We start from the raw sequence: 40,631 nt of genomic DNA, 5'->3' as shown, positions 1-40,631 counted from the left end.
AAAAAACCCCGTCAACATAAGTCAACGGGGGCGTAGGCCGGGTCCAAACGGAAAGTAGACCGGATGCGTAGCAAATGGATGCTAAACGGTTTCCGTAATTTTGCTGAGGTTCAGAGGTTTATCTGGATCAAGGCCACGTGCTAACGCAACACGTTCAATCAAACCGTAATAAGCACCGAGGCCAACAAGTGGATCAATCAAGCCATGCCCTGTTGATGTGATCCTCATAGCCTTGTGCTGTGTGCTTTCAGCGCCGATTATTATCACATCTGCGCCCAGACTGATCAAACGATCTACAGCCTGTTTGCCAGCATTGAATGCTTCGTCTTCGTTCAGAAAGGCTAGCACGGGAAAGCCGCTATGAACCAGACGTATAGGGCCGTGCATAACTTCTGCCAAAGAAAAAGCCTCGGCGTGGATGCCACAGGTTTCCTTGGCTTTAAGGGCTGCTTCCATTGCTACGGCAAAACCTGTGCCCCGGCCTACAACATACATTCCGTCAATTGAAGCCAGTCGCGATACCACGGAGTCATCAATTGGATCACTCGTTGTTGCATCCAACGCTTGCGGCAATTTTGTGAGCGCCATCTGGAGTGCGCTGTCGCCGCTGATTGCTGCGGTGATGGCGGTGAGTGCGGTAGCGCCTGCGATACAGGATTTGGTTGCGGCTACGCTCTGTTCTTTGCCCGCATGCAATCCCAGCACAATATCGGCCTGCTGTGCCAAAGGGCTGTCCGTCACATTGACAAGGGCTACAGTAATGGCTCCGCCTTCTTTGGCGGCCTTCTGCAACGCAACGATATCGGGACTTGCCCCGGACTGCGAAACCGTAAAGTGCAAACCGTCCTGCAATTGCAGGCGGCTGTTATAAACGGATGTCACCGAAGGGCCGATGGAAGCCACGGGCAAGCCAATACTGATCTCGAACAGATATTTGAAGAACGACGCTGCGTGGTCGGATGATCCGCGGGCAGCCGTTGTGATCACACGCGGTTTGCGCTCTTCATAGAGACGTTTAATTTCCGCGATCGTTGCGGCTTCTTCAGTCAACAAGCGCGAAACAACGGCAGAGGCCTCGATTGTCTCCTTGCACATAAATGATGTCGTGACCATGAAGTCCCCCTTGCTTGAATATTGGAGTGATTTGCTTTCAGGCTTGCAGGATTGATGCGCCGCCTGCGGCCTGTACCGCCAGACTGCCGCTCTTGACGCCTGCGGCGAGACAGTCCGCCGGGCACCGTCCATCAATCCATGAGTCGATGAAGCCTGCATTGAAAGCATCGCCTGCACCAGTCGTGTCGATAACATCCACTGTGTCAGCTGGCATATGCATCGCTGCAGAGCCGGCACTCAGCCATGCTCCTTCTTCGCCTGCTTTCAGAGCGACGACGGGGAAGTGCTTCGATAAAATATCGATAGCATTGCGGGAATCCTGATCGCCGGTAATAGCTTCCGCTTCTTCACTGTTTGGCAGGAAGATATCCACGCCTTCACACATTTTCAAAAAATCCTGGCTGTAGATGAGAGTTTCATCCCAACTTGGATCCAGCGAAATGGTCAGGCCGGCAGCTTTGGCTTTAGTGACCAAATCCGGTATTTCGTGCAATGTCGCATATTCTGCGATGTGGAGGTGCTTTGCATTGTCCCATGTCAAAGCGTCATCAAGGGTGGATGGCCGTGCAGAACCTGCACGACGCGAAAGAAACGCGCGGTCGTTGCCGATAACACTGGCTACAGTCACTTGCGGCCCGGCATCAGTTGAGGTTTCCAGAAACCGCAGATCAAGGCCGTCGATGGTCAGGTCCGTGGATATGCCCTTCGACAGACTATCGGTGCCAAGCCGCGCAACCAGCGCGACCGACCGGCCAACATGAGCAAAATGGGCGGCGGAAATAAAGGCACCACCACCAGCTACGATCTTCATGTCGCCCGCGAAAACCTCTCTGCCCGGTTGCGGTAACGCATCGAGGCCGGTGAAAATCAGGTCGCAATAAATCCGTCCTATACTTAGGACCGCAGGAGTTTTGAACTGTTTTGACATTATAGACGACCGAGGCTCTTTTCTGTCTTGGCATCAAACAGATACAGGCTGCCAGCAGGTGCAAAGACGCTCAGTGTAGTGCCAGACTTCGGAACGGTTTTGCCCGGTGCTGTCGCAATGACTGCAGCGCCGTCAACATCAAGATGAACCAGAGTTTCCGCGCCGAGAGGTTCGACAGCTGTCACAATGCCTCGCAACGATATCCCCCCTGGTGTGCCTGTTTCACCGACGGTCAATTCATGCGGGCGGATACCAATCAGCACATCGCCATCAGATATAAACTCGACCGTGTCACCTTGACGGCGCCCTTTGAGTAGATTCATCGACGGGCTGCCGATAAAGCGGGCAGTGAACACATCCACCGGATGTTCATACAGCTCGGTTGGTGTGCCGGTTTGCAGAATGCTGCCGTCACGCATCACCACAATACGGTCGGCCATGGTCATGGCTTCGACCTGATCATGCGTTACATAAACTGTGGTGGTCTTGAGGCTCTGGTGAAGGCGCTTAATTTCGATGCGCATCTGCGCACGCAATTGCGCATCGAGGTTTGACAACGGTTCATCGAATAAAAATGCCGAAGGATTGCGCACCATGGCACGCCCAATGGCAACACGCTGGCGCTGGCCGCCTGAAAGAGCTGCCGGACGGCGATCCAGATAAGGCGTCAGTCCCAAAGATGCACCAACATCTTCAATCCGCTTGGCTTTTTCAGCCTTGGAAAGCTTTGATGTGTAAAGGCCGAAACCAATATTCTGGCGCACGCTCATATGCGGATAAATCGCATAATTCTGGAACACCATCGCAATATTGCGCTGTTTCGGATCACGCTCATTGACGACTTCACCGCTAATTTTCAAGTTCCCGCCGGAAATATCTTCCAGACCCGCAATCATACGCAGGGTTGTCGACTTGCCGCAGCCGGAAGGGCCAACGAAAACAACAAATTCTCCGTCTTCGATCTGTAAATCGATTGCGCGAACTGCTTCGACCTTGCCGTAACGTTTGACAAGTTTTTCAAGTTCAATGGTTGCCATTAACGTGTCTCCGCAAGTGCGTTGAATTTTTCATTAAGTTCGTGATCGGCCTTAGCTTCATAGGCTGCGTACTCAGTGGCACGCGCATTGAACGCCTCAACCGCGTTTTGGTAACGCGTCAGAGCTTCGCCCATCGGCAGCGGTGCCGGACCGCCCAAACGGTCGCGCACAGCAACGAAATGCTGTGGCGAAACCAGCTCTTCAAATTTTGTCTGATCAAAAGACGGTTCGCGTCCGGTAGCCTCATGGAATGCTGCAAGAAAGGGGGCAAACCCGTCTTTCTCAAGCCCGCCACCCTGAGCCACTACGGAACGTGCCACGGTAGCTGCAATCTCATGCGCCTGACGGAAAGACAGGCCTTCAATACGCACCAGAGAATCCGCAAGTTCCGTGATCGTGATGCAGGAGCGGCGGATATTTTCCGCAACCCGTGCTGGATCAATCCGGATGGCTTCAATAAACGCTGCCAGCAGATCAAGCACACGTCCGGCAGAAGCAAATGCCTCATAGCCCATCTGTTGCGTTTCACCTTCACTGTCGTTCATGTCGGTGAAAGGCGTATTGTGCATTACGTCGAGCACTGTGCGGGCGCGCCCCATAGTCTGGCTCGACAGATGACGCATATGCTCAATCGGCACCGGATTGCGCTTTTGCGGCATGATCGACGAGATCTGTACGAAAGCATTCGGCACATAAATCTGGCCGACTTCAAAGCTCGTCCAGAACTGGAAATCCTGAATGAGCCGTCCCAGATGAATGAACATCAGTTCCAGCGCGGAATAGGTCGAGGTGACATAATCCACGGCTGCGATACAGCTGTAGGAATTGTTTAAGGGGGCAGCAAAGCCCAACAGCTCCGAGACGCGTTGGCGGTCGATCGGAAAGCCGGAGGTGGTGATGGCCGCTGCCCCCATCGGTGACTGGTTTACAATCGCGCGGGCTGCTTCAAGACGCTCAATATCCCGGATTAGCACTTCCGTAGCCGCAGCAAGATAATGTCCGAATGTCGTCGGCTGTGCTGGTTGGCCGTGAGTATAGGCAACGATCAACGTTGCCTGCTCGCGGTCCACTGCTGCAATCAGCACATCAAGCAAGTGCCGCGCTTTGGCCAGCAGCGTATCTATGTGCTTTTTCAAGCTGAGCTTGAACAGTGTATGGTCGATGTCATTGCGAGAACGCGCGGTATGCAGACGGCCTGCAACATCGGCTCCAATAAGGGCTTTCAGTTCCTTTTCAATGAGGAAGAAAAAGTCTTCAACCTCACCTGTATAGGTCAGCTCAGCCGGATTGATTTCTTTATCAATGGCTTCAAGAGCACCGGCAATCCGGGTAGCTTGCCCGCCATCAAGAATGCCGGTTTCAACCAGCATCACCAAATGGGCGCGGTCAATGCGCCGGAAACCGTCAACATGATGCGTCTTGGCACCGTCAAACAGTGGGCGCAGCACAGTTTCTTTATAAACCGGATTTGGGAAAACACTCTTGTCGGAAAGTTTAGGATCAAGTTCAGACATGGTTCAACCTTTCAGACCAGCAAGCATGACACCGCGCACGATGTAACGCTGAAGAAGCATGAAAACGATGAGCGTTGGCAGCGTGGCGATGGCCGCACCGGTCATGATCATTTCCCACTGGATAGACTGTTCAACCGCAAAGCTCGATAGTCCCACCGGCAGCGTATAAAGCTCAGGACTGGTTGAAACGATCAGCGGCCAGAAGAATGCAGTCCAGTTGCCAAGGAAGGTAAAGATAGCCAAAGCCGACAGAGCTGGTGTGACCAGTGGCATGGCAATTTTCCACCAGATCTCAAATTCGTTAAGCCCGTCTACACGTGCCGCTTCAAGAAAATCATTCGGCACACCTTCAAAGAACTGCTTCATCAGGAAGGTGCCGAAGGCAGTCATCATGCCTGGGAACATGATGCCCCAATAGCTATCCAGCCAGCCGAGTTTGCTCGACATCAGATACCACGGAATAACCAGCATCTCGGTCGGGATCATCAGGGTCGAAAGGATCGCAAGGAATATGAAGTAACGACCCCGGAACTGGAATTTCGCCAATGTGTAACCGACAAGGCTGTCGAAAAACACGTTGGACAAAGTCACAACCACAGCCACGATCATCGAGTTCATGAACCAGCGCAGAAAGCGCCCGTCAGCAAGAATGGTGGCATAGTTCTGAAACGTTGGCTCTGCAGGAATAAGCCTGAGATCATAGACCTGACTGGCAGTTTTCAACGAGGTTGAAAACATGAAAACAAGTGGCGTGACCATGATCAGGCCGCCGATGAACAGCAAGGTCCATGTGACGACGCGGCCGGGCTTCAGATTCTGGAAAGGGAGTGATTTGGTTTGTGCAGACGCGGTCATTTCTTTTCCCTCAGAATCCAGAGCTGTAACAGGGAGACGCAAAGCAGAATGATAAAGAGAATGATCGTTTGCGCAGCCGCATAGCCCATTGCATAGGACGAAAACGCCGTTTGATAGATCATAAGTACCAGTGGCTTAGTCGAACCCAGCGGGCCACCCGGATCATTCGTGGTCATGTTGTAGACCTGATCGAAGATGCGCAGGAAGCCGATTGAGGAGAATACCACCAGAAACACAGTTGTCGGCTTTAGCAGCGGGATGGTGATCTTGCGCAGGATTGCCCATTCGCCGAGGCCATCAATTCGCGCTGCTTCATAGAATGTACCGGGAACTGCGCGCAGCCCTGCCATAAAGATAATGATCTGAAAGCCAAGTCCTGCCCAGATGGAGGTTGCCATGATGGCATAAAGCCCCTGATCAACCGAGCGCAGAAAGCCTTGCTGCGGCAGCCCGACAGAGCTCAGAATATTGTTGATGAAGCCAATCGGAGCTGGCTGATAAAACCAGCGCCATACCCATGCCATTGCTGCTGCTGTGGTCAGATAAGGTAAGAAATACAGCGCGCGAATGAAGCCGTGCATGACTCTCACCCGGTCGAGATAGTAAGCGATGACAAAAGCCAGAACCAGGCTGATCGGGGTGCCTACCAATAGATAGATGAAAGTGTTTTTGAACACTTTCCAGAATTCCGGATCGGCAAAAAGCTTCTGATAATTGGCTATGCCGATAAATTCCGGCGGGCTCATCAGATCCCAGTTGGTGAAAGACAACCAGAATGCTTCAATCGTCGGATAAAAACGGATGACGCTATAGAAAAGGATCGGCAGGGCCAGAAAGCTCCACACCCAAATCAATCTTCTGGTTTTCATCGACAGGCGATCTGTCAGTCGCGAACCGAAAGGCCTGCGCGCTGTATGATCGGGTTCAGCCGTCATTGTCATAATAAAAATCCTTCGGCCAGCCATGCGTTGCAAGGCAGCCACGGTCGGAAGCGGCAGGCTTCAAAAATAGAGCCGTATGTTTAAGGCAGCAAGAGAGCTGCTGAAGATCGGAAGCGGGCAGCTCGTGAGAACCGCCCGACCGAGAGCGGCTTTACTTCGCAGTATCCAGAATGGCCTGTTCAGCCTTGGCAGCTTCATCAAGAGATTCTTTGACTGGCTGGTTCTGCAATATCACGCGATTAGACATGTCGACGACGATCTGGCGCTGTTTCAGCTCGTCGGTGAACATGGTTGTATGGGCGTATTCCAGACCTTTGAGGAAGGGTCCGTAAACCGGGTCAGCCAGATTGGTTTCTGTCAGAGCCGCAGAACGGCGCGCGGGCAGTTCGCCTACACCCTTCAGCCAGATTTCCATCGCTTCAGGCGAAGTAATGTAGTTGAGGAACTTTGAAGCTGCTTCCAGCTTTTCGCCCTTTGCCGATGCGCTGATGCCGTTGGCAAAATAGCTGGCATAGTTTGAACGCACACCTTCAGCATTGGCAGGCAGCTCGGTCACGCCCCATTCAAAGTCCTTGATGGTGTTGAAGGCCGCCAGACGGAAGGTGCCATCCACGGTCATCGCAGCTTTACCGGAGCGGAATGCTGCATGGCCTTCATCCATGAACTTCACTTCGCCGACCTTATATTTGGTCTGCAAGTCGGTGTAGAACTGCAATGCCTTTTCACCGGCAGCGTCGTCATAGGCGACCTTGCGGTAGTCATCGCTGTATGGCTTTCCGCCGAACTGGCGAACCAGCACTTCACGCCACCAATGCAGATCCTGACCCGGCATATCGAGCGTAATGCCTTCGCTCAACAGATTGCCGGAAGCGTCACGCTTGGTGGCTTTCTCGGCATAGGCCAGCAGCTCTTCAAGGTTTTTCGGCGGGTTTTTAGGATCAAGACCAGCTTCTTCGAAAAGCTTTTTGTTATAGAACAGTGCCAGCGAACGTACAGCGGTCGGCAAGCCGTAATATTCATCGCCGCGCTTCATTGCGCTGACGATTGGGAAGAATTCGCTTTCGATCTTGTCGTGCGGAAATGCTTCCTGCGGCAGTGGCTGCAAAATGCCACCAGCAGCAAATTTGTCGAGCCAGCCATAGAACAGCTGCATCACGTCAGGGCTTTTGCCAGCCATCTTCGCCGCAATAACGCGGGTCTGATAGTCGTCATAAGGGAACGTGACCTGCTTGACCTTGATATCAGGATTAGCTTTTTCGAAATTCTCGATCAGCTTGTCCATCGTCTTGACGCGCGATTCAAAGACATACTGCCAATATTCGATTTCAACTGCTTGCGCAGCATTGATTGCGATAGAGCTCAGACCGGCCACAAGACCTGCAAGCAGCAATTTACCCATTTTCATTAGACCTCCCCTTTGCTCAGCCCCTCTGGTGCCCGAGCAAGGTATGTGCAGGTCAATGACCTGCCGGTTCCACCATTGCTGCATTTTTCGTGCAGCATCCTCACCGTCAGCAAGCTTGGCCAAATGCCGTTTGAATGCCGACAGGACAATTATTGCCCCTTCATTAGGCTTCTATTTTGCGGTTCATTTGTCAATAAGATAATTTAGTTGAATTAATATATTGCTGTTAAAAGTCTCGTGCGCTATCTAATTTGAGGCATTTGGGAGAGGGCATGAAATCGAAGGCGGCGAACTCACCACCTATGGCGCATCCGGACACACAGCCGATCACTTTGGGTAAAAATCCTGAACGAATTCGGGACCATAACCGACGTGTGGTGTTGGACGTTGTGCGGCGTCACGGCCCAGTGGGACGCATGCATATTGCTCGCCTGACGCATCTGACGGCTCAGGCCATTGCAAATATTGTCGACGAGCTCGTCGCAGAAAATCTTTTGATGCAGCTCGGCAGATTGAAGACGGGGCGCGGTCAGCCACCGATCCAGTTCGCGGTCAATCCATCAGGGGCGATGACAATAGGAATCGAAATGGGTTCGACCCATATGGTGACGACGGTTCTTGATCTCTCTGGCGTTCCACGCAGGCAGCGAGTGCATCTGGTAAGCGATACGCGGCCAGAGGCGCTTTGCAACCAGCTCCGGACCGAGATCGACAAGATCAAGTCCGAATATGATGCACGCCTTCTTGGGATCGGTGTCGTGATGCCCGGACCGTTTGGTATCGAAGGCATGACGTCCGTAGGCCCGACGACTTTGCCGGGATGGGCTGGTATTGATGCTGAGTCGGTTCTAAGTGCGGCGTTTGGCGAACCTGTTATCGTCGAAAATGATGCGAATGCTGCGGCGGTTGGCGAGCGATTGTTTGGTGCCGGGCGCGCTATCTCAAATTTTGCGATGATTTATTTCGGTGCTGGTATCGGGTTGGGGATGATCCAGGATGGAGCGCCGTTTCGCGGCGCTTTCGGCAATGCAGGCGAAATCGGACATATCTCAATTGTTCCGGGAGGTCGCCTCTGCTCCTGTGGTCAGCATGGCTGTCTGGAAACCTATTCGTCAGTACATGTGTTGAAACAGCAACTGATGAATGCCGGGATTGTCGATGCCAGCCTCGAAAAGGTGGAAGAACTGCTGCGCGATAAAAATCCAGTCATTCTGGATTGGGTGTCGGATGCTGCAAAGCACCTCGCGCAGATGATTGCGATTATAGAAAACATTCTCGATCCGGAGACTGTTGTTCTGGGCGGAATGTTGCCAGATACGGTCATTGATGCGCTGATCGCACATATGGGCGAGCTGCCGATTTCGGTGGCAAACAGAAGTTTACGCACGATTCCGCGGGTGCTGAAGGGGCAGACGGGTCAGTTTACGGCTGCGCTTGGCGCGGCTTCGCTGCCTATGTTTGAGGTCATGACTCCTAAACTCGAAACCAGCCTTTAGAGCGCGTTTTGACCTGATAGAATCAGATCGGCACACTAGTTTCTTCTGCTTCAAGCATATTCTTATCGATCCTCGGTTCACTCCGGTCGGGATTTAAACGTCAAATCCAATCCACTGGAACCTCCATTTTTTTGCGAAGTCAGACGATGGAGAGCTGCTGAAGCATTATTCAGACTATTTAGTCGTCAGTTTTTCCGTTTCTGCGACGAGCCTGAGACGGTGCGAAGCTTCGTGGAATATCCTTAAATTTAAAAAGCTTATCTGTGTTACTCGGGAAAATCCGATGCTGCGCTGAAGCCGCATTGCTGTCTCTTTCAACTCAATTTTGACAAATGACGTTTATTAATCAACAAATGTCAAATTCATATGTTGACTTATGTAGGGCAATTGGTGATTTTCGTCTTGCGTGGTCAAGGAGGATGACGTGCAGACGCTTTTAAAGAACATGTCTACGACATGGCCCGCCCATTGGGGCAAATACGCTATCACGGTCAGTACGATGTCGCCGCCGCTGGAGTCTTTCTGGCGTCACGCGGTGCGACCATGAAAAATGGTGCCGACCTTCTGATCGATGAAAGCAACGGTATTCTATAGCAAAACTGACAATCTGACGATTGGCCGGAGCCCAAAACGCGGCTTTACAATGATAAAGCGGGAACTCATCTCTCGCCTTCGATAGGTGCAAAATGCAAAGATTTATTAATAATCCAGATGAAGTGGTCGAAGACACCGTCAAGGGTTTCGTCAAAGCTCATAATGATCTCGTGCGGTTGTCGGCCGAAAACCCTCGCGTAATTGTAGCGAAAGACGCACCTGTCGAAGGGAAAGTCGGCGTTATTACTGGCGGTGGTTCGGGTCATGAGCCTGCATTCATCGGCTATACAGGCAAGAACCTGCTCGACGCGGTCGCAGTGGGCGAACTTTTCTCCTCGCCGACAGCCAAGAGTTTCTACGATGCTGCGCGTGAAGCAAATGGGGGCAAGGGCGTTGTCTGCCTCTATGGCAATTATGCCGGCGACAACATGAATGTAAAAATGGCGGTGAAGCTAGCCGCCAAGGTCGGAATTGAAGTGTTGACCGTCGTCGCTAATGACGATGTCTGCTCGGCTCCTATTGAAGAACGCGAAAAACGCCGCGGCGTTGCTGGCGAAATCTTCATGTGGAAGGTTGGCGGTGCAAAAGCTGCATCGGGCGCGAGCCTGCTGGAAGTGCAGGCAACGGCACAAAGGGCCATCGATAATTGCCGTTCCATAGGCGTTGGTCTTGGCCCATGTACCTTGCCTTCGGTGGGGCATCCAAATTTCACCATTGAACCGGGCACGATGGAAGTTGGTATTGGCCACCATGGTGAACCGGGCGTTCGCGTTGAGCCGTTGAAGCGCGCGGACGAAGTTGCCAGGGATATGACCAAGATCGTTCTTGATGATCATAATCTTCCAGACGGCACTGAAGTGGCGGTTCTGGTTTCCGGTCTTGGTGCAACGCCGCTTAACGAGCTTTATATCCTCCACGACACGATTGAGCAGGAAATCACTGCGCGTGGTCTTAAAATCTATCGCACCTATGTCGGCAATTACTTTACCTCGCTCGAAATGGTTGGAGCAACGCTGACTGTCATGGCGCTTGATGATGAGCTCAAGGCATTGCTCGATGTCGAAGCTCGTTGCACGACAGTTTTGTAAGAAAGAGACGTATCATGCAGACTTTCAGGAACGCTGGATCGGGTGAGATCGTTCTTTCGCTTGCAGAGCGTATCATCGAGAACAAGGCCTATTTGAGCGAGATCGACGGCAAGATCGGCGACGGCGACCATGGCGTGAACATGGCCAAGGGCTTTGGCATTGCAGCGGAGCGTCTGAAGGGCAAGGACGTTACGCTTGCACAAGGCCTCGAGACCCTTGGGACGGTTCTGCTGACTGAGATCGGCGGCTCGATGGGTCCGCTTTATGGTGTGATGTTCAATGAGTTTGCAGAGAAGCTGGAAGGCGTTGAGAATATTGACGCAGCCAGTTTTAGCGCGATGCTTCATGCAGGTCTTGAAGGTATCCAGTCGATCGGTGCGGCGAAACTTGGCGACAAGACTCTGCTCGACACACTGATCCCGGCGGTCGCTGCTTTTGATGAAGCCAATGCCAAGGGGCAGTCCTTCGCAGAAAGTCTGGATGCGCTTTCTGCCGCTGCGGAAGCCGGTCGTGACTCAACTCTCAATCTTGTTGCAAAAATTGGCCGTGCGAGTCGCCTTGGCGAGCGCTCGTTAGGCGTTCTTGATGCAGGTGCAACGTCCTGCGCGTTGATTCTGACCGATCTTTCAGTGCAGGCAAAGACGCGTTTGCAGTAAACGCTTCAGCGTGATTCTGACATTGGCGTCTGAAAACTGTGTGGGCCAACACGTTCAGGCGTCAAATTCGTTTCGTCATGTTGCAATTGCGGTCGACAGCTTTCATGTTTGCGAGTGAACAGAGGCAACAGAAAATCGCATGACGCTTAAGCCCAACACATCGCGTAAGCTCGGCAAGTCTAAGGCCAGCACCGGCGAGAATTCGTTTGCGATTCCGATGCGTTATGGCGATGATCCTTATATCTGGGCCTGTTGGCTCTATTATGAAGACGGGCTCACGCAAAGCGAGATCGCCGATGTCATGGGCATCTCACGCGCAACCGTGAACAGCTATCTGGCCGAAGCGCGTGAAAAGGGTATCGTCAATATTTCCATTGAGGGCGGTCGGCTTGAATCGCTGTCTGTCGCTCAGGAATTAAAGCGTCATTTCAACCTGGCCGACTGTCTTATTATCCCCCATGATGATAATGCACGCCCGTTGATTGACCGGCTTGGTGTCGCAGGTGCGCATGCGCTGAACAAGATACTCAAATCAGGTGACACACTTGCAGTCGCCTGGGGCCGGACCGTACTTTCAGTCGGCGAGCAGACCGCAATCCGCGCATTGCAGGATATGACCGTCGTGCAGGCTACAGGCGGGACGACTGCTTCTTTTCCTTATACACCGGAGCGATGTGCTGCAGTGCTGGCGGAAGCGGTTTCTGGACGCTGCGTCAATATCATGGCACCTGCGATGGTTCGTTCGCAGCAGACACGGGACGTGCTGCTCGACGAACCATTGCTTCAGGAGCAATTCGCGACGCTTGAGAATGCCAATCGCATTCTGTTTGGTGTTTCATCGCTTCGCTCCAATTCTACCATCCATACCAGTGGCTTTTTTGAATCCGTCTCTTTGCAGCAGTATCTGGCCGCCGGTGCGGTTGGTGTTGTTGCAGGCCGTTTTATTGATGAGCGTGGGCGGCCTGTTGCCGGACCGCTCGATGAGCGAACTATTGGAATATCGCTTGAAAAGTTGCAGCAGATCCATACGCGTGTTGCGGTTGCAGGTGGCTTTGACAAGGTGCCCGCACTTCTTGCGGCGCTCCGTGGAGGCTTCATCAATGTGCTTGTAACAGACGCTGCAACCGGGCTCGGTATTTTGCGTGCGGATGGTGTTATAGACCTTGATGCACGTCTTTCGCAGCGCCCGAAAGCCAATCAGATGCCTGCTGCTTTTCGTGTGCGTGTGAAGAAACTTCTCAACAATCCCAATGAGGTGGTGGAGGAAATGCTCGACGGCGTTGTCCGTGCGCATGGCAAATTCCTGCAACCCATTGGCGGCTCCAAGCGTGCGCTGGTCGCGCGGGATGGTCCGCGCCCCGGTAAGGTCGGGTTGGTGATTGGTGGCGGGGCGGGGCATGAGCCATGTTTCCTTGGCTATGTTGGTAAGGGACTGGCAGATGCGGTTGCCGTTGGAAACGTCTTTTCGTCTCCTCCGCCCGATCCGATTGTCCAATGTGCGCTTGCTGCATCCAATGGCGAGGGCGTGCTCTTCGTCTATGGAAATTATGCAGGCGACGTCATGAATTTCGAGATGGCCGCTGAAATGGCCGAAGAAAAAGGCGTCAGGATCAGAACCGTTCTGACCACCGACGATATTGCGTCGTCGCCGATAGACGACAAGGACGGTCGGCGTGGCGTGGCGGGTAACTTCTTCGTCTTCAAGGTGGCAGGCGCTGCTTGCGACAAGGGTATGTCTCTCGAAGCCTGTGAGCTTGCGGCACGCAAGGCCAATGCGCGCACTTACACCATCGGTGTGGCGCTGGAACCTGGCTCATTGCCGCAAACCGGACGACACAATTTCGAGATTGGTCCGGAAGATATGGAAATCGGCGTCGGCATTCATGGCGAGCCGGGAGTGTCGCGCGATCGTATTCGGCAGGCCGATGAAATCGTTGACAGCATCATGGACAGAATTTTCAATGAAATGAAGGCAGTTTCCGGTGATCGTGTCGCGGTTCTGGTCAATTCGTTTGGGGCGACGCCGCTCATGGAACTCTATGTTCTTTATCGACGTGTGGCGCAGCGGCTTGAAGCGAAGAATATTCACATTGAGGCCAATTGGATCGGGCATTATTGCACGTCTCTGGATATGGTTGGAGCGTCGATATCCGTCATGCATCTTGATCAGGATCTGACGGATCTCTTGCTGCATCCATGCGAAACGGCGAGCCTGAAGATTGGCTGACTTGCTGGCGTCAAGTTGCGCCGTTCTGTTCTGTCTGAAAGTAAATTAGCATAGGCCTTATGATGAGCGATACGCGTTGCCTCTGTAAGGTTTGAGGAGAAAACCCATGTCCGAAACTGCGGCTCGTCGTCTAGCCCACATGTTTGATACCGTTTCTGCGGCGATAGAGGTGGATCGTGATCGGCTGTCCGAACTCGATGGCGCGATTGGCGACGGCGATCATGGAACGACCATGGCATTGGGTTTTCAGGCCGTACGGAGCGAGCTATCCAAGCTTGACCTTGATGAGGTTGATATTTCGACGGTTCTCAACACGGCAGCAACGGCTTTCATCAATGCTGTCGGCGCTTCGACGGGTCCGCTTTATGCCACGGGCTTTCGCCGCGCCGCGCAGGCGACGGTTGGTCATAATGATCTCGACCTTGCCACTTGTGCGTCCATTATTGAGGCTATCGGTATCGGCATTCGTGAGCGTGGTCATGGACAGCGTGGCGACAAGACCATGCTTGACGCATGGCTGCCTGCGGCTGAAGCCGCCCAACTGGCTGTTGAAGAGAACAAAAGCTCTGCCGAATTCTGGGAAAAGGTTGTTGCCGCGGCCATTGCTGGTGCCAACACCACGCGCTCGATGATTGCAACCAGGGGACGCGCTGCGCGTCTTCGCGAACGGTCGCTTGGCCATATGGATCCGGGTGCTGCGTCGGCGGTTGTCATCTTGCAGGCAATGGCTGCGTCGGCAAAAAACTGACGAGAGTTTAGAAACGAAAAGCTGAAATGTAATAGTCGAACATTATTCCTGCTTTTTGAGCTTCTTCAGTCATATCCCCAAAAATGGAACCAGCGTGGACACCCGTGCCCACCAAACAAGTCTGATGTCCGGCAGATACGCCGCCTGCAATATCGTGTTCGATACTGTCGCCGATGCATAAAACGCGCGGCTGGTTGAGCTTGAGACGTTTCGCTGCTTCTTCATAAATCGCGGGATAGGGTTTACCGATCAGCCTGAGTGGACCGCCCATCGCGTCATATTCTTGTGCAATTCTGCCGGCGCCCGGATTCGATCCCTGGCCCGTCAGCATCAAGATATCCGGATTGGTGCACCAGCATGGTATCGCTTTTTCAGCCGCGGGCTTGAGAAGGCGAATATAGTCATTAAGCTCTATCGAATCCGCATTGCTTGCCGCCAGAAGGAGAAGATCGGCAGTCTCCGGCGTTTCAACCAGTTCGACAGGAAGACCTTCAATGGCCGAGAAATCGTTATCACGCGAATGAAGCCAGATTTTTGGTTTCGCGGGTAAATCTGTGCCGATTGCAGAGGCCAGTTGTGCGTGGGCAACTTCGCCGGAACTAAGAACTTCCTGAAATGAGTTTCTTGCAAATCCATACTGCACCAGCCGGCGAGCATTGGTTTCGCCTCGCTTCCCTGAATTGGAAAGCAGGATGATGGGCTTTCCTAAACCGCTGAGAGCTTTCAATGCTTCGGAGGCGTCAGGGTATGGCTTCTTGCCATCAAGAAGAACCCCGAACTGATCGATGAAGAACGCGTCAAACTGCGATACAATTTCCGAAAGATGAGCTATTTCAGGCATTTTGAACTCCAAGGCGGGCAAGTCGTGCCGTGCCATAAGCGGCCTCGTCAGAGGCGACGCTCAGCAACGGCACGCCAAGGGTTCTGGCACGAATAGCTGTCCATTGTCTGTTTTTCGCTCCGCCACCCATTGAACGAACTGACTTCAATGACGGCGCGCCCAGTTTTTCAAGCAAAGTGTAGCCTTGTGCTTCGATGCGAGCTATCCCCTCAAACATGCCCTGAAGAAGAGTGGTCGTCTCCGCGGGGCGTGGTGTCAATCTCGGCAACATTTCAGGGTCATAGATCGGAAAACGCTCACCCTTTTTTGGTAAAGGATAATAGTCAAGTCCTGTTGGCTTTGTCGGGTCGATCAGTGTGCTCAGACGGCTTATTTCGTCCGCAGAGAAATGTCCAAGCAAAGCCGCGCCACCAGTGTTTGAAGCGCCGCCTGCCAGCCAATTTCCCAATAGTCGATGGCTGTAAATGCCAAATTCAGGCACATCGATGCGTTTGTCTGAAAGAAGCTTCAGCGTTAGTGTCGTCCCGAGAACGGAAACTGCGTCGCCGGGCGTGCTGGCACCTGACGCGAGAAATGAAGCACAACCATCTGTAGTGCCTGCAATGATAAGTGTTTTAGTCGATAGCCCAAAGCGGGTGGCGGCTGCTTGGGTGATATTGCCAACAACCGTACCCGGCTCAACAACATGGGGAAGCATCGCGCGCACTTCCAACAGTGTCATCCATGCTGGCCAGGTTTTCGTAAGCGAGGAATAGCCTGTTTTAAGGGCGTTATTGTCGTCAGAAACCATGCGGCCGGAAAACAGAAAAGAGAGCCAGTCGGCTTGATGCAGAACATGCGCTGGTCGCAGCGACAAGAATGACTGGGCACGGAGGAGGGCAGGCAAGCCTGTAGTTCGTCCGGGCTCCGTTTGAGCTTCTATCTGTGCCGCAGCGTTATTGTTTAGGGGCGGATCGTTGTACATCAACGCGTCACAAAGTGGCGCGCCTTCGTCGTTGACCGGCAGTATAGTTCCTGATGTGCCGTCGATAGCCAATGCGTATATGTGTGTTGGCTCAACGCTTGACAGAGCCGCATTTAACGCCGTTTCCATCGCACGACGCCATTCGGCGGGACTCCGGTGATTTCCTTCGATCGTAGCTTTGCCAGACGAAATCAGCCGTTCCTGATCATCGATGATGACCGCGCGTGCGCCTGACGTGCCGAGATCAATTCCAACATAAAATTTTTCAGCCATTCAGGCTCTGCCTGTATATTTCGGCGTCCCAATTAAGCAGGGAAGCAACGTTTTCGATTGTCAGATAACTGACCTGTGAATCTTCTGGCAGGCGCAACAATACATTGCCAAGACAACCTGCCAGCGCCTCGGCACCTGCATTTGCATCGGTCCGGATGCTTACTCGCCCTTCATGATCTATGATCAGGATTTCGCCCGAAGGCTTCTCTGCTCGTCCAATTGTTGGTCCGCAGAAAATGATATGATCGGGATACATGTTTCCGTGCAGCGCTGTCTCACGTAGCCTTGAAACTGCCATAGCACGTGACAGAACATGGTCTCGCTTAAGTGGGGTATAACCGTCCGGTGCGGGAGCGGGGGGGATCTCCGCACCGGAATTTGCTACAAGCTCAAGCTTGTAGCAAATTTCTTCAAGCAAAGTTTCCGCATCCGCCACGCTGTCAGCAGCGACAAGTAAACCGTGATTGCCGAGCACTGCTACATTTTGCTTGGTGCGCTTTTCTATTAGCATTCTTCCGAGTTCCGCACCCGGTCTGCGATAAGGCACCCACACCCATTCAATACCCGACAGGTGCTCTTTGATACGTCGCTCCCCGTCGAGTAGTACGGCCAATGCGATAGTGGAAACACAATGGACATGAACAACAACCGCAGCATCGAAAACCGCATGAAGACAGGTTTCGATAGATGGTCGCAAACCTCCGTCACCAAGCAGGAAAGTAGCTGGTTGGTCGGCCTCTGGCGATCCATCCTTCAGTGAGCGGGCAATGTCGCGCCATGCAGTCGGAACAAAAATGTTTCGTTCAAGTGCATCACCCAGATTAGTGCCTGACGCCTTGATCCACATCACATCCCCGATTTTCAGTGACGTGTTGCCGCCTGCTGCCTGAACGAGCAAAGGATCCTGCCCAACCTTTGCCGACAGCCGGACAAGCGCGTCGAATTCGGTTTGCATTTCGGGCGGTACGGTTGGATTTGAACGGTTTGCTTTATCCACCACGTCTGGCTCCTATCGATCAGGCGGCGTCGGATTTGCGATCCTGAACACCATAGCTTGCAAAGCCGCGTGCCGTGCGTTCGATCTCTTCGTCTGAGAGGATATGCGCGCCACCGATGAGTTCGGCGTGATAATACTGGTCGGCCAGCGCTTCGAGTTCATGGGCGAGCCACAAGGCGCGTGTTAACGTATCGGCACAAACAACCATGCCGTGATTGGCCATAAGGCAACCCTGCCGACCTTCAAGTGCGGTAATGATATTTTCGGACAATTCCACCGTGCCGTAAGTTGCATAATTGGCGAGGCGGATATTCGGTCCGCCAAAAGCTGCAATCATGTAATGCACCGCCGGGATCTGTTTACGGGCAACTGAGAGGATCGTGGAAAAGCGGGCATGTGTGTGAACGACAGCATTCATTTCCGGACGCGCACGCAAAATATCGCGATGAAATGGCCATTCGACGGAAGGTCTTCTTGGCCCTTCAAAAGCACCGCTATCATCATCGAACCGCATTTTCGCAATCATATCCGACGTCATCTGCTCGTAGGGAATAGCGGACGGTGTGATCAGCATGTGATCTCCAGCGCGCAATGAGATGTTGCCGGATGAGCCACGGTTCAGACCTGAGCGTGACATGACAAGGCAGCTGTCGATGAGGGATTGGCGCAGTTGGTTCTCGTTCATGATAGTCTCCTCAGCACAGGTGCCATGCGGGTTCACCTGCAATATATCGGCGTACTTCTTCTGCTGCCTGTTCGGCGGCAAAAGTGACGGTGCGAACCGAAGCACCTGCGATATGCGGCGTCAGTGTTACATTATCTAGTTTAAGCAGGGGCCAGTCTGCGGGCACGGGCTCGACGCCGAAAGTTTCAAGCATTGCACCGCCAAGGTGGCCGGATAGCAGAGCTTCCGTCAGCGCATCGTAATCACAAAGCGGGCCGCGTGCTGTATTCACGAAAATCGCACCGGGCTTCATTTTGGCAAATGATTGCGCGTTCATCATGCCCGTGGTTTCCTCCGTCACACGCGGGTGCATCGTGACAAGATCGGCTTCGGACAGGAGGCGATCAAAACTGACGAGTTCCACGCCGTCGGCGGCATCAGCCGGATTGAGTTGCACATAGGGGTCGTGCACAATCACTTTTGCGCCAAAAGCACGGAGCAGGCGCACGACGCGGCTGCCGATCTGGCCATAACCAACCACTCCGACAGTCATTTCCGACAGTTCGCGACCTGTGGTGTCCGCGCGATAGAGATCGCCACGCCAGATACCTTGTCTCAGAGCTTCATGGCCGACGCGAATTTTGCGGGTTTCAGCGAGGATGGCACCGAGAGTAAATTCAGCGACCGCTGAAGCATTACGCCCTGGTGCATTGACGACCCGCAAGCCGTGATCGCGTGCCGCCGTCATATCGATATTGACTGGCCCGCCGCGGGTAACGGCAATCATCTTGAGACCAGGTAAACGGTCAAGCATTGTCCGCGACATTGGAGCTAGCTGGGTTACGAGAATTTCTGCGTTGCCGATCATTCCCACGACTTCGTCAGCTGATCCCATATATTCCTTGAGGCCATCCATGCCAGTCACCGCGTAACCATGCTCCATCGGACGGTCAGGCCAATCCTGTCGAAAGCTGCGGATCTCGAGAACATCGCCGCACGCTTCCCTGAGCTTTTCTTCAAATATTTCGGGCAGCATGAAATGGTCCCCGATGACCACGAGTTTGCGGCTCATGCACGCATCTCCTTTACTTACAATTGCTTCCAGATCGGTGCCAGAGCGGCGACCGAAGCGGTATAGCTGGGGAAAATCTGGTTATATTTCTGAGTAAGCTCGGCATCCGGAGCCTCGGGTTTGGAAAGGGTAGGGCTCACCCAATCCTTGATGATTGTTCGCATATCAGATGCAAGGCCGATACCGACAGCTGCAATCATCGCGGCCCCCGTTGCTCCTGCCTCTTCACGCGTTGCACGACGAAGATCTGCACCGAGACAAGCCCCGAGAATACGACGCAATTCATCAGCGCGAGCCGCGCCGCCTGTGACAACGATCTCGCGTGGGATGTTTCCCATGGCGGAATAGCAATGGCGTGCAGAAAGGCCAAGCCCCTCAACCACAGCTCGCACGATGTCCGGGAACCGATGGCCTGAATTGAGACCTATAAGGCTCGCGCGTGCCGTCACATCAATGAAAGGGCCGCGTTCACCTGCTTCCGAGATATAGGGATGATAGAGAAGCTGGCCGGGTCTTGCCTGCATGAGCCAACCATTAAGTCGGGCGATAAGTTCCGCCCGGTCGGGCTGATGGCCGAAATCGCGCGCCATTTCACCGGCTAATGCAAAGAGCCAATCGAGATTGAGTGTCGCCGCCATATTACTTTGTATCTGTGCAACCCATCCAGGAATCGGCAGCGGCATGACATAGCCGGAACGTGCGCCGACCGGTACAAAACTCTCGGCAGGTTTTGCCACCATATGCATTCCGGTCGAACCGATGATGGTGCAGGCATTGATATTGTCCTGAGCAAAAAGGCCGCCGCCGATGGCGGTACAAGTGACATCAACATAGGCAAGCGCAACTGGGGTGCCTGCGAGCAATCCTGTCTGTCTGGCAGCAACTTCTGTGAGCCTATGCGTCTGCTGGGTGCCATCGATAACCGGCGGCAGCAGATATTTCAGATCGTTGAGTTCGAGTGCTTCAATCACATCGGGTGAGTAAGTCCGGGTGCGAAAATCGCCAAAGGTGAAGCTCGCTTCCGAAGGATCGACAACCCGCTCGCCAGTCATACGGAAATAGAGCCAGTCCTTGCAGTGAAGTGCAGTTGTGGCTTTGTCGAAAACCGTAGGTATGATTTCCCGCATCAGCCCAAGTTGCGTCCCCATCTGGCAGGAGTTGAGCCCCGCACCTGTAGAGATATAGCGCGCCTCATCACAAGACTTCTGCTTGAGTTTCTCCGCACGGTCTGCGGCCCTGGCATCCAGCCATAGCCAGGCTTCTGTGACAGGGTCACCGTCCTTGTCGATGAGCCAGGTGCCGTCGCCCTGACCCGTGACGCCGATAGCAGCAACGCGATTTGCTATACCGGGGACTTTGTCGACAAGCTGACGCAAGGCAAGTGCTGTGTCGTCCCATGTCTTGTTCATATCCTGAACTGCCGCACCATCCGGGCGCGTCACGTACCGGTTGGGAACAGCAGCAACAGCGATCTGCTGACCTGTCAGATCGAACGCGACTGTCTTGATGACGGAAGTTCCTGCATCGATGCCAATGATCACATCCTGCTGTGCCATCATGCGAGCTCCTGACCATGGGTGATCGCTTGTCCACTGCGGGCATCGAAGACATGCAGATCATTTGCAGGAAAAAGCACATTGATGCCTTCTCCGACCTTCACGACACTCCGCTCATGTTCGACGAGAACGAGAGGCTGATCAGCCAGTGTTGCCCCAATGTGGCTCTGATCGCCGAGCCATTGATTGACAGTCACGCGGGCGGCAACACCGTGCGACGCGCGTTGCACGGCATAGGGTCTGATGCCCACCACCACACTTCCGAGCGATGCCAGCAGATCGCGCGTTTCGGCTTTGAACGCGTCCGGCTTGTAGGCGAGTTTTTGACCGTGTCCAAGATCGAAGTTCAGTCCCCCATCATTGTCGGCTTGTGCGCTTGCCGGAAAGATGTTCATCGGAGGTTCGCCGACGAAAGTGCCGGTGAAGAGGTTAGCCGGTCTGAACTTGATCTCCTGCGGACTTGCAAACTGCTGCAGAACGCCACCCTCCATCACGGCAATCCGGTCTGCCAAAGCATTGGCTTCGGTCTGGTCGTGGGTCACGAGAATTGCGGTCAGGCCGTGCTCTTTGATGAAATGCTTGATGCGCCCGCGCAGCAATGTGCGAAGCTGCGGCTCAAGCTGTCCCATTGGTTCATCGAGAAGGTAAAGATCAGCCTCCCGAACAAGCGCGCGGGCGAGAGAGGCGCGCTGTTGTTGCCCGCCGGAAATTGTGCTGGGCATACGGTGCAGGATATCGGTGATCTCCAGCATCCCGGCCACCTCATTGACGCGGCGTGCAACTTCAGTTTCCGGCAATTTTGCAGCCTTGAGAGCGAAGGCTATGTTGTTCCGCACATTCACGGTAGGGTAGAGTGAGTAACCCTCGAACGCCATCGCGACGTTTCTGCGAACCGGCGGCAGTTGATGCACCTCACGTCCGGCCATGGTGATGGCGCCGCGCGAAACAGGCTCGAAGCCTGCTATCATACGCAGCGTGGAGGTTTTGCCACAGCCGGACGAACCGAGAAGCGCTATGATTTCGCCAACCCTGATCTCCATGTTGAGGTCTTTGACAGCATGAAAACCTTTGCCAATCGGTCCGTAGAACTTGTCGATATCCATCAGTTTGAGCATTGTCTTCATCATTGTTCGCCCTCCAGTTCAACGCGACGTCCTGTTTGCGGATCAAACAGCAGGATGGCATTTGCATCTACGGCCACATGGGCCGGACCATGGTCGGGCGCAGGTGTCCCTGCCGGCCGCGAAAGCATGATTTCACGACCGCGCTCAGTGATAGCAAGCGATACGGTTTTCTCATTGAGTGGTGTTTCTGCTTCAATGGTGATGGGTATCACACCGGGAGTGTCTGATGGTGCAAACCGAATTGCTTCCGGGCGCAATCCCAAAAGCAGAGTCTGCCCGACATATGGCTCAAGGCTTTGCGGTAACACCAGACGACCGCCAGAAAGGCGGGTCTCAATGGCACTGGTCGACAATTTCTCGGGCGTGATTTCAAGGAGGTTGATGACCGGATCACCAAAAAGCCGTGCGATATCCACGGTGGCCGGACGACAGTAAATATCCTCTGGGGTGCCGATCTGTGCGATGCCTTTGGTATCAAGAACGGCGATCCTGTCGCCAAGAGCCATTGCTTCCTTATAATCCTGGGTCACGTAAATTACAGTTGCATTGCGTTCTCGTAAGAGACGCGGCAGTTCCAGCCGCATTTCAAAGCGCAACTTGGCGTCGACATTGCGAAGAGGGTCGTCGAGCAGTAGGATTGACGGATCGCCCGCCAGCGCGCGGGCAAGTGCTGTACGCTGCTTCTGTCCGTTAGAGAGCTCCTTCGGCTTATGGCTCGTCACATGATCAATCTTCAAAAGTCGCGCGAGATCGCCAACGGCTTCTTTAATTTTGTCTTTTCCAAGCCGTCGTGCGGTCAGAGGTGCCGCAATATTTTCGGCTGCGTCCATATGCGGAAAAAGTGCAAAGTTCTGGAAAGCCATGCCAAGGCCTCGATCCTCCGGTTCGACACCGGTCATGTCCTGACCATTGAGAAAGATGCTGCCTTCATCGGAATCAACCACGCCTGCAATCAGGCGCAGAAGCACTGTTTTTCCAGCGCCTGACGGCCCGAACAGAACCACGGTTTCGCCCGTCGCGACATCGAACGAGACACTGTCCAGGACTTTATGGGTCTTGAAGGATTTATGGATATTTTTCAGTGATATGGACATGTCTTACCCTTTCACCGCGCCGAGCGACAAGCCTTCGACGAGATAGCGTTGGGCATAAAGTGCGATGGCAAAAGTTGGAGCAATAGAGAGCACAATAGCTGCCGCAACCTGTCCGTACTGGATGCCGGACGCAGTCACGAAGGCAAGTGCGCCCACCGTCACCGGTTGTTTATCAGCCGACGCAAGCACCAGTGCGAAGACAAAGTTATTCCAGGCGAAGATGAAGGCCAGCAAGGCCGCCGCCGCAATGCCAGGGCCCGCGAGAGGCAAGGCGATCTTGCGAAAGGTTGCGGCCCAGCTATGGCCCGCTATGCGATAAGCATATTCGATATCGGCAGGCATATCCTCGAAATATCCACGCACAATCCAGAGGATCAGTGGCAAAACAATCAACTGATAAACCCATATAAGCCCGATATAGGTATCACTGAGGCCGATCTGCTGGAAATAGATCGTGAGAGGCAGCAGGACCAGCAGTGGCGGTGCGAAACGAAACGACAGAAGCGTGAATGCGATGTCTTCCGAGCCGCGGAACTTGAGGCGCGCAAAGGCATAGGCCGCAGGCACACCGAGCAGAAGGCCGATTGTCACGGAAGTTACCGACAGGAAGAACGAGTTGAAAAGGTTCTTCATGAAGCTGATTTCCAGAATTCCTGCTGATGTTTGCAGCTTGCCGGAAATAAGTGCCGTGTAGTTTTCGAGTGTTGGCGAAAATACCACCGATGGGGGCACGCGCAGAATAGTTTCGTTTGTCTGGAAACTCATCAGGAATATCCAGACAATCGGGAACATAAAGAACAACACCACCAAGGTCAGCGCAATGATGCGCAGGATGCGTTCGAGAGGGTGCACATGTTGCATTGTCATATCCTCTTACGCTTCAGCATGGGCTTTTTCGCGCAGACGGAGCCATTGCTTGATGAAGATGTTCGACAGTGTGTAAGTGATCGCCCAGAGGATGATCATCAGCGCCGCAGAACGTCCGACATTGGTGGACTGGAAGAAGTTGAGATATGCTTCGACCTGAAACACCGTCAGACGATTGCCCGGTCCGCCTTGGGTCATGGCGTAAATGATGTCGAACTGCTGGATGCTCTCGATGACACGGAACAGTGTCGCGGTGAGCAGAAACGGTGTCAGCATCGGTAGCGTAATGCGCCAGAAAACAAACAGGCGGGGGACACCATCAAGCGTGGCGGCTTCAAATGGTTGTTGCGGCAGCGAGCGTAGGCCTGCTAGCAAAAGGATCATGATGAAGGGTGTGTAGACCCAGATATCCACGATCACGACAGTGAGCATTGCGGTCGCAGGATCGGATGCCCAGCGGAAGTTTTCAAGGCCGATCTGAGAAGCCAGCCATGACATGATGCCGAAGCCAGGGTTGGTCATGAGTTTCCACATCAAGGCGGCGAGTGCAGGTGCGGTCATCAGCGGCATCAGCAGCATGATCGAAATTGCGTTGTTGATCATGGTTCTGCGCTGCAGCAAGAGCGCGATGCCAAGACCCAGCAGAAGTTCGCAGATCACAGTTGAAAAGGCATAAGTAGCCGAAACTTTCAATGTGTTCCAGAAAGCGGCGTCGGTCATGAAGTTGAGGTAATTCTCGCCCCAGTTCCATTTGCGTGCCCACGGCTGTGAAAGCCGGTATCGCTGAAGCGAATAAGCAACCGCCGTCAGAAAGGGAATGAGAATGCCGATACATGTCAGCAATGCCGGTAAGCTCAGCAGATAAGGTAGCATTCGGCGGCTGACACGACGGCGACGAACCACGGGCGCTCTGGTCATATCATTCATGAGGCGGTGTCCTCGGCAAAGCTCCGCCATAGGGACAATAAATCCCGTAACCTGTAGACAGGCGGAATACTGAATGGGAATGATGAGGGCAGCGGCATTGACTGCTGCCCTCGTTGCATCACTGTCAGCCCAGGCCAGCTTCTTTGAGCTGGCGGTTCACACTTTCGGCCAGTTGGTCGAGGCCTTCATCAACGGGTACTTCTTTGGCCACCATCTTCTGCAGCATTGCCGCCCATTCTGTTGTCAGATCGAAGAACAACGGCTGTGCCGTGAACTTGATCGATGCGCCATCAGCCGAGGCATCGAACATTTCAACATAGCCTGGGTATTTTGCAGCAATCTTGTCGCGATAGGTTTGGTCAGCCCAGACGGACTTGCGAACCGGGTTGGTCAGATCCATTTCGCGCGCACCAAACAGGTCGTGCTCAGGGCCGGTTGCCCATTGCAGGAAGTACCATGTCGCGTCCTTCTGTTTGGAGAAACTCGACATGCAAAGTGACCAGATCCAGACATTGGGTGTCGGACCTTGAGCTTCCGGATTTGGCTTGAAGGCTGCATAGGCGAGGTTGCCCATTTCGGCATTGCCCGGTCCGTTCATGAAGTAGCCGAGGCAGTCTGCGTCATAGATGAGCGCTGATTTACCTGCGCCAAGATCGGTGCCGACTTGGTACCAGGTGTGCGTGGACCAGTCAGGCGCACCTGCTTCCTGGATCATCTGCACCCACTTCTTATGGTAATCCTTGGAGATATTGGTGTTCATGGCCGCAGACAACATGCCGTCATCCGCAACTGTCAGGTCTTTCTGGCCGAAATTGGCATAGCCAGACAGGAAGCCTGCGTGGATCGTTGCCCAGCTGCGCGAGCCCCGAACGCCGACGCCGTACCCGCCGGGAAGCACGCCTTTGGCCTTTTTGCCAGTTTCGATCAGCTCATCAAGTGTAGTTGGAATCGTCAACTTGTTGGCGTCGAAAATACGCTTGTTATAGGTGATATTGTTCATTTCATAGGCCATCGGGATACACCATTGCTTGGCGTCTTCCGATCCGAGTTGTCCACCCGGCTGACCATTCCAAGCGCAACTGTCGACAACAGGCTTCAGGAAGTCATCCCAGTTGTAGTTCGGGTTGGTCTGGCTGGCATCGGTTATATAAGGTTTGAGATCTTCGATCCAGCCTGCAGGGCCATAGGTCCATGTCATATATGCACCCGACATGAAGGCATCATATTCTGTTGAACCGGATGAAAGTGCTGCTGTGACCTTGTCGAAATAGACATCTTCCGGGAAGACGTCATATTTGATGTCCATGCCGGTCAGCTCTTTGAACGCCGCAAGATTGGCGATCATTGCGTCGGTATAGGGATGCTTGTTGAGCAAAAGTTTGACGGTTTTACCCTGGTGTTTTTTCCAGTCGAAATCAGCGGCGAGGGCACGGGTGGCGCTCAGATTCAGAAGAACCGATGCAGACGACACACTCATTCCCATAATGCCGAGGCCTTTGATCAGGCTGCGACGGCTCATCTGCCCGCGCTGAAAAGCTGCGATCAGGTCTTTTTCTTTATCGTACAATTTAGTTCCTCCCAGAAGGCCCCCTCCTCAAGGGGCGTATGACAAAAGGTTCCTTGCAGTTACTTCGTCAACGATCAGGCCTGAAAGCAGACCGGATTTTAAAACGGCGCGGATTGCACCGACCTTATCCCGCCCCCCTGCAATTGCGATCAGGCGGCTTCTTCTCAGCACGTTGAGGTCGAGCGTGATCGAACGCGAAGTGAGTGGCGTTTCGACGTGCTTGCCTTCTGTGTCGAAGAAGTATCCCAGAACCTCGGCCCTTGCTCCCATGGCCTTGATGCTGGAGATTTCTGCGCGATCGATCATGTCGGCCGCGACCAGTTGTGCATCAGCTTCTACATTGCCAATGCCTACGATTTTCACCTCGGATGCTGCCGAAAGCTCGAAGACGCCCGCAACGCCGCGCTGCGAAAGCAGGACTTCGCGATCTTCTGGTGTGTTAGCCGCAAACGGAACTGGCAACATATAGGCCGGTGCCGATGTTTTTTCGGCGAGCTTGTGAATGACGTCATGCGGGTTGGCTGCATAGTTGCGTGCAAGCCCGCCAATCAGTGAAACAAACCGGATGCCGGATGTTTCGATACGCCGCAGATGCGATGCAGCCGCCGCCAGCGTGCGGCCATGACCAATGCCAAGCAGCTTATATTGCTGCGAACCGATCAGCCTGTAGAGGAAATCCGCGCCACGGATACCGAGAGCCCGCAAAGGGATGCCTTCTTCGTTGAGATCTGGGGCGACTTCACAAACCTCAAGCCCGTATTCTTGTCTCAGGTTGTTCTCAAGGCGAATGCATTCGCCGATCTCGCCTTCGATGGTGATGTTGACCGCACCAGCCTGAACTGCGCGGGCGATGAGACGATGTGTTTTGACCCGTGGAAGATTGAGTCGGTCGGCGACCTCAGACTGAGTCATGCCGCCTGCGTAATGCAGCCACGCCGCTCGGATCGCCAAATCGTCCTCACTGTCAAACACTGCCGCCAAAGTCGCCTCGTGTAATAAAGTTCACAGAATGAACAATTGTTAATCTTCCGCACGATGCATGTCAACGGGCAACTCATCACGGACATTTTCCGTGATGAGCGCTGCCTCTATCCAAATTTTGGGGATGGGTTGCGACAAATGAAATTAAGCGAACAGTAAATGCTCAAACTGAACACGCTAACCGTAGCCTTTTATCAGCCTTTGTTCGACCTATGTCTCGATAAGAACCTATCAAGTTCTCTTTGCTGTGGTGCTTTGCCGGTGAAGGTTTCCACATAATGTGGAATGCGCGCGAGGCGCACCGCAGTTTGTTCCTGCGTTCGCATGGAAATGTAGCCGATCTGAACGAGATAGATCGTGCGTGCCCGGACGTCCGAGATAGCCCTGTCAAATCCGAAGCGCTCAAACATGCGGGACAGTCCTTCGAGCCGCAAGGCGTCGGCGGCGCGCACTTCCTCTTCGACTTGAACAGACTGAAGCGCCCAGCTTCTAACCGCGAATTCAAAGGCTGGGTCGAAAAGATCGCGGCTCAGCCAGCAATCAAAAATATTCAGAACGGCTTCTTCAATGGTTTCTGCATAGACATCAGTCTGGCGCAGCAGAGCGCCTGTGTTTTTTTCACGCCAACGTCCGATGAGAGCATCCAGCAATTCTTCTCGGTCTTTGAAGAACCAGTAGAAACTTGTTCGCGAAATATCGAGAGTTTTTGCAAGCGGCAGAATACGAACGGCATCCACACCGTTTTCGATCAGCGCATCATAGGCAGCCTGAAGCCATAAATCCGGCGAGCCGCGCCATCCTGCATCACTCGTTGTAGTTTGTTCCATTGTTGAATTTTTACCCGACCTCATTGGTTTGGCAAGAGCAATGTACATCTATGATTATTAAATTGACAGTTATGTACATTTATATTTAGCTCATAAAAAAATGATAAATGGGAACTCTTGATATGTCAGTCGATCCGCTGCTGCAGCCGCTTCAGATCAAGCATCTGACGCTTCGCAATCGCATTATGTTGTCCTCGCACGAGCCCGCCTATGCTGAAGATGGTATGCCGAAGGAGCGTTATCGCGCCTACCATGTCGAACGTGCCAAGGCAGGTATTGCTTTGACCATGACCGCGGGTTCTGCGGCGGTTTCAAGAGATAGTCCGCCAGCGTTCAATAATGTGCTTGCTTACAAAGACGAAGTTGTGCCGTGGCTGCGTGATCTCTCCGATGAGTGCCATGAGCATGGCGCAGCGGTCATGATCCAGCTTACGCATCTTGGCCGACGCACGCGATGGGATAAAGGGGACTGGCTGCCTTCGCTTTCATCGACGGGCAAGCATGAGCCTGCGCATCGCGCTTATCCAAAAAAAGCAGAGGATTGGGATATCGAGCGCATTATCGGCAATTATGCCGATGCTGCCGAACGCATGAAAGCGGCGGGTCTTGATGGGCTGGAACTGGAAGCCTATGGCCATTTACTCGATCAGTTCTGGTCGCCGCTGACCAATGAACTCGACGGCGATTATGGCGGTTCTCTCGACAATCGTATGCGCTTTTCGTTGCAGGTATTAAGTGCCATACGCGCGCGTGTCGGTTCCGATTTTCTGATCGGTATTCGCTATGTTGCCGATGAGGTGCTGGAAGGTGGATTGACCAAAAATGATGGCCTTGAGATATCGCGCAAACTCACAGAGAGCGGGCTCGTTGACTTTCTCAATGTCATTCGCGGGCATATCGAGACCGATGCCGGACTGACGGACGTCATTCCTATTCAGGGTATGCCCAGCGCGCCACATCTTGATTTTGCTGGCGAAATTCGCGCGAGCACAGGTATGGCGACCTTTCATGCAGCGAAAATTCAGGATGTGGCTACTGCGCGACATGCCATTGCTTCCGGGAAACTTGACATGGTGGGTATGACGCGTGCGCATATGACTGACCCGCATATCGTGCGTAAGATAATCGAAAAGAGGGAAGAGGAAATTCGCCCCTGTGTGGGCGCCAATTATTGTCTTGATCGCATTTATCAGGGCGGGTCAGCCTATTGCATCCACAATCCCTCGACGGGACGCGAGCTGACCATGCCGCATATCGTGCAGAGAGCGGAGAAAAGTCGACGTGTCGTCGTTGTCGGGGCGGGACCGGCGGGTCTGGAATTGGCACGTGTCAGTGCCGAACGTGGTCACAGCGTTACCGTGTTTGAAGCTGCAAACAATCCCGGCGGACAGGTGCGGTTAACGGCCCAAAGCCCACGTCGGCGTGAAATGATGGGCATCATCGACTGGCGTATGGCCCAGTGTGACAAGCTTGGCGTCGATTTCCGTTTTAATACATGGGCTGAGGCGGATGCCGTGCTGGAAGAAATGCCCGATGTGGCAGTGATTGCCACGGGTGGGATGCCGGATATGCAGACCCTGCGCGAGGGTAACGAGTTAGCCGTTTCGGCATGGGATATCATTTCGGGCGATGTTCGCGCTGGCACAAACGTACTGGTCTTTGATGAAGCCGGTGATCATGCCGGGCTACAGGCGGCTGAGTTTATCGCGGGATCTGGCGGTAAAGTGGAGATTATGACCGCTGATCGCACCTTTGCACCAGAGGTGATGGGTATGAATCTCGTGCCCTATATGCGCAGCCTTCAGAAAAAGGATGTGACTTTTACGGTGGCCTACCGCCTGCATGCAATCCGTCGCAATAATAATCAGCTGATGGCACGGATTGGCAGTGACTACGGCGGTGTCGGGTTTGAACGCGAATTTGACCAGATCATTGTCAATGACGGCACAAGACCGATGGACGATCTGTATTTTGATCTTAAACCTCTTTCCCGAAACATGGGTGCCGTCGACTACGACGCGCTTATAGATGGAAGGCTGCAGAATACGGTCAGAAACAGGGATAGTGCCTTCGAACTCTATCGGATTGGTGATGCAGTTTCCGCGCGCAACACACATGCTGCAATCTATGACGGATTGCGGCTTGGCAAGGCGCTATAGCCTGACATCAGGTGGTATTACTTCAGGTTATGACCGTGCGGATATTTTTTGCATTTGTAATCTGTTGGGTCGGAACTATCGTGAATAACCAAGGGAACACTGGCGGCAAAAAAAACGAAACAGCCGTTAGAACAACAACTGCTCCAGCATCTGTTGCAGAAATTCTGAATCTGCACGTCGCGGAATGATGGGACAATCGTAATGAACGATCAAAATGGGGAGTTTGCTTGTTGAACGCAATGCGGCCGACACTGGTGTCCGACACAGCGAATGCAACCGCTCTCGCGCCAAAACTCATTCGTCTTGAAGGGCTCACCAAGCATTTTGGCGCACATCGCGTTCTCGAAAATATCGATCTGGATGTCGCACAGGGCGAGGTCCTCGCGATCATTGGTCCGAGTGGTTCAGGCAAAAGCACGCTGCTGCGCTGTATCAATTATCTTGAGCAGCCCGATGGTGGTTTGATTACAGTGGGCAAGGTGACGCTTGATGCCACGCAACAGCCGCGTAAGGCGCAGCTGAAAGAACTGCGCAACACGGTTGGAATGGTGTTCCAGTCGTTCAATCTTTTTCCGCATATGAGCGTTCTCCGCAATGTCAGCCTGCCGCAGGAGCGTGTGTTGGGCCGCAGCCGCGCAGAGGCCGAAGAAAGGGCGCTTCAACTGTTGGAGCGTGTCGGTCTTGCCGATAAAGCCACGCAATACCCAGGACGTTGTTCTGGTGGACAGCAACAGCGTATCGCAATTGCGCGCTCGCTGGCGCTTGATCCGCAGGTGATGCTTTTCGATGAGCCGACTTCAGCACTTGATCCGGAACTGGGTCTCGAAGTTCTGGCCGTGATGCGTGAACTGGCGGAAAGCGGCATGACCATGCTGGTCGTCACGCACGAAATGGGCTTTGCCGAAAATGTTTCGGACACTGTGATGATCATGGCCGATGGCAAGATCATCGAAAAAGGTGCGTCGAAGGACATCATGCGCAATCCGCAAGAGGAGCGCACGAAGCGGTTTCTTCGTGCGGTGCATGACAGATGACAGCAGATAATGTTCTTCTCATCCTCAGTGGCTTGCCTTGGACTCTGGCACTGACGTTAGGCTCGTTTGGCATAGGCTGCATTCTTGGTGTGCCATTACTGGCTGCCCGCAGAGCCAGTTTCGCACCCATTCGCTGGTTAGCAGCTTTCCTCATTCAGATCGTGCGCGCGCTTCCTCCCATCCTTTGGCTTTTCATTATCTTCTTCGGTATCGGTATGGGCATCATGCCGATTAACCCATTCGTTGCAGCCCTGATCGGTCTTGGTTTGATTGCATCAGCGAATATGGCTGAGATCTATCGCGGTGCGCTGGCATCGCTCCATCATGGTCAGTGGGAGGCGGCAACAGCTCTCAACTTTGGAACGAGATACGCACTGATCGACGTTGTTGCTCCGCAGGCTTTTAGGGTGGCGCTGCCTTCAGCTGCCAGCTATCTGATCGGGCTGATGAAGGAAACGGCAGTCGCATCGACCATCGGCGTTGCGGATCTGGCATTCCGCGGTAATCAGGTGTCGCAGCTTACGTTCAAAGGTATTGAAGTCTTCGCGCTGGTCGGCCTGTTCTACATTTTCCTGAGCCTTCCGGTTGCATGGCTGTCGCGCTCTGCGGACAGCTATCTGAGAGCAAAGGTGGCACGCTGATGTTTCCCACCCTTGATGAATTTTACGAGTGGATGCCGGCGCTTCTGGGTGGACTTAAAATCAGTCTGCAAGTTGCTGCTTTAAGCCTTGCTATCGGGATTCCGCTGGGGCTTGGTCTGGCGCTTGGTGTTGGCGCCAAGTCTCGCGCTACGCGCTATGCGAGCTTGTTTCTGGTCGAGATCGGCCGTGGCGCGCCCGCACTGGTTCTTCTGCAATTCATGTATTTCGGTCTGCCCTCGACAGGTCTGACAATGACCTCCTTCGCAGCAGCAGTGGTGGCGCTTGCCTGGAATACTGGCGCCTATACGAGTGAAATCATCCGAGCCAGCCTGCAATCAATCCATCATGGTCAGCGGGAAGCGGCCGAAGCGATGGGTTTCAGTATGCTGGATGAGTTGCGCTTTGTTTTGTTACCACAGGCCTTGCGGGTGGCACTGCCCGCGCTGTTGGGCTTTGCCATCCTGATCTTTCAGAGCACCTCGCTCTGTTTCACCATCGCGCTGCCAGAACTTGTCAGCAATGCCTATGAAATCGGCGCCAACACCTTCCGATATATGCCTGCGCTGATGTTGGCAGGACTGCTCTATGCCACGATCTGCGTTCCAGCGGCATGGATCGTATCTTACGTGGAGAAGCGGTCGTCCGCTTATGCCGCGCGATAATTCACAATAACAAAAGGGGAGTCGCACATGAACAACGGGATCATTCGCAAGGGCATTATCGGTGTCGCAATGTTAATGGGGCTGTCGGCAACAGCCTTAGCACAGGATTGCACGCCGAAGCATGAGTTCAAAACCATTACGCCAGGAACATTGACGATTGCCGTCACCACCTATGCGCCGCATTCATTCATGGATGAAAGCGGCAAAATGAGTGGGCTCGACGGAGACATTGCGACAGAATTTGCCAAGCGCGAATGTCTGACATTGAAGCCTGTTGCGGTCGATCCGGCTGCAGCTATTCAGTATGTCCTGTCGGGCCAAGCCGATATCACCACCGGCGACTGGTATCGCACAGCCGAGCGAGCCAAAGTAATGAATCTTTCTTATCCGCTGTATAAGGATCAGATGGGCCTTTATTCCAAGGATGGCATCAAGACTGTCGAGGAACTGGTTGGCAAGAACGTCGGCACTGTTCAGGGCTATCTCTGGGTGACAGACGCCAAGAAGTTGCTGGGTGCTAATCTTCGCCTTTATCCGAATTCGGTGAACATGCATCAGGATCTCGCATCCGGTCGTATTGATGTTGGTATCGACGGATATTCGACAGGTGCCTATGCTGCCAAGAATGGCAACCTGAAGGACATCAAGGTCGAGATCGCGCAGCCTGACGATCGCATTCGCGCTACCAAGGAGGCAGCGCAGGCAAGTTTGCCTTATGCCAAAAGCGCAACGGATTTTGGCGCTGCACTCGACGCGAATATCGAGGAAATGCACAAGGATGGCACGATTGCCAAAATCCTGAAATCCTATGGTCTTGAGGAAAGCATTGGTGACACTGGCGCGCCAAAACTTATCGAATAGTCGATAAGATTACGACTTGATGCAGCGGATTGCCGCTGCATCCACCTCAACCAAATTCATATCGGAGACTGCAACGATGACTGTTTATGCGGTCAGCCGGAACAGCCAGTCGTGGTATGGGGAACAGGTCGGCATTCTCATTCTGGATGCTGCCTATCCCTGTGTGCCCGGCAATGTCGGCAATGCGACTACATATAAATACCCCGTGCGTTATCAGGAAGTGCGCGGCGCTTCCATTGATCGACTGCTGAACCAGCGCGATCCGGCGTTGCGTGATGCTTTCGTGGAAGCGGCACTTGAGTTGCAGGGGCGCGGTGTCAAAGCAATCACAGGTGCCTGTGGCTTCATGGCATATTTCCAGCAAGAGGTTGCGGAAGCGGTCGATATTCCGGTCTTTCTGTCGAGCCTGATGCAGATACCATTCATGCATGCAGTGGCGCGCGGTACGGTGGGCGTTATCACTGCCAATGCAGAACGTCTGACACCACGTCATTTTGCGGCAAGCGGCATTCCAGACACGGTTCCGATTGTGTTGGCAGGAATGGAAGATCAGGTAGAGTTTCGCGAAGCGATCCTTGAGGAAAAAGGAACGCTGGATACCGCAGCCATCGAACGGGAAGTTTGTGAAGTTGCCAAAAAGCTGGTCCGCGATAATCCGGAAGTGCGTTCCATTCTGCTCGAATGCAGCGATCTGCCACCCTATGCACATGCCGTGCAGAAGGTGACGGGGCGGCCTGTCTTCGATTTCATTTCAATGATCAATTATGTCCAGCAGACCGTAGCCTGTCGCCCCTATCAGGGCTTCATGTAAACTGCTTTATACTGAGGAGTTCCTGATGTCGCTTGATCACTATTTCCTCCTTGGCCGTTCCGGTCTGCGTGTCAGTCGCCTGGCGCTTGGCACGATGACGTTTGGCAATGGGGGCGTGAGAGGGATCGGCGGCTCGTGGGGCACAGATGAAGACAATGCCCGCACCATCTTCAATCATTATCTGGAGGTGGGCGGCAATTTCATCGATACAGCCGACTCCTACGGCGCGGGTCTTAGCGAAACGCTGGTCGGCAAGTTCGTTGCGGAAACTGCAAGTCGTGACCGGTTGGTGATCGCGACCAAATATTCAAACAGTCTGGAGCCCGGCAATGCCAATGCGGGCGGTAACAGTCGCAAGAACATGATGCGTGCTGTCGATCAGTCGTTGAAGCGCCTGAAGACCGATTACATTGATCTTTATATGGTGCACACTTGGGACGGCATGACCCCCGTGGAAGAAGTAATGCGCTGCTTCGATGATCTGATACGTGCTGGTAAAATCCGCTATTGTGGCCTGTCTGATGTGCCGTCCTGGTATGCGGCGCGTGCACAAACATGGGCGGAATCTCATGCGCTGTCGCAGCCGATCAGCCTGCAACTGCCATATTCGCTGGTCGAGCGCAGCATCGAGCAGGAATTTGTGCCGCTTGGACAAAACCTTGGACTGGGCATCACCGCCTGGAGTCCGCTGGCTATGGGGCTTTTGTCCGGCAAATACCGGGCGGGCGGTGAGGGTCGTCTCAATCGCGATAACGCTGAGGGATTGGGGCTCTTCACGGAGCGCAATATGCGTATCGTGACAGCACTTTCTGAAGTATCCGACGCTATAGGCAAATCAATGGCGCAAGTCGCGCTCAATTGGGTTGTGACACAGCCGGGTATTGGCGCAGCCATCATCGGCGCAAGTAAGCTTGCCCAGCTTGATGATAATCTCGGTGCGCTTGCGTTTGCGATCCCTGACGAGCTGCGCAAAAAGCTGGATGAGGCGAGTGCTATTCAACCGACTTATCCATATTCGCTTTTTGTTGCTGATTATCAGGCAGGTATTCTCAATACGGGTGTCTCGGTTGGCGATAAGCCCAGCGGGTATATGCCTGCGAAATTTGTGCCGAAGGTAGGTGACTACGCTTTTGGCAAATCCACCAAAGACTCGTGATATTTCAGAAAGAACAATCATGAATGACATGCCAGTCAAGGTGCGGTCTGTGGCCAGCATCGACCCAACACTATTTGTCCTGACGCTCGATTGTGATGACAAGCCCGGTATCGTTGCTGCCATCACCACGGAACTTGCGGCTGCGGGCGGCAATATCGTGGAGAGCAATCAGTTCCGTGACAAGCTGACCAATCGCTTTTTCATGCGCATCGCTTTCAGTGCTCCGCTTGGCATGTCACGTGATGCACTAGAGCGCGCGTTAAAACCGGCTGGCGAACGGTTTGGTATGAAATTCACGATTGCAGATGCGAGCCGCAAGCCAAAGATCGTGCTCATGGTGTCGAAGTTCGACCATGCCATGTTGCACCTTCTCTATCAGATCCGGGTTGGTTGGCTGAACGCCGAGATTGTTGCGGTGGTTTCCAACCATGAAGATAGCCGCGAGACTGCAGAGAACGCTGGAATTCCATATCTTTATTGGGCCGTGAATAGAGACAACAAGGCGGAGCAAGAGGCGCGATTGCTTGACCTGGTGCGTGAAACTCAGGCCGATCTGGTCGTGCTTGCTCGCTATATGCAGGTGTTGTCAGATAATCTTTCCAACCGCTTGTTCGGTAAGATCATCAACATCCATCACTCGTTTCTACCATCGTTTAAGGGTGCTAAGCCCTATCATCAGGCATTTGAGCGAGGCGTGAAACTGATCGGTGCGACAGCGCATTATGTAACGCCGGACCTTGATGAAGGTCCAATTGTCGAGCAGGAAACTGAGCGGGTGACGCACTCCATGAGTGCCGAGGATTTTGTGGCGACAGGCCGCGATATTGAGAGCCGGGTGCTGGCCCGCGCGGTGAAGATGCATGCAGAAAACCGCGTCATGCTGAATGGGCACAAAACCGTTGTGTTTGCGCAATAATCAATTCACCTCCAGCGAAAGCGCGCAATGGTTTTCGGGATAGGTTTTAGAGCATAATCCGACCGGCGTGAAACGAGGATCGATAAGATTATGCTTTAAATGCCAAATTCGGCATCTGCGCCTTGTTCCAGCAACCAGTCGCGAAACAATTCAGCGCCCCGCTTTGGTGGGCGCTGGGCTGGCATGACAAGATGGATGGTATCACCAGAACGGTTGAAAATATCGATTGCGGGAACGAGGCGACCGGCCGCGATATGATCGCGAACAAGATGTTTCCAACCAAGTGCAATGCCCTGACCGAACACCGCAGCTTCAATGGAACTAAGAGCATCGGTAAAAACGAAATCCTGTTCTATGCGCGGGTTCGGCACCCCGCTGCGTTCAAGCCATTCCCGCCAGCCAAGCCGGGACCGATGCCGCTCTTCAAAATGCAATAATGTATGATTGAGCAAATCTTGCGGGGATTTGATTGCCCCATGTTCTTCCAGATAGGATGGACTGCACACCAGCCACACTTCTTCAGTCACAAAAGGCCATGATCGAATGCCCGGCCAATTTCCATTGCCAAGGCGTGCCGAAACGTCGATGTCTTCTTCCAGCATATCCTGATCATCACGGCTGCTTTCTTCGATGCGAAGGGCGACGTCGGGGTGCTTTTCCTTGAAGTTTTTCAGGCGAGGCAACAACCACAGCTGCACAAAGGATGATGAGAACGACACCCGAATAATATCGCGTGAATGCTTCTTGCGCATGGACGAGATGACCATGTGCAAATGATCGAACGCTTCCTGCGTTTCGCGATAGAGCCGTTGCCCCTCAGCCGTTAGCTCCAGACGACTGCGATCTCGCCTGAAAAGCTTCAGGCCGGTCGCTTCCTCCAGCAGTTTGATCGTTTTACTCACCGCTGGCTGGCTGACGTTCAACTCTTCCGCAGCCGCCGTAAAGCTCAGGCGGCGGGCCGCTGCCTCAAACACGAAAAGATAATTGGCAGAGGGGATCAGCGAGCGGAGTCTATGCATAATCTGAAGTTATACCTATGCAGATTTTTTATCAAGCTCACAGCGTCGAGAACCCTCTGTAATGTAATGCCAAATGGGACCACCCGGCTACCTCTTTTGAGGGCTGGTCATCCCCACAAAATATGACATGGAAGGGAACTTGGAATGCAGACTCATGCACGCGCGGTGGTTATCGGGGGAGGGTGCGTTGGTGCCTCAATTCTTTATGGTCTGGCAAAAAGAGGTTGGTCGGATGTGGTCTTGTTGGAACGCACCCAGCTTACCGCTGGCTCTACATGGCACGCTGCCGGTCTGATCCCTTCCTATGCACGCAACATCAATATTGGGCGCATGATCAACAAATCCATTGAGATTTATGAAGGACTGGAAGCTGAGACAGGACAACATGTTGGCTGGCACAAATGCGGGCAGCTGCGCATCGCCAATACGCGCGACCGGCTTGACGAATATAAGAGCTATATGAGCGTTGCCGAGGTGCAGGGCATTCGGGCAGAACTCGTTTCTCCGGCACGTGCTCGTGAATTATGGCCTTTGCTTGAAAACAATCCTGACATGCTCGGCGCGCTCTATCATCCTGATGATGGCCATATCGCACCTGCTGATGTGACCATGGCACTCGCCAAGGGCGCGCGTGATAAGGGTGCCAAGATTTATCTCAACACGCAGGTGAATGGCTTTGAGCGTCTGCCAAGCGGTGAGTGGAAGGTGAAAACCAATAATGGTGACATCATCTGCGAACACATTATTTCGGCAACCGGCAATTATGCTCGTCAGACCGGTGCGATGCTGGGGCTTGATATTCCGGCAATTCCGATTGTCCACCAGTACTGGATCACTGATGCCGTACCGGAAGTGATTGAGCGCAAGCGTCAGGGCCTGCCGGAAATGCCAATCCTGCGTGATGAAGGATTTGAAGGCTATCTGCGCGAAGAGGGCGACGGCCTGATGTTTGGGCCTTATGAAAAGACCGAACATCTGAAGTTGTTTGCTGAAAACGGTGTGCCTGAATGGTTTGGTGCGGATCTTCTGGAAGAAGATTTTGATTCCGTTTCGTGGAACTGGGAGAAGGCGATGGAGCTTGTGCCGACGCTTGGCCGCGTTGGCATCAAGGCCAATGTGCGTGGACCATTCCAGATGACAGCCGACGAGTTGCCGCTGGTCGGCCCTGCCTGGGGGCTGGATAATGTCTGGCTCGCAGAAGGTGTACCGGGCGGTATTCTGTGGGGTGGTGCTATCGGCTATTATCTCTCTGAGCGTATCGTTGAAGGAAGCAACAGTATCGATACGAGCGAACTCGACCCGCGCCGTTTTGGTGATTATGCCAACAAGAACTGGACCCGCGAAAAGGTGCGAGAAGCGTGGGGCACCCATGCGGACCAGCACTATCCGGGTCAGGACATGCCCGCAGCGCGTCCGCAGAAAACTGCGCCGTCCTATGATCGGTTGACGGAACTGGGTGCTGTCTGGGGCTGCCTCAATGGCTGGGAAATGCCGAACTGGTTTGCACCGAAGGGCATGGAAGCCAAGGATCAGTACAGCTGGCGTTGGACCGAAAAGGGCAAATATGTTGGCGAGGAAGTCGAAGCCGTGCGCAATGCTGTCGGCCTTGTTGAAATGACGCCGATGACCAAGTTTGAAGTCAGTGGTCCGGGCGCAGAAGCGTGGCTTGACAGTATTCTTGCTAATCGACTGCCGAAAGTGGGTCGCGTTAATCTCGCCCATCATCTGACGAAAACGGGCGGAGTGCAGGCAGAATATGTTGTAGCGCGCATGGGTGATGACAGCTTTTATATGATTTCCACACCGCGTGCCGAACGCTGGAATTTCGACGACCTGTCAAAGCTTCTGCCAAAAGACGGCAGCGTGAGCTTGCGCAATGTCACCAATGATCGTGGCTGTTTCACCATTGTTGGGCCGAAAGCCCGCGAGGTTCTGCAATCGCTGACAGAGATCGATCTGTCCAACGAGGCATTTCCGTGGTTTGGCATCAAGTCGGGAACGGTTGGTCTTGCCAGCGATGTGCGTCTGCTACGCGTCAATTACGAAGGCGAGCTCGGTTGGGAGCTCTATCATCCGCTCGCTTATCAGCGGCATTTGCTGGAAGCGTTACTGACTGCAGGCAAAGAGCATGGCTTGCGTCTCATCGGGCTGCATGCGCTGGAGTCGCTTCGCCTCGATAAATCCTATCGTGCGATGTATCGTGACATGAACCCTGAGTTAAGCGCCTGGGAAAGCGGTCTTGAGCGCTTTATCCGTCTCGACAAGGGTGACTTCATCGGCAGGCAGGCTCTTCTTGCAGAAAAGGAGCGCGGTATCAAACAGCGTTCCGTGACACTTGCCGTCGAAACAGATGGAGCCAGCACGCTGACCGCGGAAGGCGTGTATCACGATGGCAAGCTCGTTGGACGTGTTACATCGGGTAGTTATTCCTATACTTTCAATCACGATATAGCGCTGGCTCTGCTGCCTGTTGATCTGGGTGTGCTGGGTACGGAGCTGGAAATCCCGGTTCTGGGCGAGATGCGCAAGGCGCGCGTGATTGAAGAGTCGCCTTATGATCCGGAAGCCAAGCGTGCACGTGTTTGACATGCAGATGACGCAAAGCCGCGTTTCTATTTGAGTGAAAGGTTAGCCTTATGAAGGCAATTGTCGCAGTAAAGCGGGTTGTAGATTACAACGTAAAGATCCGTGTTAAGGGTGATGGTTCAGGCGTTGAGCTATCGAACGTCAAGATGTCGATGAACCCTTTTGACGAGATTGCGGTTGAAGAAGCGATCCGTCTGAAGGAAGCTGGCAAGGTCACGGAAATCATCGTGGTTTCGGTTGGTCCGGCTCAGGCGCAGGAAACGTTGCGTACTGCTCTCGCCATGGGTGCTGATCGCGCTATTCTGGTCAAGGTTGATGAAACTGTTGAGCCGCTTGGCGTTGCCAAGGTGCTGAAGGGCGTGGTCGAGGCTGAACAACCAGACCTCGTATTCCTCGGCAAGCAGGCGATTGACGACGATGCCAACCAGAC

General features: G+C 53.6%; 37 protein-coding genes. 16 read left to right on the top strand and 21 right to left on the bottom strand.

Going from position 1 to position 40,631, the window contains the following annotated elements:
* Positions 1 to 81: 81 nt before the first annotated feature.
* The 7 genes from CEV32_RS15785 to CEV32_RS15755 all read right to left on the bottom strand — a co-directional run bounded on the left by CEV32_RS15785 (position 82) and on the right by CEV32_RS15755 (position 7,787).
* Positions 82 to 1,113 carry an SIS domain-containing protein gene (locus CEV32_RS15785; protein WP_094578080.1) on the bottom strand — a complete coding sequence of 344 codons (1,032 nt, stop codon included), beginning with the start codon at positions 1,111 to 1,113 and terminating at the stop codon, positions 82 to 84.
* Positions 1,114 to 1,150: 37 nt separating this feature from the next.
* The gene (locus CEV32_RS15780; RefSeq protein ID WP_094578079.1) at positions 1,151 to 2,041 is read right to left on the bottom strand and encodes a carbohydrate kinase family protein; all 891 of its coding nucleotides are present in this window, start codon (positions 2,039 to 2,041) and stop codon (positions 1,151 to 1,153) included.
* The gene (locus tag CEV32_RS15775; protein ID WP_094578078.1) at positions 2,041 to 3,078 is read right to left on the bottom strand and encodes an ABC transporter ATP-binding protein; all 1,038 of its coding nucleotides are present in this window, start codon (positions 3,076 to 3,078) and stop codon (positions 2,041 to 2,043) included. Before CEV32_RS15775 ends, CEV32_RS15780 begins: the two co-directional genes overlap by 1 nt.
* The gene (gene argH, locus CEV32_RS15770; RefSeq protein WP_094578077.1) at positions 3,078 to 4,592 is read right to left on the bottom strand and encodes an argininosuccinate lyase; all 1,515 of its coding nucleotides are present in this window, start codon (positions 4,590 to 4,592) and stop codon (positions 3,078 to 3,080) included. The genes CEV32_RS15775 and argH overlap by 1 nt, the downstream gene beginning before the upstream one ends.
* Before the next feature lie 3 nt (positions 4,593 to 4,595).
* The gene (locus tag CEV32_RS15765; protein ID WP_094578076.1) at positions 4,596 to 5,447 is read right to left on the bottom strand and encodes a carbohydrate ABC transporter permease; all 852 of its coding nucleotides are present in this window, start codon (positions 5,445 to 5,447) and stop codon (positions 4,596 to 4,598) included.
* Positions 5,444 to 6,388: a carbohydrate ABC transporter permease gene (locus CEV32_RS15760; RefSeq protein WP_374883615.1), complete on the bottom strand. Its 945-nt coding sequence runs from the start codon at positions 6,386 to 6,388 to the stop codon at positions 5,444 to 5,446. The genes CEV32_RS15765 and CEV32_RS15760 overlap by 4 nt, the downstream gene beginning before the upstream one ends.
* A 151-nt stretch (positions 6,389 to 6,539) precedes the next feature.
* Positions 6,540 to 7,787, bottom strand: a complete 1,248-nt coding sequence (locus CEV32_RS15755; RefSeq protein WP_094578084.1) for an extracellular solute-binding protein — start codon at positions 7,785 to 7,787, stop codon at positions 6,540 to 6,542.
* A gap of 278 nt (positions 7,788 to 8,065) precedes the next feature.
* On the opposite strand from CEV32_RS15755, the gene CEV32_RS15750 reads away from it, so the two are divergent.
* The 6 genes from CEV32_RS15750 to dhaL (CEV32_RS15730) all read left to right on the top strand — a co-directional run bounded on the left by CEV32_RS15750 (position 8,066) and on the right by dhaL (CEV32_RS15730) (position 14,602).
* Positions 8,066 to 9,289: an ROK family protein gene (locus CEV32_RS15750; RefSeq protein ID WP_094578075.1), complete on the top strand. Its 1,224-nt coding sequence runs from the start codon at positions 8,066 to 8,068 to the stop codon at positions 9,287 to 9,289.
* Between the two features lie 456 nt (positions 9,290 to 9,745).
* A complete protein-coding gene (locus CEV32_RS23725) occupies positions 9,746 to 9,883 on the top strand; it encodes a hypothetical protein (protein ID WP_167382815.1) in 138 nt (45 codons plus the stop codon).
* A gap of 92 nt (positions 9,884 to 9,975) precedes the next feature.
* Entirely contained in the window at positions 9,976 to 10,971 is a 996-nt protein-coding gene (locus CEV32_RS15745) for a dihydroxyacetone kinase subunit DhaK (RefSeq protein ID WP_094578074.1), read from the top strand.
* A gap of 14 nt (positions 10,972 to 10,985) precedes the next feature.
* Positions 10,986 to 11,627 carry a dihydroxyacetone kinase subunit DhaL gene (dhaL, locus tag CEV32_RS15740; RefSeq protein WP_094578073.1) on the top strand — a complete coding sequence of 214 codons (642 nt, stop codon included), beginning with the start codon at positions 10,986 to 10,988 and terminating at the stop codon, positions 11,625 to 11,627.
* Between the two features lie 139 nt (positions 11,628 to 11,766).
* The gene (locus CEV32_RS15735) at positions 11,767 to 13,854 is read left to right on the top strand and encodes a bifunctional sugar-binding transcriptional regulator/dihydroxyacetone kinase subunit DhaK (protein ID WP_094578072.1); all 2,088 of its coding nucleotides are present in this window, start codon (positions 11,767 to 11,769) and stop codon (positions 13,852 to 13,854) included.
* A 106-nt stretch (positions 13,855 to 13,960) separates the two neighbouring features.
* Positions 13,961 to 14,602, top strand: a complete 642-nt coding sequence (dhaL, locus tag CEV32_RS15730) for a dihydroxyacetone kinase subunit DhaL (protein WP_094578071.1) — start codon at positions 13,961 to 13,963, stop codon at positions 14,600 to 14,602.
* A gap of 7 nt (positions 14,603 to 14,609) precedes the next feature.
* Here the strand turns inward: dhaL (CEV32_RS15730) and CEV32_RS15725 are convergent, their stop codons facing one another.
* From CEV32_RS15725 to CEV32_RS15665, 13 genes are all read right to left on the bottom strand, one after another.
* On the bottom strand, positions 14,610 to 15,443 hold the full coding sequence (locus tag CEV32_RS15725) for a TIGR01459 family HAD-type hydrolase (RefSeq protein ID WP_167382814.1): 834 nt from the start codon (positions 15,441 to 15,443) through the stop codon (positions 14,610 to 14,612).
* On the bottom strand, positions 15,436 to 16,680 hold the full coding sequence (locus CEV32_RS15720; protein WP_094578069.1) for an FGGY-family carbohydrate kinase: 1,245 nt from the start codon (positions 16,678 to 16,680) through the stop codon (positions 15,436 to 15,438). Before CEV32_RS15720 ends, CEV32_RS15725 begins: the two co-directional genes overlap by 8 nt.
* Positions 16,673 to 17,680 carry a class II aldolase/adducin family protein gene (locus tag CEV32_RS15715; protein WP_094578068.1) on the bottom strand — a complete coding sequence of 336 codons (1,008 nt, stop codon included), beginning with the start codon at positions 17,678 to 17,680 and terminating at the stop codon, positions 16,673 to 16,675. Before CEV32_RS15715 ends, CEV32_RS15720 begins: the two co-directional genes overlap by 8 nt.
* 16 nt (positions 17,681 to 17,696) lie before the next feature.
* On the bottom strand, positions 17,697 to 18,362 hold the full coding sequence (locus CEV32_RS15710) for a class II aldolase/adducin family protein (RefSeq protein WP_094578067.1): 666 nt from the start codon (positions 18,360 to 18,362) through the stop codon (positions 17,697 to 17,699).
* A 10-nt stretch (positions 18,363 to 18,372) separates the two neighbouring features.
* A complete protein-coding gene (locus tag CEV32_RS15705) occupies positions 18,373 to 19,413 on the bottom strand; it encodes a 2-hydroxyacid dehydrogenase (RefSeq protein WP_094578066.1) in 1,041 nt (346 codons plus the stop codon).
* A gap of 17 nt (positions 19,414 to 19,430) precedes the next feature.
* A complete protein-coding gene (locus CEV32_RS15700; RefSeq protein ID WP_328587921.1) occupies positions 19,431 to 20,972 on the bottom strand; it encodes an FGGY-family carbohydrate kinase in 1,542 nt (513 codons plus the stop codon).
* Positions 20,969 to 22,096: an ABC transporter ATP-binding protein gene (locus tag CEV32_RS15695; protein ID WP_094578064.1), complete on the bottom strand. Its 1,128-nt coding sequence runs from the start codon at positions 22,094 to 22,096 to the stop codon at positions 20,969 to 20,971. Before CEV32_RS15695 ends, CEV32_RS15700 begins: the two co-directional genes overlap by 4 nt.
* A complete protein-coding gene (locus CEV32_RS15690) occupies positions 22,093 to 23,187 on the bottom strand; it encodes an ABC transporter ATP-binding protein (RefSeq protein WP_094578063.1) in 1,095 nt (364 codons plus the stop codon). The genes CEV32_RS15695 and CEV32_RS15690 overlap by 4 nt, the downstream gene beginning before the upstream one ends.
* Positions 23,188 to 23,190: 3 nt before the next feature.
* Positions 23,191 to 24,048, bottom strand: a complete 858-nt coding sequence (locus tag CEV32_RS15685) for a carbohydrate ABC transporter permease (protein ID WP_094578083.1) — start codon at positions 24,046 to 24,048, stop codon at positions 23,191 to 23,193.
* A gap of 12 nt (positions 24,049 to 24,060) precedes the next feature.
* Complete coding sequence (locus tag CEV32_RS15680; protein WP_094578062.1) at positions 24,061 to 24,981, bottom strand: carbohydrate ABC transporter permease; 921 nt, start codon at positions 24,979 to 24,981, stop codon at positions 24,061 to 24,063.
* A 124-nt stretch (positions 24,982 to 25,105) separates the two neighbouring features.
* Positions 25,106 to 26,548, bottom strand: a complete 1,443-nt coding sequence (locus tag CEV32_RS15675; RefSeq protein WP_094578061.1) for an extracellular solute-binding protein — start codon at positions 26,546 to 26,548, stop codon at positions 25,106 to 25,108.
* Between the two features lie 27 nt (positions 26,549 to 26,575).
* Positions 26,576 to 27,460, bottom strand: coding sequence for a sugar-binding transcriptional regulator (locus tag CEV32_RS15670; protein WP_374883608.1), 885 nt, complete (start codon positions 27,458 to 27,460; stop codon positions 26,576 to 26,578).
* A gap of 263 nt (positions 27,461 to 27,723) precedes the next feature.
* The gene (locus CEV32_RS15665; RefSeq protein ID WP_094578060.1) at positions 27,724 to 28,356 is read right to left on the bottom strand and encodes a TetR/AcrR family transcriptional regulator; all 633 of its coding nucleotides are present in this window, start codon (positions 28,354 to 28,356) and stop codon (positions 27,724 to 27,726) included.
* A 122-nt stretch (positions 28,357 to 28,478) separates the two neighbouring features.
* On the opposite strand from CEV32_RS15665, the gene CEV32_RS15660 reads away from it, so the two are divergent.
* From CEV32_RS15660 to purU, 8 genes are all read left to right on the top strand, one after another.
* Complete coding sequence (locus CEV32_RS15660) at positions 28,479 to 30,515, top strand: NADH:flavin oxidoreductase (protein WP_094578059.1); 2,037 nt, start codon at positions 28,479 to 28,481, stop codon at positions 30,513 to 30,515.
* 239 nt (positions 30,516 to 30,754) lie between these two features.
* Positions 30,755 to 31,549: an amino acid ABC transporter ATP-binding protein gene (locus CEV32_RS15655; RefSeq protein ID WP_094578058.1), complete on the top strand. Its 795-nt coding sequence runs from the start codon at positions 30,755 to 30,757 to the stop codon at positions 31,547 to 31,549.
* A complete protein-coding gene (locus CEV32_RS15650) occupies positions 31,546 to 32,190 on the top strand; it encodes an amino acid ABC transporter permease (RefSeq protein WP_094578057.1) in 645 nt (214 codons plus the stop codon). Before CEV32_RS15655 ends, CEV32_RS15650 begins: the two co-directional genes overlap by 4 nt.
* Positions 32,190 to 32,852: an amino acid ABC transporter permease gene (locus tag CEV32_RS15645; protein ID WP_094578056.1), complete on the top strand. Its 663-nt coding sequence runs from the start codon at positions 32,190 to 32,192 to the stop codon at positions 32,850 to 32,852. Before CEV32_RS15650 ends, CEV32_RS15645 begins: the two co-directional genes overlap by 1 nt.
* A gap of 27 nt (positions 32,853 to 32,879) precedes the next feature.
* On the top strand, positions 32,880 to 33,713 hold the full coding sequence (locus tag CEV32_RS15640) for a substrate-binding periplasmic protein (RefSeq protein WP_094578055.1): 834 nt from the start codon (positions 32,880 to 32,882) through the stop codon (positions 33,711 to 33,713).
* Positions 33,714 to 33,789: 76 nt separating this feature from the next.
* Positions 33,790 to 34,524 (top strand): aspartate/glutamate racemase family protein, encoded by a 735-nt coding sequence (locus tag CEV32_RS15635; protein WP_094578081.1) that lies wholly within the window; start codon positions 33,790 to 33,792, stop codon positions 34,522 to 34,524.
* Positions 34,525 to 34,549: 25 nt separating this feature from the next.
* Positions 34,550 to 35,680, top strand: coding sequence for an aldo/keto reductase (locus tag CEV32_RS15630; protein ID WP_094578054.1), 1,131 nt, complete (start codon positions 34,550 to 34,552; stop codon positions 35,678 to 35,680).
* Positions 35,681 to 35,699: 19 nt separating this feature from the next.
* Entirely contained in the window at positions 35,700 to 36,596 is an 897-nt protein-coding gene (gene purU, locus CEV32_RS15625; protein WP_094578053.1) for a formyltetrahydrofolate deformylase, read from the top strand.
* Between the two features lie 95 nt (positions 36,597 to 36,691).
* Here the strand turns inward: purU and CEV32_RS15620 are convergent, their stop codons facing one another.
* Positions 36,692 to 37,615 carry a LysR substrate-binding domain-containing protein gene (locus CEV32_RS15620; RefSeq protein WP_094578052.1) on the bottom strand — a complete coding sequence of 308 codons (924 nt, stop codon included), beginning with the start codon at positions 37,613 to 37,615 and terminating at the stop codon, positions 36,692 to 36,694.
* Between the two features lie 144 nt (positions 37,616 to 37,759).
* Here CEV32_RS15620 and CEV32_RS15615 point away from each other — a divergent pair, with 144 nt between their 5' ends.
* Complete coding sequence (locus CEV32_RS15615; RefSeq protein ID WP_094578051.1) at positions 37,760 to 40,201, top strand: GcvT family protein; 2,442 nt, start codon at positions 37,760 to 37,762, stop codon at positions 40,199 to 40,201.
* Positions 40,202 to 40,251: 50 nt separating this feature from the next.
* A partial coding sequence (locus CEV32_RS15610) for an electron transfer flavoprotein subunit beta/FixA family protein (RefSeq protein WP_143128843.1) occupies positions 40,252 to 40,631 on the top strand: 380 nt, incomplete at its 3' end.

Source organism: Brucella rhizosphaerae (genome assembly GCF_002252475.1).
Taxonomy (GTDB): domain Bacteria; phylum Pseudomonadota; class Alphaproteobacteria; order Rhizobiales; family Rhizobiaceae; genus Brucella; species Brucella rhizosphaerae.
This window is presented reverse-complemented; position numbering and strand designations above follow the sequence as displayed.

What these genes read in the sequence shown, in the direction of transcription:
- CEV32_RS15720 (WP_094578069.1), bottom strand. Translation starts at nt 16,680, where the DNA reads ATGGCTGAAAAATTTTATGTTGGAATTGATCTCGGCACGTCAGGCGCA.
- CEV32_RS15660 (WP_094578059.1), top strand. Translation starts at nt 28,479, where the DNA reads ATGTCAGTCGATCCGCTGCTGCAGCCGCTTCAGATCAAGCATCTGACG.
- CEV32_RS15655 (WP_094578058.1), top strand. Translation starts at nt 30,755, where the DNA reads ATGCGGCCGACACTGGTGTCCGACACAGCGAATGCAACCGCTCTCGCG.
- CEV32_RS15670 (WP_374883608.1), bottom strand. Translation starts at nt 27,460, where the DNA reads ATGACTCAGTCTGAGGTCGCCGACCGACTCAATCTTCCACGGGTCAAA.
- CEV32_RS15620 (WP_094578052.1), bottom strand. Translation starts at nt 37,615, where the DNA reads ATGCATAGACTCCGCTCGCTGATCCCCTCTGCCAATTATCTTTTCGTG.
- dhaL (WP_094578073.1), top strand. Translation starts at nt 10,986, where the DNA reads ATGCAGACTTTCAGGAACGCTGGATCGGGTGAGATCGTTCTTTCGCTT.
- CEV32_RS15650 (WP_094578057.1), top strand. Translation starts at nt 31,546, where the DNA reads ATGACAGCAGATAATGTTCTTCTCATCCTCAGTGGCTTGCCTTGGACT.
- CEV32_RS15680 (WP_094578062.1), bottom strand. Translation starts at nt 24,981, where the DNA reads ATGAATGATATGACCAGAGCGCCCGTGGTTCGTCGCCGTCGTGTCAGC.
- CEV32_RS15725 (WP_167382814.1), bottom strand. Translation starts at nt 15,443, where the DNA reads ATGCCTGAAATAGCTCATCTTTCGGAAATTGTATCGCAGTTTGACGCG.
- CEV32_RS15695 (WP_094578064.1), bottom strand. Translation starts at nt 22,096, where the DNA reads ATGATGAAGACAATGCTCAAACTGATGGATATCGACAAGTTCTACGGA.
- CEV32_RS15710 (WP_094578067.1), bottom strand. Translation starts at nt 18,362, where the DNA reads ATGAACGAGAACCAACTGCGCCAATCCCTCATCGACAGCTGCCTTGTC.
- CEV32_RS23725 (WP_167382815.1), top strand. Translation starts at nt 9,746, where the DNA reads ATGGCCCGCCCATTGGGGCAAATACGCTATCACGGTCAGTACGATGTC.
- CEV32_RS15615 (WP_094578051.1), top strand. Translation starts at nt 37,760, where the DNA reads ATGCAGACTCATGCACGCGCGGTGGTTATCGGGGGAGGGTGCGTTGGT.
- CEV32_RS15705 (WP_094578066.1), bottom strand. Translation starts at nt 19,413, where the DNA reads ATGAGCCGCAAACTCGTGGTCATCGGGGACCATTTCATGCTGCCCGAA.
- CEV32_RS15745 (WP_094578074.1), top strand. Translation starts at nt 9,976, where the DNA reads ATGCAAAGATTTATTAATAATCCAGATGAAGTGGTCGAAGACACCGTC.
- CEV32_RS15785 (WP_094578080.1), bottom strand. Translation starts at nt 1,113, where the DNA reads ATGGTCACGACATCATTTATGTGCAAGGAGACAATCGAGGCCTCTGCC.
- argH (WP_094578077.1), bottom strand. Translation starts at nt 4,592, where the DNA reads ATGTCTGAACTTGATCCTAAACTTTCCGACAAGAGTGTTTTCCCAAAT.
- CEV32_RS15630 (WP_094578054.1), top strand. Translation starts at nt 34,550, where the DNA reads ATGTCGCTTGATCACTATTTCCTCCTTGGCCGTTCCGGTCTGCGTGTC.
- dhaL (WP_094578071.1), top strand. Translation starts at nt 13,961, where the DNA reads ATGTCCGAAACTGCGGCTCGTCGTCTAGCCCACATGTTTGATACCGTT.
- CEV32_RS15775 (WP_094578078.1), bottom strand. Translation starts at nt 3,078, where the DNA reads ATGGCAACCATTGAACTTGAAAAACTTGTCAAACGTTACGGCAAGGTC.
- CEV32_RS15700 (WP_328587921.1), bottom strand. Translation starts at nt 20,972, where the DNA reads ATGATGGCACAGCAGGATGTGATCATTGGCATCGATGCAGGAACTTCC.
- CEV32_RS15690 (WP_094578063.1), bottom strand. Translation starts at nt 23,187, where the DNA reads ATGTCCATATCACTGAAAAATATCCATAAATCCTTCAAGACCCATAAA.
- CEV32_RS15645 (WP_094578056.1), top strand. Translation starts at nt 32,190, where the DNA reads ATGTTTCCCACCCTTGATGAATTTTACGAGTGGATGCCGGCGCTTCTG.
- CEV32_RS15640 (WP_094578055.1), top strand. Translation starts at nt 32,880, where the DNA reads ATGAACAACGGGATCATTCGCAAGGGCATTATCGGTGTCGCAATGTTA.
- CEV32_RS15635 (WP_094578081.1), top strand. Translation starts at nt 33,790, where the DNA reads ATGACTGTTTATGCGGTCAGCCGGAACAGCCAGTCGTGGTATGGGGAA.
- CEV32_RS15780 (WP_094578079.1), bottom strand. Translation starts at nt 2,041, where the DNA reads ATGTCAAAACAGTTCAAAACTCCTGCGGTCCTAAGTATAGGACGGATT.
- CEV32_RS15750 (WP_094578075.1), top strand. Translation starts at nt 8,066, where the DNA reads ATGAAATCGAAGGCGGCGAACTCACCACCTATGGCGCATCCGGACACA.
- CEV32_RS15685 (WP_094578083.1), bottom strand. Translation starts at nt 24,048, where the DNA reads ATGCAACATGTGCACCCTCTCGAACGCATCCTGCGCATCATTGCGCTG.
- purU (WP_094578053.1), top strand. Translation starts at nt 35,700, where the DNA reads ATGAATGACATGCCAGTCAAGGTGCGGTCTGTGGCCAGCATCGACCCA.
- CEV32_RS15735 (WP_094578072.1), top strand. Translation starts at nt 11,767, where the DNA reads ATGACGCTTAAGCCCAACACATCGCGTAAGCTCGGCAAGTCTAAGGCC.
- CEV32_RS15760 (WP_374883615.1), bottom strand. Translation starts at nt 6,388, where the DNA reads ATGACAATGACGGCTGAACCCGATCATACAGCGCGCAGGCCTTTCGGT.
- CEV32_RS15765 (WP_094578076.1), bottom strand. Translation starts at nt 5,447, where the DNA reads ATGACCGCGTCTGCACAAACCAAATCACTCCCTTTCCAGAATCTGAAG.
- CEV32_RS15755 (WP_094578084.1), bottom strand. Translation starts at nt 7,787, where the DNA reads ATGGGTAAATTGCTGCTTGCAGGTCTTGTGGCCGGTCTGAGCTCTATC.
- CEV32_RS15665 (WP_094578060.1), bottom strand. Translation starts at nt 28,356, where the DNA reads ATGGAACAAACTACAACGAGTGATGCAGGATGGCGCGGCTCGCCGGAT.